Source organism: Streptococcus anginosus (assembly GCF_900636475.1).
Classification (GTDB): domain Bacteria; phylum Bacillota; class Bacilli; order Lactobacillales; family Streptococcaceae; genus Streptococcus; species Streptococcus anginosus.
In genome coordinates this window covers 1,729,730-1,787,400 of sequence record NZ_LR134283.1, presented here as the reverse complement: position 1 = coordinate 1,787,400, position 57,671 = coordinate 1,729,730, and the positions used below count along the sequence as shown (strand labels likewise).

50 protein-coding genes (2 of these 50 running past the window's edge) are annotated in these 57,671 nt (G+C 40.7%); 6 read left to right on the top strand and 44 right to left on the bottom strand.

Features of this window, described 5'->3' with window-relative positions; genetic code table 11:
* From tkt to pbp1b, 28 genes are all read right to left on the bottom strand, one after another.
* Nucleotides 1-1,845, bottom strand: the 5' portion of a protein-coding gene (gene tkt, locus EL079_RS08895; protein ID WP_003032304.1) for a transketolase. 132 nt of this gene lie to the left of the window's left edge; the window shows 1,845 of its 1,977 coding nt (coding positions 1-1,845); the start codon lies at nucleotides 1,843-1,845; its stop codon lies off the left edge, out of view.
* Between the two features lie 110 nt (nucleotides 1,846-1,955).
* Nucleotides 1,956-3,047: an L-ascorbate 6-phosphate lactonase gene (ulaG, locus tag EL079_RS08890; RefSeq protein WP_003032301.1), complete on the bottom strand. Its 1,092-nt coding sequence runs from the start codon at nucleotides 3,045-3,047 to the stop codon at nucleotides 1,956-1,958.
* Nucleotides 3,048-3,208: 161 nt separating this feature from the next.
* Nucleotides 3,209-4,879 carry a BglG family transcription antiterminator gene (locus EL079_RS08885; protein WP_003032288.1) on the bottom strand — a complete coding sequence of 557 codons (1,671 nt, stop codon included), beginning with the start codon at nucleotides 4,877-4,879 and terminating at the stop codon, nucleotides 3,209-3,211.
* Between the two features lie 196 nt (nucleotides 4,880-5,075).
* Nucleotides 5,076-5,777: an L-ribulose-5-phosphate 4-epimerase gene (locus EL079_RS08880; RefSeq protein WP_003032281.1), complete on the bottom strand. Its 702-nt coding sequence runs from the start codon at nucleotides 5,775-5,777 to the stop codon at nucleotides 5,076-5,078.
* A gap of 2 nt (nucleotides 5,778-5,779) precedes the next feature.
* Nucleotides 5,780-6,640: an L-ribulose-5-phosphate 3-epimerase gene (locus EL079_RS08875; protein WP_003032300.1), complete on the bottom strand. Its 861-nt coding sequence runs from the start codon at nucleotides 6,638-6,640 to the stop codon at nucleotides 5,780-5,782.
* A 3-nt stretch (nucleotides 6,641-6,643) separates the two neighbouring features.
* Nucleotides 6,644-7,309, bottom strand: a complete 666-nt coding sequence (locus tag EL079_RS08870; protein ID WP_003032302.1) for a 3-keto-L-gulonate-6-phosphate decarboxylase UlaD — start codon at nucleotides 7,307-7,309, stop codon at nucleotides 6,644-6,646.
* A gap of 47 nt (nucleotides 7,310-7,356) precedes the next feature.
* Nucleotides 7,357-7,842, bottom strand: a complete 486-nt coding sequence (locus tag EL079_RS08865) for a PTS sugar transporter subunit IIA (protein ID WP_003032306.1) — start codon at nucleotides 7,840-7,842, stop codon at nucleotides 7,357-7,359.
* Nucleotides 7,843-8,028: 186 nt separating this feature from the next.
* Nucleotides 8,029-8,310: a PTS sugar transporter subunit IIB gene (locus EL079_RS08860; RefSeq protein ID WP_003032305.1), complete on the bottom strand. Its 282-nt coding sequence runs from the start codon at nucleotides 8,308-8,310 to the stop codon at nucleotides 8,029-8,031.
* A 30-nt stretch (nucleotides 8,311-8,340) separates the two neighbouring features.
* Entirely contained in the window at nucleotides 8,341-9,798 is a 1,458-nt protein-coding gene (locus EL079_RS08855) for a PTS ascorbate transporter subunit IIC (RefSeq protein ID WP_003032303.1), read from the bottom strand.
* Between the two features lie 166 nt (nucleotides 9,799-9,964).
* Nucleotides 9,965-12,094 (bottom strand): ATP-dependent Clp protease ATP-binding subunit, encoded by a 2,130-nt coding sequence (locus EL079_RS08850; RefSeq protein WP_003032285.1) that lies wholly within the window; start codon nucleotides 12,092-12,094, stop codon nucleotides 9,965-9,967.
* A gap of 428 nt (nucleotides 12,095-12,522) precedes the next feature.
* The gene (gene glmS, locus EL079_RS08845; RefSeq protein WP_022524764.1) at nucleotides 12,523-14,337 is read right to left on the bottom strand and encodes a glutamine--fructose-6-phosphate transaminase (isomerizing); all 1,815 of its coding nucleotides are present in this window, start codon (nucleotides 14,335-14,337) and stop codon (nucleotides 12,523-12,525) included.
* A 388-nt stretch (nucleotides 14,338-14,725) separates the two neighbouring features.
* Nucleotides 14,726-15,925, bottom strand: coding sequence for an acetate kinase (locus EL079_RS08840; protein ID WP_003032291.1), 1,200 nt, complete (start codon nucleotides 15,923-15,925; stop codon nucleotides 14,726-14,728).
* Between the two features lie 46 nt (nucleotides 15,926-15,971).
* Nucleotides 15,972-16,925: a class I SAM-dependent methyltransferase gene (locus tag EL079_RS08835; protein ID WP_003032282.1), complete on the bottom strand. Its 954-nt coding sequence runs from the start codon at nucleotides 16,923-16,925 to the stop codon at nucleotides 15,972-15,974.
* An 84-nt stretch (nucleotides 16,926-17,009) separates the two neighbouring features.
* On the bottom strand, nucleotides 17,010-17,336 hold the full coding sequence (gene comGG, locus EL079_RS08830; RefSeq protein WP_018543596.1) for a competence type IV pilus minor pilin ComGG: 327 nt from the start codon (nucleotides 17,334-17,336) through the stop codon (nucleotides 17,010-17,012).
* Complete coding sequence (gene comGF, locus EL079_RS08825) at nucleotides 17,317-17,754, bottom strand: competence type IV pilus minor pilin ComGF (RefSeq protein WP_003032293.1); 438 nt, start codon at nucleotides 17,752-17,754, stop codon at nucleotides 17,317-17,319. The genes comGG and comGF overlap by 20 nt, the downstream gene beginning before the upstream one ends.
* Entirely contained in the window at nucleotides 17,738-18,031 is a 294-nt protein-coding gene (comGE, locus tag EL079_RS08820) for a competence type IV pilus minor pilin ComGE (RefSeq protein ID WP_003032294.1), read from the bottom strand. Before comGE ends, comGF begins: the two co-directional genes overlap by 17 nt.
* Entirely contained in the window at nucleotides 18,003-18,431 is a 429-nt protein-coding gene (comGD, locus tag EL079_RS08815; RefSeq protein ID WP_050791305.1) for a competence type IV pilus minor pilin ComGD, read from the bottom strand. The genes comGE and comGD overlap by 29 nt, the downstream gene beginning before the upstream one ends.
* Entirely contained in the window at nucleotides 18,391-18,708 is a 318-nt protein-coding gene (gene comGC / locus EL079_RS08810; RefSeq protein ID WP_003026997.1) for a competence type IV pilus major pilin ComGC, read from the bottom strand. The genes comGD and comGC overlap by 41 nt, the downstream gene beginning before the upstream one ends.
* Complete coding sequence (comGB, locus tag EL079_RS08805) at nucleotides 18,705-19,727, bottom strand: competence type IV pilus assembly protein ComGB (RefSeq protein WP_037582505.1); 1,023 nt, start codon at nucleotides 19,725-19,727, stop codon at nucleotides 18,705-18,707. Before comGB ends, comGC begins: the two co-directional genes overlap by 4 nt.
* Complete coding sequence (comGA, locus tag EL079_RS08800) at nucleotides 19,669-20,610, bottom strand: competence type IV pilus ATPase ComGA (RefSeq protein ID WP_003032308.1); 942 nt, start codon at nucleotides 20,608-20,610, stop codon at nucleotides 19,669-19,671. Before comGA ends, comGB begins: the two co-directional genes overlap by 59 nt.
* Nucleotides 20,611-20,679: 69 nt before the next feature.
* Entirely contained in the window at nucleotides 20,680-21,045 is a 366-nt protein-coding gene (locus EL079_RS08795) for a DUF1033 family protein (protein WP_003032307.1), read from the bottom strand.
* A gap of 187 nt (nucleotides 21,046-21,232) precedes the next feature.
* Nucleotides 21,233-22,579, bottom strand: a complete 1,347-nt coding sequence (gene glnA, locus EL079_RS08790) for a type I glutamate--ammonia ligase (protein WP_003032299.1) — start codon at nucleotides 22,577-22,579, stop codon at nucleotides 21,233-21,235.
* A 38-nt stretch (nucleotides 22,580-22,617) separates the two neighbouring features.
* Nucleotides 22,618-22,977 carry a MerR family transcriptional regulator gene (locus EL079_RS08785; RefSeq protein ID WP_003028467.1) on the bottom strand — a complete coding sequence of 120 codons (360 nt, stop codon included), beginning with the start codon at nucleotides 22,975-22,977 and terminating at the stop codon, nucleotides 22,618-22,620.
* A gap of 76 nt (nucleotides 22,978-23,053) precedes the next feature.
* Entirely contained in the window at nucleotides 23,054-23,584 is a 531-nt protein-coding gene (locus EL079_RS08780) for an FUSC family protein (protein WP_003032280.1), read from the bottom strand.
* Nucleotides 23,585-24,098: 514 nt separating this feature from the next.
* Nucleotides 24,099-25,298, bottom strand: coding sequence for a phosphoglycerate kinase (locus tag EL079_RS08775; protein WP_003032298.1), 1,200 nt, complete (start codon nucleotides 25,296-25,298; stop codon nucleotides 24,099-24,101).
* Nucleotides 25,299-25,429: 131 nt separating this feature from the next.
* On the bottom strand, nucleotides 25,430-29,068 hold the full coding sequence (rpoC, locus tag EL079_RS08770) for a DNA-directed RNA polymerase subunit beta' (protein ID WP_003032220.1): 3,639 nt from the start codon (nucleotides 29,066-29,068) through the stop codon (nucleotides 25,430-25,432).
* 38 nt (nucleotides 29,069-29,106) lie between these two features.
* Entirely contained in the window at nucleotides 29,107-32,673 is a 3,567-nt protein-coding gene (gene rpoB / locus EL079_RS08765) for a DNA-directed RNA polymerase subunit beta (protein WP_003032204.1), read from the bottom strand.
* A 297-nt stretch (nucleotides 32,674-32,970) separates the two neighbouring features.
* A complete protein-coding gene (gene pbp1b / locus EL079_RS08760; RefSeq protein ID WP_003032225.1) occupies nucleotides 32,971-35,310 on the bottom strand; it encodes a penicillin-binding protein PBP1B in 2,340 nt (779 codons plus the stop codon).
* 182 nt (nucleotides 35,311-35,492) lie between these two features.
* Between pbp1b and tyrS the strand changes: the two genes are divergently transcribed.
* Together tyrS and EL079_RS08745 are read left to right on the top strand one after the other, a co-directional pair.
* Nucleotides 35,493-36,749, top strand: coding sequence for a tyrosine--tRNA ligase (tyrS, locus tag EL079_RS08755; RefSeq protein ID WP_003032239.1), 1,257 nt, complete (start codon nucleotides 35,493-35,495; stop codon nucleotides 36,747-36,749).
* A gap of 246 nt (nucleotides 36,750-36,995) precedes the next feature.
* A complete protein-coding gene (locus tag EL079_RS08745) occupies nucleotides 36,996-37,832 on the top strand; it encodes a putative RNA methyltransferase (protein ID WP_003032234.1) in 837 nt (278 codons plus the stop codon).
* A 57-nt stretch (nucleotides 37,833-37,889) separates the two neighbouring features.
* Here the strand turns inward: EL079_RS08745 and EL079_RS08740 are convergent, their stop codons facing one another.
* From EL079_RS08740 to EL079_RS08700, 9 genes are all read right to left on the bottom strand, one after another.
* Nucleotides 37,890-38,570: a rhomboid family intramembrane serine protease gene (locus tag EL079_RS08740; RefSeq protein ID WP_003032222.1), complete on the bottom strand. Its 681-nt coding sequence runs from the start codon at nucleotides 38,568-38,570 to the stop codon at nucleotides 37,890-37,892.
* On the bottom strand, nucleotides 38,563-39,090 hold the full coding sequence (locus EL079_RS08735) for a 5-formyltetrahydrofolate cyclo-ligase (RefSeq protein WP_003032207.1): 528 nt from the start codon (nucleotides 39,088-39,090) through the stop codon (nucleotides 38,563-38,565). Before EL079_RS08735 ends, EL079_RS08740 begins: the two co-directional genes overlap by 8 nt.
* A gap of 44 nt (nucleotides 39,091-39,134) precedes the next feature.
* Entirely contained in the window at nucleotides 39,135-40,265 is a 1,131-nt protein-coding gene (locus EL079_RS08730; RefSeq protein WP_003032211.1) for an N-acetyldiaminopimelate deacetylase, read from the bottom strand.
* Between the two features lie 12 nt (nucleotides 40,266-40,277).
* Nucleotides 40,278-40,976 (bottom strand): 2,3,4,5-tetrahydropyridine-2,6-dicarboxylate N-acetyltransferase, encoded by a 699-nt coding sequence (gene dapD, locus EL079_RS08725; RefSeq protein WP_003032231.1) that lies wholly within the window; start codon nucleotides 40,974-40,976, stop codon nucleotides 40,278-40,280.
* Between the two features lie 114 nt (nucleotides 40,977-41,090).
* The gene (gltX, locus tag EL079_RS08720) at nucleotides 41,091-42,548 is read right to left on the bottom strand and encodes a glutamate--tRNA ligase (protein ID WP_003032210.1); all 1,458 of its coding nucleotides are present in this window, start codon (nucleotides 42,546-42,548) and stop codon (nucleotides 41,091-41,093) included.
* Between the two features lie 207 nt (nucleotides 42,549-42,755).
* Entirely contained in the window at nucleotides 42,756-44,174 is a 1,419-nt protein-coding gene (gene radA / locus EL079_RS08715; RefSeq protein WP_108720868.1) for a DNA repair protein RadA, read from the bottom strand.
* Nucleotides 44,134-44,577: a dUTP diphosphatase gene (locus EL079_RS08710; protein WP_003032208.1), complete on the bottom strand. Its 444-nt coding sequence runs from the start codon at nucleotides 44,575-44,577 to the stop codon at nucleotides 44,134-44,136. Before EL079_RS08710 ends, radA begins: the two co-directional genes overlap by 41 nt.
* Before the next feature lie 93 nt (nucleotides 44,578-44,670).
* The gene (locus EL079_RS08705) at nucleotides 44,671-45,702 is read right to left on the bottom strand and encodes a S66 family peptidase (protein ID WP_003032205.1); all 1,032 of its coding nucleotides are present in this window, start codon (nucleotides 45,700-45,702) and stop codon (nucleotides 44,671-44,673) included.
* A gap of 222 nt (nucleotides 45,703-45,924) precedes the next feature.
* Entirely contained in the window at nucleotides 45,925-46,614 is a 690-nt protein-coding gene (locus EL079_RS08700; RefSeq protein ID WP_026248191.1) for a gamma-glutamyl-gamma-aminobutyrate hydrolase family protein, read from the bottom strand.
* A gap of 252 nt (nucleotides 46,615-46,866) precedes the next feature.
* Between EL079_RS08700 and EL079_RS08690 the strand changes: the two genes are divergently transcribed.
* Together EL079_RS08690 and galU are read left to right on the top strand one after the other, a co-directional pair.
* The gene (locus tag EL079_RS08690; protein WP_003032228.1) at nucleotides 46,867-47,883 is read left to right on the top strand and encodes an NAD(P)H-dependent glycerol-3-phosphate dehydrogenase; all 1,017 of its coding nucleotides are present in this window, start codon (nucleotides 46,867-46,869) and stop codon (nucleotides 47,881-47,883) included.
* Nucleotides 47,884-47,911: 28 nt separating this feature from the next.
* Nucleotides 47,912-48,811 carry a UTP--glucose-1-phosphate uridylyltransferase GalU gene (galU, locus tag EL079_RS08685; RefSeq protein ID WP_003032212.1) on the top strand — a complete coding sequence of 300 codons (900 nt, stop codon included), beginning with the start codon at nucleotides 47,912-47,914 and terminating at the stop codon, nucleotides 48,809-48,811.
* Nucleotides 48,812-49,368: 557 nt separating this feature from the next.
* On the opposite strand, the gene EL079_RS08680 is transcribed toward galU, so the two are convergent.
* Genes EL079_RS08680 through tsaB form a run of 5 tightly spaced genes read right to left on the bottom strand, consistent with a single transcriptional unit; the run spans nucleotide 49,369 to nucleotide 52,506 of the window.
* Nucleotides 49,369-49,692, bottom strand: a complete 324-nt coding sequence (locus EL079_RS08680) for an AzlD domain-containing protein (protein ID WP_018543598.1) — start codon at nucleotides 49,690-49,692, stop codon at nucleotides 49,369-49,371.
* Nucleotides 49,682-50,377, bottom strand: coding sequence for an AzlC family ABC transporter permease (locus tag EL079_RS08675; RefSeq protein ID WP_003032243.1), 696 nt, complete (start codon nucleotides 50,375-50,377; stop codon nucleotides 49,682-49,684). Before EL079_RS08675 ends, EL079_RS08680 begins: the two co-directional genes overlap by 11 nt.
* A 2-nt stretch (nucleotides 50,378-50,379) precedes the next feature.
* The gene (gene tsaD, locus EL079_RS08670) at nucleotides 50,380-51,393 is read right to left on the bottom strand and encodes a tRNA (adenosine(37)-N6)-threonylcarbamoyltransferase complex transferase subunit TsaD (RefSeq protein WP_003032215.1); all 1,014 of its coding nucleotides are present in this window, start codon (nucleotides 51,391-51,393) and stop codon (nucleotides 50,380-50,382) included.
* Complete coding sequence (gene rimI / locus EL079_RS08665) at nucleotides 51,386-51,826, bottom strand: ribosomal protein S18-alanine N-acetyltransferase (protein WP_003032237.1); 441 nt, start codon at nucleotides 51,824-51,826, stop codon at nucleotides 51,386-51,388. Before rimI ends, tsaD begins: the two co-directional genes overlap by 8 nt.
* The gene (tsaB, locus tag EL079_RS08660; protein ID WP_003032202.1) at nucleotides 51,823-52,506 is read right to left on the bottom strand and encodes a tRNA (adenosine(37)-N6)-threonylcarbamoyltransferase complex dimerization subunit type 1 TsaB; all 684 of its coding nucleotides are present in this window, start codon (nucleotides 52,504-52,506) and stop codon (nucleotides 51,823-51,825) included. Before tsaB ends, rimI begins: the two co-directional genes overlap by 4 nt.
* Nucleotides 52,507-52,784: 278 nt before the next feature.
* On the opposite strand from tsaB, the gene EL079_RS08655 reads away from it, so the two are divergent.
* Complete coding sequence (locus tag EL079_RS08655) at nucleotides 52,785-53,015, top strand: DNA-directed RNA polymerase subunit epsilon (protein WP_020999859.1); 231 nt, start codon at nucleotides 52,785-52,787, stop codon at nucleotides 53,013-53,015.
* Between the two features lie 3 nt (nucleotides 53,016-53,018).
* Nucleotides 53,019-54,701, top strand: coding sequence for a ribonuclease J1 (gene rnjA / locus EL079_RS08650; protein WP_003032229.1), 1,683 nt, complete (start codon nucleotides 53,019-53,021; stop codon nucleotides 54,699-54,701).
* A 217-nt stretch (nucleotides 54,702-54,918) separates the two neighbouring features.
* Here rnjA and gap read toward each other — a convergent pair whose 3' ends face one another.
* Nucleotides 54,919-55,926, bottom strand: a complete 1,008-nt coding sequence (gene gap, locus EL079_RS08645; RefSeq protein WP_003026445.1) for a type I glyceraldehyde-3-phosphate dehydrogenase — start codon at nucleotides 55,924-55,926, stop codon at nucleotides 54,919-54,921.
* A gap of 244 nt (nucleotides 55,927-56,170) precedes the next feature.
* Nucleotides 56,171-57,671, bottom strand: partial view of an elongation factor G gene (fusA, locus tag EL079_RS08640; protein ID WP_003026447.1) — the 3' portion only. 581 nt of this gene lie beyond the right edge of the window; the window shows 1,501 of its 2,082 coding nt (coding positions 582-2,082); its start codon lies off the right edge, out of view; its stop codon occupies nucleotides 56,171-56,173.

Below are 57,671 nucleotides of genomic sequence, written 5' to 3'. Positions count from 1 at the left end.
GTACCAAGACTGGGTTGCAGCCATTTCGATTGCAACACGGCGACGAACTGCATTTGGTAAAATTGCTTCTTTGTAAGCAGCGTCTTGTGCATCAAAGATGTCTGTTGACGGTACGCTGACAACGCGAACCTTTTCTCCTTGCGCTTCTAACTCTTTTGCAGCTGCAACAGCTAAGTTGACTTCAGAACCAGATGCTAGAAGGATTGTATCAAAACCATCTGTTGTCTCATACACAACATAGGCGCCTTTCGCTACCTTGTCAAAGTCTGTTCCAGCTTCAACAGTCAAGTTTTGACGCGTGAGAACAAGAGCTGTCGGGGTTGTTTTGCTCTTCAGCGCCAAGTACCAAGCGGCCTGCGTTTCACGCGCATCTGCTGGACGCAAAACATTGAGGTTTGGAATGGCACGAAGTCCTGCTAAATGCTCAATTGGCTCATGAGTTGGACCGTCTTCACCAACTGCGATTGAGTCATGTGTAAAGACATAGGTCACAGGCAAACCTTGCAGAGCTGACAAGCGAACAGCCGCTTTAACATAGTCTGAGAAGACAAAGAACGTACCGCCATAAACACGAAGTCCTCCGTGAAGTGCCATACCATTCAAAATAGTCCCCATAGCAAATTCACGCACACCGAATTGAATATTGCGGTTAAGACGGTGGGCATCATCTTGCAAACCATCTTCTTTGATGTAAGTCATATTAGAATGAGCGAGGTCAGCAGAGCCACCAAGGAAAGTTGGGAGAACTTTTGCGGCAGCATTCAAAGCATCTTGGCTAGAATTACGAGTAGCTTGTGAAAGACCTGTTTCTTTTACTGGGAAATCTTCTGGTTTGATCTCAACTGGATCTTTTCCAGCAATAATGGCAGCAACTTCATCAGCTAAGTCAGGATAGGCTTGTTTGTATTCTTCAACGAGTTTTTCCCAAGCATCATAGGCAGCTTTGCCGCGTTCTGCAACATTAACTCGATAATCTTCGTAGACTTCTTCTGGAATTTCAAATGGTGCGTAATCCCAAGAAAGAGCTTTGCGAGTAGCGGCTGCTTCTTCTGCACCAAGAGGAGCCCCATGAACAGCATTGGTTCCCTGTTTATTTGGCGAGCCATAGCCAATGACCGTTTTGACTTCAATCAAGGAAGGTTTGCCAGAAACTTTTGCGGCTTCAATCGCTGCATTGATCGCTTCTAAGTCTGTTCCGTCTTTAACCAAAGCTGTGTGCCAACCGTAAGCATTGTAACGGTCACGAACACTTTCTGTAAAGGAATCCTTCGTTTCTCCGTCCAAATTGATATCGTTTGAATCATAAAGAACGATGAGCTTATCTAGCTTTTGCAGTCCAGCATAAGAAGCCGCTTCAGCAGACACACCTTCCATTAAGTCCCCGTCACCACAGATGACATAGGTATAGTGGTCAAAGATATTATAGCCTTCACGGTTGTACTTAGCAGCTAGGAAACGTTCTGCTTGCGCAAAACCAGTTGCCATCGAAATTCCTTGACCAAGGGGTCCAGTTGTCGCATCTACACCAGCCGTGTGTCCAAATTCTGGATGTCCAGGCGTTTTAGAACCCCATTGACGGAAGTGCTTGATTTCGTCCATAGTGACATCTTGAAAACCAGACAAGTGAAGAAGTGCATAGAGCAGCATAGAGCCGTGGCCTGCTGATAAAACAAAACGATCGCGATTGACCCAATTTGGTACTTCTGGATTCACACGCATTTGCTTGGTAAATAAGTCATAAGCCATCGGTGCTGCGCCCATGACAACACCTGGATGCCCAGATTTTGATTTTTCAATAGCATCAATTCCCAAAAAACGAATGGCATTGACAGATAAATTTGACATTGAATTCTCCTTTTATAATACTACCTTTTCAGTAGCAATTATTCTACACTATCATTATATGAAAATTATCCGCATATCGCAATGTATACGGATAATTCCCACTTAATTTTTTATAGTAAAGCCTTAAATTGAATGTTTGAATCATGCTCAAAGCAATCATCAAAGCCACGTGGGTGATGATATTCAATCCTGTCTTTGTCTTGCGGATAGGTATATTTACCACCGACTTCCCAGATGAATGGATGGAATTGATATTGGAGGCGCTCTTTACGCATCTTCCACAAGGCTAAAATCTCGTCCGTTGAAGCCATGAAGTTAGACCAAATATCATAATGAACTGGAATAATAACTTTGGCACGAAGGTTTTCAGCCATACGAAGCAAATCAATCGAAGTCATCTTATCTTGAATACCGATTGGGTTATCACCATAGTTATTAATAGCCACATCAATCTTAAAATCTTTTCCGTGTTTGGCAAAATAATTTGAGAAGTGCGAATCTGCACCATGATAAATTGTACCACCTGGCGTTTCAAAGATGTAATTGACTGCTTTACGCGCCATTTCTTCATCTGTTACAGGCAGACCTTTCAGTTCACCATCTTGAGCATCAGCACCATCAACTGGAAGTGTTACCAAGCAAGTTCGGTCGAAAGATTCCACAGCTGATACTTTAATATCTTTAAACTCAAAACTTTCGCCGGGTTTAATCACGATGATACGTTCTTCTGGGACACCCCATTTTTTCCAGATTTCGCCACATTCATAAGGTCCGACAAATTTAACATGATTCAATTTCGGATTGTTGACAATCGCTGCTGCAGTATTGATATCAATATGGTCACTGTGAAAATGCGATACCAGATAATAGTCCAACTCATTAATCATAAATGGATCAATCACCATTGGCTGCACGCGCAGATTTGGCTGCAATTTACGTACGCCTGCCATATTTGCCATTTGATGTCCCCGCACCATATCTTTGACCTTTTTAGTTGATTTTCCGCGGTTAGACCAAAGATCCATGACCACATTAGCTCCGCCTGGTGTCTTAATCCAAACACCACAATTCCCTAACCACCACATAGCAAAGTTACCTTCAGGCACGACTTCCTCTTCAATTTCTTCATTGAGCCAAGTGCCCCATTCTGGGAAAGTGGATAAAATCCAAGATTCTCTTGTAATTTCTTTTACATTTGGCATGATTGTTCCTCCTCAAGATAATGTTATATTTCTATCTTTAGTATAAGCTACTCTAAGAGAGAAAAAAAGACCAAATAAAGCACAAGGCTGTGTTCAAGATTGGACTATTTTTAGTACTTAAAAAAGCCGGGAATTCTATCCCTAGCTAGTCATCCATTCTTTCAGTCTTCTGTTGAAGTTGATAATAATTCTTCGTTTACAAGCTTTTGAATTTTATTTTTCAACTCTTGTGTACGAGTTGAATCCTTGAGGTATTGTGACAAAAGTCGTTCTAAATCTTGACTAAATCGCACGCCTTTAGTAGAAAGAGCTTGATCTTTCACAAAAGAAGTAATATTCAATACATCCTCGTAGTCCAAAATAGGCTGAACCTGTATCGTTGGCAAAGTAGTTTCCAACCCGTCATTTGTCGTAATCAATAAGTCCACATCTAAAATGTCTTCAACACTTTTGAATTGCTCTGTCGTAAAAACAGCGCCTAAATTTTCATTTGGCAAATGATATAAGCACTGCTTGAGCAGCAATTTCTGCACAGCGACTCCCTCGTCACAAACTAAATAAATTCGTTTAGCATCTCGTTTTTCAGCATGATTATGCTTTAAAAATCCACCCATGTGAAGAGCAAGATAAGCCACCTCATCATCGGTTAGTGAAATAAGCCACGCTTCCTCCAAAATCACAGCGCAAGACTTGGTGACCGCAAACAACTCTGCATATTTTTCCTTGATTTGAGCAGTTAATGGATTTTTGGATACAATTCCGTAGGTTTTACGGAACAGCAGAGCCTTGCAGTGCGTCAATAAATTCCGCAACAAATCTTCTTTATTTTCAATTTCAAAGTGCGAACTAACTTCAAAACGCCAGATAAACTCATCAATCGCTTCTTTTAATTGGACAAAATCTTGACTGGTTGCATGAATATCCCTGTCCTTCCGATAAGAAAGCAAAAGAACGGCTAAGAGAGAAATCTCAATGTCATTTAATTGCAAGCCAAATGTTGCCTGTAAATTACTATTCAAATTCTTGGCTGCTTGGTATTCTATCCGCTTGCGAATCAAGGTAAACTCACGCTTCAAGTCTTCCTGTTCTTCCTCATTTAAAGCCATATTGCGGCAGCTCAACAGCAGATATGGTAAAACTTGCAGCATGAATTTGATTTCATGTCGATTGATTTTCTTGCCCAAATCCTGCTCCACATCTTGCACTCTTTGATTGAGAAAATCCTGTAAATCATCGGACAAAAGTAAATCTTCTCCGATAAATGCTTTTATCTTTTCTGTCAAAATCATCACAAAACTATGATTTCCCTCTACAAAAATGTGATACAAGAGAGAATGAACATATTGGATTTTATTGAGCGGATGACACTTTAAAAAATATCCTTGCGCTTTCGTGGAAGTGAGATTGACTTGATACTGCTCCGAAGCCAACTGATTGCGGATTTCATTCAAATCGTTGAGAACCGTATTGCGGGATACTTCTGTCAATTCCATTAGTTTTTCAATGGTCACACGTTCCTTAGCAATACAGATATAAAGCACAGTCAGCTGCATACGCTCGGTCATGCTCATGACATAGCTATAAGGGTCAACACCTTCCAATAACGCTTGGCAAAGTTCTTTTTGATACGCGGTTAAGACAATCCCTACTCTCGGACGGCTACTAATGACTTCGCCGACATCCGCTAAAGCATCGTTGATTTTTTCTAAATGATAATAGATTTTCCTCCGCGATTGATTGGTTGCCCGTGAAATGGTCATAATCGTTTCTGGCTCTTCCAACTCAATGAGGTATTTTAGTAAGTTACAACTTGTTTGATCCAATAATATCATCATTTACTCCTTGAAAGGGATTGCAAACCATTATAACATCTTTTCACACATCATTCACATGAAATCGAAAGAATTTATTCGTTATTTTGGTCATTTTTAGCGCTTTTTCATAGCAAAATGAGAAAAGCAAGGCGAGGAACCGGCATCATGACTGCTCTCAATCATGGTAGTCGTCCTCCTCCTTGATTTTTCATAATTATTTTTTCTGTCCGTAGTAAGCATTCTTTCCGTGTTTTCGCAGGTAATGCTTGTCTTTGAGATCTTGCGGCACTTCTGCCACTTCTGGATTGATAGCTTCTGTGTAGCGTGCCATACGAGCGGATTCTTCCAGAACAACTGCATTATAAACAGCAGACTTTTCGTCCTTGCCCCAAGCAAATGGTCCGTGGTTGCGGACGGTTACACCTGCTACTGCGAGCGGATCTAAGCCACGCTTGTCAAATTCTTCAATAATGACTTTCCCAGTTTCTTTTTCGTACTCGCCATTGATTTCCTCTGGTGTCAAGGCACGAGCGCATGGAATTGAACCGTAGAAAGTATCAGCGTGCGTGGTGCCATAACAAGGAATATCACGCCCTGCTTGCGCCCAAGCCACTCCTTCTGTCGAGTGCGTATGAACAATGCCACCCACTTCTGGAAATGCTTTGTACAGTTCCACATGCGTCGGCAAATCTGACGACGGATTCAGGTCTCCTTCGACAATATTACCGTCCAAATCAGTCACAACCATATTTTCTGGAGATAATTTTTCATACGCCACACCAGAAGGTTTAATGGCAATCAAGCCTTTCTCGCGGTCAATCGCCGAAACATTTCCCCAAGTAAATTTCACCAAACCATGCTCTGGAAGCTCCATATTGGCTTTATAGACACGTTCTCGTAATTCTGGTACTAACATTCTCATAACCCTGCTTTCTCAATGAGTGGATAAAGGAAATCCTGCGCTTCTTTGATAGCTGCTTTGGTTTCTTCCACCGTTTCACAATTTTCAGACCACATTTCAATCAAAAACGGTCCTTGGTAGTTGGTTTTTTTCAAAACGGCAAACATTTCTTCCCAGTTGACACAACCTTTGCCAAAAGGTACATCTCGAAATTGCCCTTTAGAATGCTCCGTCACGGCATAGGTATCTTTTAAGTGCAGCGCAGCAATTGCCTGATGACCAAGGTAAAATTCACTCCAGAGGTCATTATGCCAAGCAGAAACATTACCTGTATCTGGATAGACAAAGAGATAAGGCGAATTGATTTCTTTTGCCACAGCCAGATATTTTTCAATGCTGTTGATAAATGGGTCATCCATAATTTCAATCGCCAGCATGACCTGCGCCTGCTCAGCCCAATCACATGCTCGTCGCAGATTTTTTAAGAAACGAACGCGTGTTTCAGGTGATTTTTCTTCATAATAAACATCATAGCCGGCTAATTGAATGACCCGCACGCCTAAATCCTGTGCTAATTCGATACATTGTTTCATCGTTTCAAGCGATTTGGCTTCTAGTTCAGGATTGTTTGAGCCTAATGGATAACGCCGATGACCGCTAAAGCATATGCTGGGAATCCGCACACCAGTATTATAGATGGCTTTGACAAGCTCTAGACGTTCTTTTTTGGACCAAGTGAGACGTGCCAGCCGAGCATCTGACTCATCAACCGACATTTCCACAAAATCAAAGCCCATTTCTTTGGCAAATTCTAACCGTTCTTGCCAAGAAAAATGCTTCGGTGTCGCCTTTTCATAAATTCCAATTGGACGTGCCATAGCTTACCCCCAGATTCGCTTGATTTCGTCTTTGAAAGCACGCGCTGCTGCTGCTGGATTTTCAGCTTCTGTTATACCGCGTCCAGCAATAAAGGTAAAAACATCCACTCCTTCAAAGAGTTTGAGTGTATCCACATTCAAACCACCTGTCACAGACACACGGAAGCCCATTTCGATCAATTTCTTAACTTTATTGAGATCTTTTTCACCCCAAGTTTCGCCGGCAAGAAGGGCATCGCGTGATTGGTGATAAATGGCTTGCGAGATACCAGCATCCAACCAGGTCTGAGCTTGCTCATAAGTCCAATCACCGTAGAGCTCAATCTGAATTTCACCGCGTTCACCGCGTTCTTCTTGTATAGCTTTCAGGGCTGCTTTCATGGTTGGAATCGTCGCACAACAAATGCAAGTCATCCAATCCGCACCGCGTACGGCATTATTTTTAGCAACTGTCCCACCAGCGTCAGCACATTTAGTATCAGCTACGATGATTTTATCAGGAAATAAACTACGCAGCACTTCTACCAACTCACTGCCGACTTGCAAGAGGCAAACTGTTCCTGCTTCAATAACATCTACTTCATGACCTACCGAGACAGCTGCTTTAATAGCTCCTTGCAAATCGGAATGATCCAGTGCAACTTGTAAATTTGGAATATGTTTTGACATCATTTTCTCACTTTCTATTTTCTAATATATTGAAACACAACCATTTACTAACTATCTAAATCCAATCCTTCTAAATAAGGACTATTTTTTGACTCATCAATCAAAGCTAGAACTTCTGCTTCTGTTTGACAAGCTAACAAACGATCAATAGAATTTTCCAATTCAAAAAGAGCAATGATTTGTGGAATTGCAACACTCGTATGAATTTTTGAACTCGTTGCTGCAAGAGCTAACAAAACACTCACGCCTTTTCCGTCTGAGAAAGTTACAGGCTCCTTCAACGTCACCAAAGAGAAAGCATCTCTTTGAACACCAGCTTCTGGTCGTGCATGCGGCATAGCCATACCGGGCATCAAAATATAGTAAGGACCATATCCTTCTGTGGATTCGATGATAGCATCATAATATTCAGGCTTAACAGCTCCACTTTCAATCAAAGGGTCAACAGCAAGTTTGACCGCTTCTTGCCAAGTTGAAGCAGAAAGACCTAAACGAATAGAGTTGTTTTCAATCAATGCTTGCTTTAGGTTCATCATGTTTCCTTTCATCAGTTATAAGAATAAGAAAAAGTCCTTTTCTAAAGAAACTACCGCTTCCTATCCGTTCTAACATTTTCGTCCAAGTTCTATTCTTGTTAAGTGAATGAGGCTAGAGCGTTTGCTCTAAGCCCCTCATCCTTTCCTATTGTATCAATCTTATGACAAGGTCAGTCGTCCTCATCACTCTAGTACCTGAGACAATTTTTCAGTAATTTCTTTGTCATCCATCAGATTATCCAGACCAATCAATTTACCATTTGTCCGTCCGTCTAATTCATGAATCAAATGAAGAGAAGCAATGACAATATCATAACCAGAAGCAAGGCTTTTTGCTTCTCCAACACTGCAAGAATTGACGGTAAAATCTGTTTGTCCTAATTTTCGCAGAGCATTTTCTACTTTCATCTTAATCACCATAGATGAGCCCATGCCATTTCCGCACGCTGTTAATACCTTAACCATATTATTTTCCTCCAATATTTAAATCTATTTTTATTCTTCTGCTTGAACATCACCACGATAGTAGGCTTCCTTGTCTTTTGCTTTGGCAAATTGTAGTTGCGGAATAATCAGCAAGAATACACAAACAAGAATGTAACCTACAATGCCAAGATATTTGAAAAGATAACCAAAACCAAGCCAAGGGAATTCAAAGTCAATATTTCCATGGTAACCACCGTAAGAAGCCAGACCGAGAAGTGCCACACAGAGAGCGCCAAGCGCTACTTGCAATACACCTGAAATAAAGGACAGGATAGCCGCCGCTTTCCAGCCACCACGCTTATCCGCATAAACTGCAATCGCTGCATTATCAAAGAATACTGGAACGAAACCAGTGATAATGAGAATTGGATTCTTAAAGATAATTAAGAGCATAATGGTAATCAATTGACCAATTAAGCCAAAAGCAAATCCTGAAAGCACCGCATTTGGTGAACCAAAACCATAAGAAGCTGCAACGTCCACAGCTGGGAATGAACCAGGAAGCAATTTGTTAGAGATACCTTGGAAGGCATTCGTCAATTCTGCTACAAACATCCGCACTCCTTGCATCAAGACAAAGAGATAAACTGAGAAAGTAAAGGCTGTTTGAATGATATACATGTAAAAATCTTGCTTAGCAGGGTTGTAAACTGTACCTGATGTAATGACTTTTGCATTGGACATGATATCCGGACCCAAAATTAAGAGAATAGCTCCAAAGAAAACCAACATCAACGTCGCCGAAGCAACCACTGTATCATGGAAAATAGACAAGAATTTTGGCAACTTCAAATTGTCAAGATTTTCTTCTTTCTTGCCAAATTTGCCTGCAACTTTATCCACAAACCAAATCGCAAATTGTTGTTGGTGACCAATCGCAAAACCACCGCCACCAGTTAAACGTTGTGTTGCTTCTACTGTCATATTAGAGCTGACTGCCCAGTAAAGTCCACAGATGACACCGATTGCCAGCACGCCCCAGCTATTACGCAATTGAGGAACAAGGAGAAGAACCATCAATGAAACGGTCGCTGCTTGTTGAACCATGATATGACCTGTAATGAACAGCGTCCGTACTTTCGTAATTTTCCGAAGAGCAACGAGCAGGATGTTGACACCAAAACCAATCAAGAGTGCTGTTGTTGCTGCTCCGACAAAGTTTGGAAATTCTTCTGCAATCTTTGTATTTGCCGCTGTCAATCCAAAGTAAGGGTCAATTACCGCTGCACCAATCTTAAACTTAAAGTTCAGAGCCGCTAAAATCGGACGGAAAGTTGTTACCAAACCTCCAGCCCCAACGTTCAACAGCATATAACCAACTGTCGCTTTGATGAAACCAGCATAGACATCATGCGCTGGTTTTTTCAATAACGCATAGCCAATGAGAACCAAAAGACCTACAAAGAAGGCTGGATTCTGCAAAATATTTTGCGAGAACCAGTTCAGAATGTTTAAAATGATGTTCATTTTAACTCTCCTTTTTTCTATTTTATTTGTTCTTTCTAAGTCTATTATAAAAGATGTAAGCGGTAACAAAAAGACCAAGAATTACACAAGCAACTGTTCACTCTTGGACCTGAAAATTAAGCACACTTAAAAACGCCGGAAATCCGCTCCGGCGTTACTCTTCTGTTTATTTTTTAGTTTGATGCTCTTTCGCTTCTTCGATAACTAATTCATCATCTTTCAAATCTGCAAGAAGATGTTTCGCATCTAAATGATCCAAATGGAAGTCGGTTACTTTATCACGAATTTGTTGCTCAATCACACGACGAAGCGGACGAACACCCATGACTTCATCATACCCCTCTTCTGCTAGATAATGTTTGACTGCATCTGTTACTGTTAACGTGATGTCTTTCTTGGCAAGTGTTTGGTTGACTTCATCCAACATCAAGTCGACGATTTCAGCTAAATCCTCTTTACCAAGATGAGAGAATTCAATGACTGCATTGAAGCGATTCAAGAATTCTGGGCGGAAGTATGGTTTCAATCTATCCATAATTTTCATATCCTTTTCCTCATCACCAGTAAAGCTTTCATACCCAAATCCAGCATTTGATGTAGCAATAATAACCGTATTCTTAAAGTTGACAGTATTTCCTTGTCCATCTGTCAGACGTCCATCATCTAAAACTTGCAGTAACAGCGTGATGACTTGCGGATCGGCTTTTTCAATTTCGTCCAGCAAGATGATAGAGTAAGGATTCCGACGAACACGTTCTGTCAAGGTATTGCTATTGTCATCATAGCCGACATAACCAGCTGTTGTACCAATCAACTTCGACACAGCCGTGCGGTCAGAGTATTCAGACATGTCCAAACGGATAATGGCTTCTTTAGTACCAAACATATCAAGCGCTAATTGCTTCGCTAGCTCTGTTTTTCCAACACCAGTTGGGCCGACAAAGAGGAAGCTACCAATCGGACGATTTCCTTCATCAAAACCTGCACGATTCCGACGAATAGCGCGCGCCACTGCTTCAACTGCTTCGTTTTGTCCAATGACTTTTGTCTTCAATCGCGCATTCATCTCTTTCAACCGTTCAATATCACTAGTCCCCATTTGGGAAACAGGAATACCCGTCATACGTTCTACAGATTCGGCTACATCATTGACAGTTGCAGTCACTTTCATGTCTTCCGTATGATTTTCAATCTTTTTTTCTAGCTCTTCAATACGCATCTTGGCATTCAAAGCAGTTTCAAAGTCTTCTTTTTCAACCGCAGCTTCTTGCTTTTTCTTTTGCTCTGCAATTTCACGTTCCACTGTATGCACATCTGTAACAGGATGTTGAGCTGCTAAATGAGCCGCTGTCACATCCACTAGGTCAATCGCTTTATCTGGCAAGCTGCGTTGCGGAATATACTGAATCGAATAGTCCACGGCCGCTTTTAACACTTCATCTGGCAAGATAACATTGTGGTGTTTTTCGTACAAATCACGAATTCCTTGCAAAATCTTATAAGTATCTTCTGCAGACGGAGCATTTACCTTTACTTCATTGAAACGACGAGCCAAAGCTGCATTTTTCAAAATGGTATTGCGGTATTCATCCTGTGTCGTTGCACCAATCACCGTTAAATCCCCGCGAGAAAGAGCCGGTTTCAAAATATCCGCCAAACCTTTAGAGCCACTGTCTCCACCTGTACTTCCGGCACCGAGGATTTGATGAATTTCATCAAAAAAGAGAATAACATTACCCGCTTCTTTCACTTCAGACACCAAATTTTGAATGTTTTCCTCAAAGCTACCACGATACTGTGTACCTGCTTCCAAGCCCGAAATATCTACAGAAATAATTTCCTTATTTTTAATAGCAGCTGGGACATCGCCATTGACAATCGCTTGTGCCAAACCTTCAACAACTGCGGTCTTACCAACCCCAGCATCTCCGACTAGCACTGGATTATTCTTCGTCCGACGAGAAAGGATTTCAGCTGTTTCTTGAATTTCCTTATTGCGTCCAATAACAGGATCTAGCATATCTTGGCGCGCTTCTTCTGTCAAATTGCGACCTAATTTTGCTAAAATGCCGCCTTGTTTTGGAGCACCTGCTTGCCCTTGCATTTGCGGGTTTTGACCCTCTACCGCTTGTTTCGGCAGTTTTCCCGTTGCTCGGTATTGTGCAAATTCTTCTGGTGTTACTTCACGTCCATTGATGAGATAACGTCGATTTTCACTATTAAAACCGCCCATTCTTCCCATCAATTGGTTGAAAAGATCATCCATGTTATCAAAGTTGTTGTAGTTGTTGTTCATATCTGTACCTCACTTGTTATTTTACATAATTTTTGCAACTGCTTAAAATATAAGACAAAGTGAGCAACTCTATCTGTTGGATTTATATAAAAGGCAGTTAATATTTTACATAATTTTAATCCTCTCCCAAAATAGAGATGAAATCCTTTTAACTGAACACAGCTAAGAATTTCATCTTGTTTGGATGAGTGTAACGGATTTTATTCCTTTCCGTTTACAGATGTAATTATATACTATAAAAATAAAAAAGTCAATAGATTTTTAGAAAAAATTTACATAATTTTTGCGTTTTTCTTTTTTAAAATTGCTTTAATATTAGTCTTTCTAGTTTAAATTTTTATATTTTACATAATTTTTAAAAATCATACTTCCATTTTATGTCAATGCTACAAAAAATCACCAAGTACTTTACTCGATGATTCTTCTTTTTATTCTACTGTAACAGATTTAGCAAGGTTTCGTGGTTTATCTACGTCAAGTCCACGATACAAAGTTGCAAAATAAGCAATCAACTGTGTTGGCACGACCATAGAAATTGGTGATAAATATGGATGAACAGACATTAAAACAATATCGTCTCCTTCTTTTGCTACATTTTCTTCTACAACGGTCAAAACATTTGCACCACGCGCCACCACTTCTGATACATTCCCACGAGTATGACTGGCCAATTGCTCATCGGACGAAATTAAGGCGATTACTGGCGTACCGTCTTCAATCAAGGAAATCGTTCCATGTTTTAACTCTCCCGCAGCAAATCCTTCACACTGAATATAGGAAATTTCTTTTAATTTCAAGCTGGCTTCCATAGCAACATAATAGTCTTGCCCTCGACCAATATAGAAAGCATTGCGTGTTGTAGCGAGCAGATCACGCACTTTTTCGTCAATACTGTCTTTTTCAGATAGCGTAGCCTCAATGGCTTGCGCCACAATGGATAATTCATGCACTAAATCAAACTGCTTCGCTTTTTCATTGCCATTGGCATCTCCAACTGCTTTCGCAAGGAATGCTAGAGTCGCAATTTGTGCTGTGTAAGCTTTTGTAGAAGCAACTGCAATCTCTGGTCCTGCATGAAGCAACATCGTGTGAGTCGCTTCACGAGACAAAGTTGAACCCGGTACATTGGTCACCGTCAAACTTGGAATCCCCATAGCATTGGCTTTGACCAAAACCTGACGGCTATCGGCTGTTTCGCCAGATTGGCTAATCAAGATAAACATTGGTTTCTTGCTAAGCAATGGCCATCTGTAGCCCCATTCAGAAGAAATGCCTAGTTCAACTGGTGTATCTGTCAATTCTTCTAGCATGCGCTTGGTCGCAAAACCAGCATGGTAAGATGTCCCAGCCGCAAGAATATACAAACGGTCCGCTTCTTGAACAGCTTTGATAATGGCTGGATCTACTGAAACTTGATCATTTTCATCGGTGTAAGCTTGAATGAGTTTGCGCATCACAGTTGGCTGCTCATCAATTTCCTTCAACATGTAGTAAGGATAAGTGCCTTTACCAATGTCTGACAAATCAAGCTCTGCTGTGTAGCTTTCACGTTCAATAGGATTACCATCATAATCTTGCACGTGAACACTATCTTTTGTCACAATAACCAATTCTTTGTCGTGAATTTCCATAAATTCACTTGTTTCACGGATCATTGCCATAGCATCCGAGCAGACCATATTGTAGCCTTCTCCTAAGCCAACCAAAAGAGGGGATTTATTTTTGGCAACATAAACTGTATCTGCATCTTCAGCATCCATCAAAGCAAAGGCATAAGAGCCTTCAATAATATGAAGAGCTTTTTTGAATGCTTCAAGAACTGATAAATTCTCTTCCTCAACGAATTTTCCAATCAAGTGAACCGCAATTTCTGTATCCGTTTGACCTTTCAAATCATGTCCAGCAAGATAAGTGTTCTTGATGTCTAGGTAATTTTCAATCACACCATTATGCACCAAAACAAAGCGTCCCGTTTGAGAAGTATGCGGATGCGCATTGCTTTCGCTTGGTTTTCCATGCGTTGCCCAACGTGTATGGCCAATACCAGCAGTTCCAGCCACGTCAATCCCGATTTTTGCACGAAGATCAGCTATGCGACCAACTGATTTCACCAAACTAGATGTTTTCCCATTGGTCACAAAAATCCCAGCCGAATCATAACCCCGGTATTCTAATTTTTCTAGACCTTGCATTAAAATATCTGTTGCATTTCGATTTCCAACAACTCCAACGATTCCACACATACTATTATTTATAGCAAACAACTTTCAGAAGTCTGCTATCTCCTCCTTCGTTTCATAAATTGGTATAGTCTAATCATAGCTATCCAAAACAAGCGAAATCAGTATATAATTTTATTGTGAATTTGTCAACAATGAAATTGGTATAGTTCAAATAAAAGGTGTGAAAAAACTCAATAGACTTTGAAAGAATTTATTTCTCCACTAGAAAGGTTGGTTTGGACATCTTTATTCACATATTATATTTCAGGGACATTAGGCGATCACTTCAACAATCTTTTTTCAAACTAAAAATGAAAGAGAGTGAGACAGACAACCATGATTGCTGCGCACTCATGGTTGTCTGTCTCAGCTTCTCTTCTTAAATATTATGACTTGTAAATTCCAAGTTTTATTTTTGGTTTTTGAATCGCTCAACATCACGTGCAATAACTAATTCTTCATCTGTAGGAATGACAAGCACTTTCACCTTAGCAGCATCACTTGAGATGATCCCTTCAGCTCCACGTACATTTTTTTCCGGTAAAATATCGCAACCAAACCAAGATAGACCTGAAATAACAGCTTCGCGCACCTCATCAGAATTTTCTCCAATGCCAGCTGTGAAAATAATCGCATCCGCACCATTTAAAACAGCAAAATATTGACCGATATGTTTTTGAATGCGATCAACAAAAATGTCAAAAGCCAGTTTACAATTATGATTGCCTTCATGCATTCCTGCAATAATGTCGCGCATATCACTTGATGTTTCAGATACTCCTAGAAGCCCAGACTGTTTGTTTAAAATATAATTGATGTCTTCTGGTGTATTAAAATCTTCTGTATGCTCTATCAAATAAGGAATGATAGCCGGGTCAATATCCCCTGTGCGAGTTCCCATCATCACGCCACCTAGCGGAGTAAAGCCCATTGAAGTATCTACAGAAATTCCTTTATCAACCGCTGTAATAGAAGCGCCATTCCCAATATGACAAGTAATTAGCTTCAACTCTTCAAGTGGCTTACCAAGCGTTTTGGCGGCTTCCTTGGCAACATACTGATGACTTGTACCATGAGCGCCATATTTGCGAACCTTGTTCTCCGTATAGTACTTAGTCGGTAATGGATAACGATAGGCTTTTTCTGGCATTGTTGTATGGAAAGACGTATCAAACACAACGACACTTGTAATGTCTGGCAACAATTCTTTAAAGGCACGAATTCCTGCTGCATTTGCTTTGTTATGAAGTGGTGCAAGAAGCGCTAATTCTTCTACTTTTTGAATCACTTCTTCGCTATCAACAAGTGCAGATTCTTTAAAGTATTCACCACCTGCAACGACACGATGTCCAACACCTGTGATTTCTTCATAGGATTTGATAATACCAAAGCGCATCAAGTCATCTAACAAAATTTTTACAGCTTGCGTATGATCATCAATATCTAAAATTTGCTTTTCTGCACGACTATCAAATTTTACTGTTGAAATGGAGTCCTTGAGACCAATCCGTTCAATCAGCCCTTTGGCAATAACCTTTTCAGCTGGCATTTCGTATAATTGCCATTTTAGACTTGAACTTCCAGCATTGATTGAAATTGTTTTTGACATAAATTACCTCTTTTAAGCGTTTTCATTTATTATATCAAAAACTTGTTTAAATTTCACTTTCTCTGCTCCAATTTTGAAACTTTTCGCTAAATTCCAATAAATCGTCCTGATCTCGCAAATCAGACAAAGCATAAACAAACAGTTGAACAGCTTGTTCTTCTTGCTTTTGCAGCACAAAAATTGTCTTGGCATAAGCGGCATTTCCAAAAAGTGCTTCTGGCAATGCAATCATCGCAACTATCTGGGCATGCTTTTGCAGCCAAGTTTTCAGCAAATCACTTTGCGAACTAGTCAATAAATCATTTGGTGCAAGGAAAATAGCATAACCGCCTGATTTGAGATACTTGAGCGATTGTTCCATTAACAAATGATGAGCATAAGTATGCTCCTGTCTACTAGCCACTTCATAGCGCGTCGCAATGTTATCATCAGGATAAAAGCCAACTGGTAAATCACTGATAATCACATCGCTTTCTTTCAATACTTGCGGACGCACTGCATCACCTTGCACAAAACTAACTTTTGCATCCATCACATCTGCGATACTGGCTGATATATCAATTAGCAGATCGTCCAATTCCAGTCCTAGATAATCCACATTTTTTTGTGTATTATTGAGAATCGTCTCAGCTAAATTCCCCATTCCGCTACCAATTTCCAAAATATCAATGTGTTCTTTTTTACTCAATTGGTCAATGAGAAAAGTTAAGATAAACCCGATAGAATCTGGAGTAAATTGATGATTGGCTTGCAAAGGCTCTGTTTGAGCTGCTTTCATCAGCAAAAATTGGTAGGCTCGGCGCCATTCCTCTTTACTTAATTTCAACGCTTTCAGTTTTTCATTATTCTGCCGAACACTATCTAGTTCAATATCCCCGTCCAGATAGCTGCCATTTTGCTCTATCAAAGCATCATAAAAGCTCGTTAAAAGATCATTTTGGATTTCTTGGACATTTTCTAACAAGAGCATATAGGTCTGTTCAATTTTTTCAAAATTCATAGCATCCTCCGCTCCCTATCATACCAAAATTCAGCTCTTTTTGCGAGCGAATCCTCAGTTACTTACATACAGTTCTATTCTCGCTTATTTGTCTAGTTTGTCATTGTTTTGGCTGGTCTTCTCAAGCGGAAAAGAAAATTGATAACGGCGACCAGTCTTCATTGTTACGGTCAGGATGAGCTCTTTCTCACTCTTTTGGTCTTGGACATGCCCTTTATCAAATTCTCTTTGCTTAGAATTTTTATTTGCTAGAAGAGCCATTGTATAAGCCTGTGTTCCTTCTTTGTTCAAAGCAAAATTCCTGTGATTAGCAGTTTGCCGATGAAGGTAAAATTGCAAAAGCAAGCTAAAGACAGCTGTTATAAAAAGGGCATAGAGCATAATACCTGCTTTAACTCTTTGTTTCCACACAATAGACGAACTCCCTTTCCAATCCTCGCTTAAACGTCATTCTGATATGAATCAGCTCATTTTTCTGTGAGATTTCTGCTTTTTCCACATCATAAACCATCGGCTGGTAACCTTTCCCATTCGCATTAGTTTTTCTGAAATCCTGTCCACTTGACTTTCCAAATGCAATCACCTTGCCGTCCTGTTTCATATATAAACGATTATTCTCCACCTTTTCAAATGAAGAACGAGCCAACTCTGCTTCTAGTTGATCTGCAAACAAAAGCCATTCTCGTTGTTCACTGTGTTGACGAGCTTGGACTTCAGAAGCTAGAAGGCGCGTCATAGATTGAAACAGCAACACACTTCCACTAATGACAAAGAGGGCAACCAGAGCCTCTAAAAGGGTAAAAGCTTTCACTTTATTTGCCTTGAACATCAAGAATTAGTTCCCTTCCATGATAAATCTGAATACCTTGTTGACTTGTTTCAACACGCACTTTAATACCATTCATTGTCAGATGACTTTGCTTTGTTTGCAAAGCCATTTTAGCTACCCTTAAAACTTCTTCTTCTCTAAGCAAGTCATTTTCTGCTTTTCGAGACTGGTGAATTTGTCCCAACAACAGGGTCACAATTGTCGCAAAAACAGCCAAAGCCAGCAGCGCCTCTAATAAAATCGTTCCTCTAACGCGTTGTTTTCTTAAATTTCCCATTTCCTAGATATAATTGATACGTAACTGTCTGCTTTTTCGTCTGAAAGACAATCTTTCCGAGCGATGAATTACCACCTGCCTTATCAAAATGAAGCGTCAAATCTTCTGGAGCTTGAATTGAGCGAGGAACTGCCAAATAGTTGTAACCATTGGAAATCCTCTCGCGAGAAAAATTCATGTCCAGCTGACTTTGAGCTGAGCTACTCAACTTCTGACTTTCCCGATAAAAATGCTCAAACTCCAGAAAGAAAATCTGCTCTTCCACCTGTTCAAAAGAAGAACGAACAGAGCCCGACACCGCAAGCAATAAGAAACTCGTTATAAATAATGTCAGCAAACTTTCCAAAAGCGTAAATCCCTTAATCTGCAACAGAACGAGCTTCTTTTGTATGTTTCGCATAGTAAGCCTTATAAGATGCTGCCTGCTTGTCTGTAATCGTGCCTTCGTTGATTAATTTTGAGAGTGTCGCTTTTTCATTGGTGTGATTAACCTCAAACAGCTCTGCCTGGCTTTCCACAACTTTTACCACCGCTGCATTTCCTTTTTCCGTCACCGCTTCTTTTTGCTTGGTCAAATTCGGCACGAACAAGAGCATCAAAACACTGATAATAAGAAGCACGACTAACATTTCTACTAAAGTAAAACCTTTAACTTTCAAACTTTTTAATTTTTTCATAATTGAACCTCCATATTTTGATAAATTGGCAGCAACATGGCTGCATATAACAATACAATCATCAAGGCCACAAAGACAAACACTAGTGGCTGAATAACATTCATCGCTTGATGAACACGTTTAAAAAATGTCTCCCATGTTTTTTGGGCATAAACTTCTAATTCACGTCCCAATTTGGATTTCACTTCACCGTATTCAATTATCAAGCCTAATTCCTTTTTAAAAAATGGATAATATTTCACTACTTGTGAAAATTCCTGACCATTTTGCAGCGCAACTTCTAAATCTTTTCCAATTTCTTGAAACATAGCAGAGCGTTGCCCTTGCATCATCTGAAAAATCTGACTGAGTTCTAAACCTTGACCAATCATATTTCCCCATTCTCTCGCATAATAAGCTGTCAAATAGATTTGAATAAAAGTTCCACAAAAAGGAAGTCGAGCTAACAAATGAAATGCTGCTATTTTGGAGCTTTTCTGAAACCAATAAAAACCTATCACGAACAAAACAAAGACTACCCCTAATGAACCCAGAAAAAGTTGCGGCAAATTACTGATAATCTGCGTTGCTACATTTTGACGATCGAGTTGCGGGAGTAAATAATTACGTAATCCCAGCATAATGAATATCAAAAAAACAAACAAAATAAAGGGATAAGTCGCCACTTCAACCAACTTTTTCTTAATTTTTGAGACATTTTCCAAGTATTCCTCAATCTTACTCAGACTGAGTGAGAGATTTCCGTGTAATTCTGCCAGCGAAAGTTGTGTTACCACATTATCTGAAAAACCTAAACTAGCCATAATGTCCGAAAAAGGCTTTCCTGTTGACAAACCCTCTTTCATCCTGTCCACATAGACTTCTTCTAACAAGGCACTTCGCTTCAAAAAGTCGATAATTTCTGCCAAATGAAAGCCACTAGAAAAAAGATTATTCAGCAACTCTACGACCTTTTTCTGCCTAACTGTGGATAATTTTTTCCGCTTCTGCCTGCTCAAGATTGATATGTCCTGCTGCATGAAGCTGATCAATCTGCCTATTCCAATCGATTGGCTCGTGTTCTTGATACTTCTCACTGACAAAATCCACTATTCCTCCTTTCGCAATTAAGCGTTGGTAACAAATCCCTTGTAAGACAACTTTCAGCTCGGCTTCTGTCACTCCCAACTCCAGCAACCGTTCATAGACACCTCGTACGCTTTTAGCATGAATAGTTGAAAAAACAGTCACTCCCGTTAAGCTAGCTCGAACAACTGCCCGTGCTGTCTCCGCATCACGAATCTCTCCGATAATCAATAAATCTGGTCGATGCCGAAGAGAAAGTTTAATCAAACTTTCATAAGTTAAACCAATCGCTTCGTTCAGCTGCAGCTGTAACATCCCTGCTTGTTTGATTTCAACCGGATCTTCAATTGACATGATTTGCTGATTGGCAAAACGCTCTTGAGCCAACTGGTGCATGAGAGTAGTTTTACCACTTCCTACCGGTCCTGAAAAAAGGTAAAGCCCTCGCTGTTTGAAACGTTCTTTCAACTCCGGAATTTGAGCAAACCAAAACTTCAGCTCTGCTTCTTCATCATGCAATAGACGAATCACCAGGCTTTCATATCCACGGTAATCCCCTACTGTTGACAACCGTAGCGACGTTTTCCTGTCACTATATTGATAATCACAAGAGCCCAGCTGACTGCGACGTTTTTCTCCCACATTCATCCCAGCAGTAAACTTGAAATGACTGATTACAGCAGCTAGCTCTTCAAATTCATAATTGCGTATAAAACGGCGTTCATCTCCAATTCGCATATACAACTCGTAAACATTTTCCTTCGGAACAAAATAAATGTCCTGTGCTCGTTCTTCCTTAGCCTGACAAATAATAGCCTGTGCAATGTTTTGAACCATATCTCCTCCTCACTTTATATTATTCGCAGAAGAAAATAAAAAAATGATGAAAAATCACCATTTTGTAAATTATTTAAACGTTAGAGAGCAAGCACGGTGTTCCTCTTCACTATTTTGTTTATTATAGCCCGGTCTCCATTTCTCTTTAGGAATGACACCATCATTTTCCAATAAAGCGAGAGAATGGTATTGCTGGACAGAATCACTACATTCTTCACACCAGCTCAAATCTTCTGCATCCCAAAAAATGGACATTAAATCACTTCGACTTTTATAGAAAGGAAAAGCAGCTACCAACTTCAGCCATTGGCGCTTATAATACTTTAAAGCAGTATAATAGTCATCAAAATGTTGTATAGATACGATATTAGCTTCCCAGTCATCAAAAAACCACCAAGGCTCATCTTTGCCATACATTTCAATCACACAATACACCTGCTTCACCTCCCTTTGTTCTGTTTATTATATCGGAAATGCTAAATTTTTTAAACAGATATGCTCTATTATACAAGTTTTTCGCCATTTGCTCAAAAATGTAGAAAAAGTGGCATTATTTTGATTAGTACTTTTTCATTCATCAGATAAGAAAACGAGACTTTTTCTAAGCCTCATTTCCAATTTATTAATACAAATCAAGATAGTTGTCTACTTCCCATTGGGAAACAAAAGTGGCATAGCTTGCCCATTCGATGCGTTTTGCTTCTACAAAACTTGTATAAATATGGTTCCCAAGTGCAGCTTTTACAACTTCATCTTCTGTCAGTGCTTTCACCGCATTATGTAGAGTAGAAGGAAGGTCTGTAATACCCGCTTCTTTGCGCTCTTCTGCTGTCATGACATAGATATTTTCTTCAATCGGAGCAGGTGCTTCAATTTTATTTTCAATCCCATGAAGTCCAACTTCAAGAAGAACAGCCATAGCAATATAAGGATTAGCCATTGGGTCAACAGAACGCAATTCCAAACGTGTTCCCATACCGCGTGAAGCTGGCACGCGAACAAGTGGAGAACGATTCCGTCCTGCCCAAGCAATATACACAGGAGCTTCATAACCCGGAACCAAACGTTTATAAGAGTTGACAGTCGGGTTCATGATAGCTGTATAATTGTAAGCATGCTTAATCAGACCACCAAGGAAATAATAAGCAGTTTTTGATAATTGCATGCCATTTGGATCTTCTGGATCAAAGAAAGCATTCTGACCGTCTTGATTAAAGAGCGACATGTTACAGTGCATACCTGAACCAGCAATACCAAATTTTGGTTTTGCCATAAAAGTAGCGTACAAACCATGCTTGCGGGCAATTGTCTTAACAACCAGCTTAAACAACTGAATCTTATCACAGGCACGGAGAACTTCATCGTATTTAAAGTCAATTTCGTGCTGACCGATAGCTACCTCATGGTGACTGGCTTCTACTTCAAATCCCATTGTTGTAAGGACATTAACGATTTCACGGCGAGTATTGTCAGCCAGGTCAGTCGGAGCAAGGTCAAAATAGCCACCCTTATCATTTACCTCAAGAGTTGGATCACCATTCTCATCAAGTTTAAATAAGAAAAATTCTGGCTCAGGACCTAAATTAAAGGATTTGAATCCTAATTCTTCCATGTGACGTAAAGCGCGTTTCAAATTTCCACGCGGATCCCCTTTAAAAGACGTTCCTTCCGTCGTATAGACATCGCAAATCAGTCCTGCGACACTTCCGTTTTCGTCTCCCCAAGGGAAAACCGTCCATGTATCCAAGTCAGGATAAAGGTACATATCTGACTCATTGATACGCACAAAACCTTCGATAGAAGAACCATCGAACATCACTTTGTTGGATAAAACTTTATTCAGCTGTTCATCAGTCGCTGGAATTTCAACGTTTTTCATCGTTCCTAAAACATCCGAAAACATCAAACGGATAAAGGTAACATTTTTTTCTTTCACTTCGCGACGAATGTCAGCTACTGTAATTGGCATGAGTATCTCCTTATGAAATTTAAAAAAATTGATATTGGTCAATGCATACGACCAAATGGTGGAAGGGAAGAAGCAAAGCGACCTTGTTGTAAAATGTCTTTATGAAGGGCTCGACGAACGTCTTTCTCACTCACCGGCTTCTTGTATTTCGCTTCGCGCTCGGCATATTTTCGCTTAATCGCAGCAATATTGTAACCTTCTGAAATGTAATCTTTAATCTCCAACAAGCGATCCATATCATTTAATGAATACATGCGGCGATTTCCTTCATTTCGATCAGGCTTGATTAATTCTTGATCTTCATAATAACGAATCTGACGTGCTGTCAAATCCGTCAATTTCATAACGCTACCAATGGGAAAAACAGCCATATTGCGACGAAATTCCTTTTCCTTCATTGCAAATTCCTTTCTCATGCTCTATTATAATCTGAAAAAATTTCTATGTCAAGAACCCATGTTATATTTCCTGACATTATTCTTCGTTTTTTAATTTCAATACTTTCCGCAAGCGATCCACATCAGAATTGACCAGCATGGCAACGAAAACCCCCATGAAAGTCTCAAAGACACGTGCAAATACATACAAAACTGTCTCTCCTGTTGGAATAGATAAAGTAATAATCAGCATGGCAGAGACACCACCAATCACTCCCGCTTTGTTGTTCATAGCAACATTTGTCATAATCGTTAACATCGTACAAATAGGAACGACCAGTAAGGTCACCCAAAACTGCTCATGAAACAGGTTATTGATGAGAAAGAAGAGCAAGGCATACAAACCACCAATGCTATTTCCTAAAATACGAGAGGTTCCAAAATGGACGCTCTTATCAAAATCTTCACGCAAACTGAAAACAGCTGTCAGAGCACCAATCTGCAATCCTTTCCAACCAAAAAGCCCAAAGATAAGAAGAACAATAAAAACCGCGACCCCCGTTTTAAAGGTTCGCATTCCTAATTTAAATTTCGACTTATCAAACTTATACTTTTTAAAATAACCCATTCACGCATTTCCTTTTACCTTTATTCTAACATATTTTAGAGAAAAGATAATAATGATTACAAGAAATGAAAACAATTTCTTTTCATTCTAAAAAGTTGAAGCTTGTGCCACAAATCCTAACTGCAACCTTAAAGTACTGCTGTGATCAATCAGCTACTGCAGTCATCATTTATGATTACATAAATTTAAGACTGGAAATTTTTTGTTCCAGTCTCCTTTAGAATTATTGTTCCATAAGTGCTGCAAGAGCTGGCAGTACTTTATCTTTACCTCCACTGATTTTCTTAGCTCACTTCGTTTCGCAGAAAATCTAGCGTGTGCACTAGAAAAGAGCTGACATCCAGCCCTTTTCATCTACTTATAGCGCAATAGCTGAATGGCAGTTCACTTCGCTAAGCTCGTGACCAACCTATTCAGCCTTGCAGGGTTCAACTCTTCCAGTGGATGAGTTGAAGTTGTCCCCTAAAAATCAGAAATGACACTCAACGAAATCATAGATTTCTGACTGACCGCCTTATTTTTCTGTAAGAGCAGCCAATCCTGGCAATACTTTACCTTCAAGAAGCTCCATGCTTGCGCCTCCGCCTGTAGAAATCCATGAGAATTTGTCTGCACGACCAAGGTTGATAGCTGCAGCAGCTGAGTCACCACCACCGATGATTGATTTCACACCTGGTTGTTTCACGATAGCGTCCATCACACCAATTGTACCAGCTTGGAAGTCAGGGTTTTCAAAGACACCCATAGGTCCGTTCCATACAACTGTTTTAGCACCAGTCAATTCTTGATCAAATTTAGCGATAGATTTTGGACCGATATCCAAACCAAGGAAGCCTAGATCCACTGCTTCACCTTCAGTATCTTTCACTTCAGTGTAGTCAGCAAATGCGTTTGCTTCTTTTGAGTCAACTGGCAAGATCAATTTGCCGTTTGCTTTTTCAAGAAGAGCTTTCGCTATATCCAATTTATCTTCTTCTACAAGTGAGTTACCGATTTCGATACCTTGTGCTTTGTAGAAAGTATAAGTCATACCACCACCGATAAGAACTTTATCAGCTTTTTCAAGAAGATTTTCGATAACACCGATCTTATCAGAGACCTTTGAACCACCAAGAATGGCTACGAATGGACGAACTGGATTTTCAACAGCTTCTTTGATATAAGCAATTTCGTTTTCAAGAAGGAAACCAGCAACTGCTTTGTCCACATTAGCTGAGATACCTACATTAGATGCGTGAGCACGGTGAGCTGTACCAAAAGCATCGTTTACAAAAATGCCATCTCCAAGTGAAGCCCAATATTTACCAAGTTCTGGATCGTTTTTAGATTCTTTCTTCCCGTCAACATCTTCAAAACGAGTGTTTTCAACAAGAAGAACTTCACCGTCTTTAAGGGCATTGATAGCTGCTTCAAGCTCTGCTCCACGAGTTACTCCTGGAAGGAAAGCAACATCTTGACCTAATTTTTTAGCTAAATCAGCCGCAACTGGTGCAAGAGATTTTCCTTCTTTATCAGCTTCTTCTTTCACACGTCCAAGGTGAGAGAAAAGAATAGCACGTCCACCATGTTCAAGGATATACTTGATTGTTGGAAGAGCAGCTGAGATACGGTTGTCGTTTGTGATAACTCCGTCTTTAAGCGGCACATTGAAATCAACGCGAACAAGGACTTTTTTGCCTTTCAATTCAACGTCTTTAACAGTAAGTTTTGCCATGTTACAAAAACTCCTTTTTCTATTTTATACGAAACTATTATATCATATTTTCTAAAAGTTTTCTTGATATAAGGAAAATTTTCACAAAATAATTTTGAACATAAAAAGAGCCGAGAAGGCTCGACTCTTTATTATTCTACTGTAGTGGTTTCTTCCACAGGTTCTGTTACAGTTGTATCTTCGATAATTTCGACTTCATTGACAGCTTGTGGTTCAAGGTTACGGTAACGAGCCATACCTGTACCAGCTGGAATGATTTTACCAATGATAACATTTTCTTTGAGACCAAGCAAGTGGTCTTTCTTACCACGGATAGCCGCATCTGTGAGGACACGAGTGGTTTCTTGGAAGGAAGCCGCTGACAAGAAACTATTTGTTTCAAGAGATGCTTTAGTAATTCCCATGAGGACTGGACGAGCAGTCGCAGGAACTCCTCCAGAGATAACCACATCGCGGTTAGCATCGGTAAAGTCTGTGATATCCATGAGTGTACCCATAAGAAGGTCGGTATCTCCTGGATCCATAACACGCACTTTGCGAATCATCTGGCGAACCATTACCTCGATGTGCTTGTCACCGATTTCTACCCCTTGGCTGCGGTAAACTTTTTGTACTTCAGCTAGCAGGTAAGTTTCAACAGACAAGACATCACGAACAGCCAGCAAGTGCTTAGGCTGGATAGACCCTTCTGTCAGAGCAGCACCGCGAGAGATTTTATCCCCTACTGCTACTTTCATACGAGCTGTAAATGGTACTACATATTCCCCTTCACCAGTTGCCCCTTTAACAAAAACTTTCTTAGTTCGAGTAGAAGCATCTTCTTCAATCGCAGTCACCTCACCTTTGACTTCAGTAATAACTGCTTCCCCTTTCGGATTGCGGGCTTCAAAGATTTCTTGGACACGAGGAAGACCTTGTGTGATATCGGTATTAGACGCAACACCACCCGTGTGGAAAGTGCGCATTGTAAGCTGTGTACCAGGTTCACCGATAGATTGGGCGGCAATCGTTCCGACTGCCTCACCGACTTCAACCGCATCGCCCGTTGCCAAGTTGATACCGTAACAACGACGGCAAACCCCATGACGTGTATTACATGTAAAGACAGAGCGAATAGTGACTTCTTCGACACCAGCGCTAACAATCTCATGCGCCATATCTTCTGTAATCAATACATCTGGACCAACGATGATTTCGCCTGTTTCAGGATGTTTAACCGATTTCTTCGTATAACGACCAATCAAGCGTTCTTCTAATGGCTCAATCATTTCCTTACCGTCAGTAATTGAGCGGATAACAAGACCACGATCGGTTCCACAGTCGTCTTCACGGATAATCACATCTTGTGCCACATCAACCAAACGACGAGTCAGATAACCTGAGTCAGCCGTCTTAAGGGCTGTATCAGTCATCCCTTTACGAGCACCGTGAGTAGAGAAGAACATTTCCAAAACAGACAAACCTTCACGGAAGTTAGATAGAATAGGCAATTCCATGATGCGGCCATTAGGAGCAGCCATCAAGCCACGCATACCAGCAAGTTGTGAGAAGTTAGAAATGTTACCACGGGCTCCAGAATCCATCATCATAACGATTGGATTCTTAGGATCTTGGTTGGCAACCAAACGTTTTTCCAATTTTTCACGAGCTGCACGCCATTCAGCAGTAACTGCATTGTAGCGTTCATCGTCTGTAATCATACCACGACGGAATTGTTTGGTAATTTGTTCTACACGTTTGTGGGACTCTTCGATAATTTCTGCCTTATCTTCAACGACCGGAATATCAGCAATCCCTACTGTCAAGCCTGCTAACGTTGAATGGTGATAGCCGAGATCTTTCAGACGGTCAAGGAAAGCAGATGTTTCAGTTGTACGGAAGCGTTTGAAGATTTCAGCGATGATATTTCCAAGATTTTTCTTCTTGAATGGCACATTTAATTCCAGCTTACTGATAGCTGCTTTGACATCTTGACCAGGTTCTAAGAAATACTTAGCTGGCACACCTTCTGCCATGTTTGAGGCATTTGGCTCTTGCAAATATGGTAATTCATCTGGCATGATATCATTGAAAAGAATCTTACCCACTGTTGTCAAGAGGATCTTGTGTTTTTGATTTTCTGTCCATGGTTTGTTTAAACTATCTGTCGCAATCCCAACACGCGTATGTAAGTGAACATAACCATTACGGAGAGCCATTACAGCTTCATCACGGTCTTTAAAGACCATTCCTTCTCCTTCACGACCAGCTTCTTCCATAGTCAGATAGTAGTTCCCCAAGACCATATCCTGTGAAGGGGTTACTACTGGCTTCCCGTCTTTTGGATTGAGGATGTGCTCAGCTGCCAGCATGAGAATCCGTGCTTCTGCTTGGGCTTCTTCTGACAAGGGCACGTGGATCGCCATTTGGTCTCCGTCAAAGTCGGCATTATAAGCCTCACACACAAGTGGGTGCAAACGAAGAGCTTTTCCGTCAATCAAAACTGGCTCAAACGCTTGAATTCCTAATCTGTGAAGCGTCGGTGCGCGGTTAAGGAGCACTGGGTGTTCTTTAATCACATCTTCTAAAATATCCCAGATGCGTTCATCATTCCGTTCTACCAAGCGCTTAGCAGCTTTGACATTTTGCACAATATCACGCGCGACAATTTCACGCATGACAAATGGCTTGAAAAGCTCAATAGCCATTTCACGTGGCACACCACATTGGTACATCTTGAGTGTCGGACCAACTGCAATAACCGAACGTCCTGAGAAATCAACCCGTTTACCCAGCAAGTTTTGACGGAAACGACCTTGTTTCCCTTTGAGCATGTGACTCAATGATTTGAGCGGGCGGCTACCTGGTCCAGTAATAGGACGACCACGACGACCATTGTCAATCAGAGCATCAACCGCTTCTTGCAACATCCGCTTTTCATTTTGCACGATGATTCCAGGAGCATTTAGTTCCAAAAGACGTGCCAAACGATTATTCCGATTGATAACACGACGGTAAAGGTCATTCAAGTCAGAAGAGGCAAAGCGTCCACCATCCAACTGAAGCATTGGACGTAAATCTGGCGGAATAACTGGCAGGATGTTTAAGACCATCCATTCTGGTTTGTTACCAGATTTTTGGAAAGCATCTAAAACATCCAAACGACGAATAGCTTTTACGCGCTTTTGCCCAGTTGCCGTTTTTAATTCATCTTTGAGCTCTGCAATTTCTTTTTCCAAATCTACTTGTTTCAAGAGATCTTGAATTGCTTCAGCACCCATTTTTGCAACAAAGGAGCCTTGGCCATATTCACGTAAGCGTTCACGATATTCCCGCTCTGTCATAATGGATTTGTGCTCAAGTGGTGTATCTTTAGGATCAATCACCACATAAGCTGCAAAATAGATGACTTCTTCAAGAGCACGAGGGCTCATGTCCAAGGTCAAGCCCATGCGACTTGGAATTCCTTTAAAATACCAAATATGAGAGACTGGGGCTTTCAACTCAATATGTCCCATACGTTCACGACGAACTTTAGTACGAGTTACTTCAACACCACAACGGTCACAAATGATTCCTTTATAACGAATCCGTTTATATTTTCCACACGCACATTCCCAGTCTTTCGTAGGACCAAAGATGACTTCATCAAAAAGCCCTTCGCGTTCTGGTTTTAGTGTGCGGTAGTTAATTGTTTCAGGTTTCTTCACTTCTCCATAAGACCAAGAGCGGACTTTACTAGGAGAAGCTAGGGTGATTTGCATACTTTGAAAACGATTTACATCAACCACTATTTCTTACCTTTCTTTATTATCTATTGAATCAGTTCTTATTCTTTCCCTTCAGCATCAAAAGCGGCTTTTGCTTCTTGTGCTGCTTTTTCACGTGCTTTTTCAAGATCGTCTACATGAATCACATCATCATCCATGCCTTCGTCCAAGTCACGAAGTTCGACTTCATTGTCGTCTTCATCAAGGACACGCATGTCAAGACCAAGTGATTGCAATTCTTTTACAAGGACACGGAAGGATTCTGGAACACCTGGTTTTGGAATTGGCTTACCTTTGGTAATGGCTTCATAAGCTCTCAAACGACCATTGATGTCATCTGACTTGTAAGTCAAGATTTCTTGAAGGACGTTAGAAGCACCGTAGGCTTCAAGAGCCCAAACTTCCATTTCTCCAAAACGTTGTCCACCAAACTGCGCTTTACCACCAAGAGGTTGTTGCGTAACGGTTGAATAAGGACCAACGGAACGGGCATGGAGCTTATCATCAACCATATGGTGGAGTTTGATCATGTACATGACACCAACGGATACACGATTATCAAATGGCTCACCAGTACGGCCATCATAAAGGATTGTCTTAGCATCGCTATCCATGCCAGCTTCACGAACGGTTTCCCAAAGATCATCTGAGCTAGCCCCGTCAAATACTGGTGTTGCAATGTGAATGCCAAGGTTGCGAGCAGCCATACCGAGGTGAAGCTCCATAACTTGACCAATATTCATACGAGATGGCACCCCAAGTGGGTTCAACATAATATCAACTGGTGTTCCATCTGGAAGATACGGCATATCCTCAACTGGAACAATGCGGGAAACAACCCCTTTGTTTCCGTGACGTCCAGCCATCTTATCCCCAACACGGATTTTCCGTTTTTGAGCGATGTAAACACGTACCAACATGTTGACACCAGATTGCAATTCATCACCGTTCGCACGAGTAAAGATTTTCACATCACGGACAACCCCTGCACCACCATGTGGTACACGAAGGGAAGTATCACGTACTTCACGAGATTTATCACCGAAAATTGCATGAAGCAGGCGTTCTTCAGCAGATAAGTCTTTTTCACCTTTCGGTGTTACTTTACCGACAAGAATGTCGCCTTCTTTTACCTCAGCACCAATGCGGATAATTCCCGTTTCGTCAAGGTCTCTCAAAGCATCTTCACCGACGTTTGGAATTTCGCGCGTGATTTCTTCAGGTCCAAGCTTTGTATCACGTGTTTCTGATTCAAATTCCTCCAAGTGAACAGATGTGTAAACATCGTCTTTCACTAAACGCTCACTCATGATAACGGCATCTTCAAAGTTGTAACCTTCCCATGTCATATAAGCAACGATTGGATTTTGTCCAAGTGCCATTTCACCTTTTTCCATAGAAGGTCCGTCTGCGATAAAGTCACCTTTTTCAACTGTATCGCCAACTTTTACCAGCGTACGTTGGTTGTAAGAAGTACCAGAGTTTGAACGGCGGAATTTCGTAATATGATAGACATCAAGTGAGCCATCTTCACGACGAACTTCAACTTTGGCTGCATCAGAATATACAACTTTACCGTCGTGTTGGGCAATAATCGCCGCACCAGAGTCATGAGCTGCTTGGTATTCCATACCAGTACCAACATATGGTGCATGCGGATCAATCAACGGTACCGCCTGACGTTGCATGTTGGCACCCATGAGAGCACGGTTTGAGTCGTCGTTTTCAAGGAAAGGAATACATGCTGTCGCAACCGCAACTACCTGCTTAGGCGATACATCCATGAAGTCTACTTGATCTGAAGGAAATTCTTGGTTGTTCCCTTGGTGACGTCCCATGACAATCGCTTCTGCAAAACGACCATCTTCTGTTAATTTAGAATTTGCTTGCGCTACGATAAATTCATCTTCTTCGTCCGCTGTCAGCCAAACGATTTCATTGGTGACCAGACCTGTTTCACGATCCACTTTACGATACGGCGTTTGGATAAAGCCATATTTATTCAAGTGTCCATAAGAAGACAAGTTATTGATCAAACCGATGTTTGGTCCTTCAGGCGTTTCAATCGGACACATACGACCATAGTGGGTATAGTGCACGTCACGCACTTCATATCCAGCACGATCACGAGTCAAACCACCAGGTCCCAAGGCTGACAAACGGCGTTTGTGAGACAATTCAGACAGTGGATTATGTTGGTCCATAAATTGAGACAATTGAGATGAACCAAAGAATTCTTTGATAGCTGCTGTGACTGGGCGGATGTTAATGATTTGTTGCGGTGTCAACACTTCATTATCTTGCACACTCATGCGCTCCCGAACGTTTCGCTCCATACGAGACAAGCCAAGACGTACTTGGTTAGCAAGCAATTCACCAACGGCACGAATCCGACGATTTCCCAAGTGGTCAATATCGTCCACACGACCAAGTCCTTCAGCGAGGTTCAAGAAGTAATTCATCTCAGCCAAAATATCTGCTGGCGTAATCGTATGAACTCGATCTCCTGGGTTGGCATTACCAATAATAGTCACCACACGATCTGGATCAGTTGGCGCCACCACTTTGAATTTTTGAAGAACAACTGGCTCTGTTAACACAGCTGCATCATTTGGAATATAAGTGATTTTATTCAAATCACCGTCCAAGTATTCTGCAATGCTATCAATGACACTACGCGTCATAACCGTTCCAGCTTCAACCAAGATTTCACCTGTTTCTGGATCTACCAAAGGCTCTGCAATCGTTTGATTTAACAAACGTGTTTTAATGTTTAATTTTTTATTGATTTTATAACGACCAACTGCCGCCAAGTCGTAACGATGTGGATCAAAGAAACGAGCGACCAATAGACTACGTGAACTATCAGCTGTTTTAGGCTCACCTGGACGAAGACGTTCATAGATTTCTTTAAGCGCTTCATCCGTACGTGAATCCATTGGATTTTTATGAATATCCTTTTCAATCGTGTTGCGAACGAGATCGCTGTCGCCGAAAATGTCAAAGATTTCATCATCGCCAGAAAAACCAAGCGCACGAACAAGTGTCGTAAACGGAATCTTACGAGTACGGTCAATCCGAGTATAAGCAATATCTTTTGAGTCTGTTTCCAGCTCTAACCAAGCTCCACGGTTAGGAATGACAGTTGAACCATAACCAACTTTACCATTTTTGTCTACTTTATCGTTGAAGTAAACACCTGGAGAACGAACGAGCTGAGATACGATAATCCGCTCACCACCATTGATAATGAAAGTTCCCATTTCTGTCATGATTGGGAAATCGCCAAAGAACACTTCTTGGGTTTTGATTTCACCAGTTTCTTTATTAATCAAACGGAAAGTCACAAAAATAGGTGCAGAATAGCTGGCATCATGGATACGTGCTTCTTCTAAAGTGTATTTAGATTCTTTAATTTCATAACCAACAAACTCTAGCTCCATTGTATCTGTAAAGTTTGAGATAGGAAGTACATCTTCAAATACTTCTTTCAAACCATGGTCAAGAAAATCTTTGAACGAATCCGTCTGGATTTCAATCAAATTTGGTAAATCAAGAACTTCCTTGATTCTTGAAAAACTACGACGAGTACGGTGTTTCCCGTATTGAACTTCATGTCCTGCCAAGTTTTTTACTCCTTCTTCTTTCTACATTCTCTATTACATGATAGAGTAGCAATTTTCATTTATCCTTTTTGAGTAATTTTCAGAATCTTTAAGTTTTGATGACAAACGACAAAAATCCCAAAAACAGGCACAAAAAGAGCAGCTAAATCTGACTCTAAAAGTATGATTTAACTGCTGTAAGCTTTATATGGACAATATTTCAAATAAAGCAGACGACAAATTATTAGTAATATTATACCTTATTTAACTCTGCTTTTCAAGTTTTTTACTTATGAAAGTGTTTTTATTTACCTTTATTTAGCGTCCGCCTAAAAGTGCTGCCCAAGCTTTTTGATAATCACTATCTGTACCACCGATTCCAAATTTATAGGTGGTCATCGGAGCACCGTTTTTTGCCCAGTAACTAGTAACTGTCTGTCCGGTCAGGTTCATACTGCGACCATTGACTGTTACTGTGCCAGCTCGTTCACCCGTTGCTTTAAGAACATTGGACTTAATAACACTAGAATCTAGGTTGAACTTATCACCAACTCCCCAGAGACTTGGGTCGGCTTGATAAATTGCATTTACTAGTTGAGCCATATACTGCGCATTGTTGTTGTAACCAGTCAAAGCTGCCATTGAAGCATTATTGTCATGACCGATCCAACCACCTAACGTTAATTTAGGAGTGGATACCATGAGCCACATGTCACCATTACTGTTAGTCGTACCCGTTTTACCAATCCAATCAGCACTAGCTAAACCGCTATTAATCTGCGTTAAACGAGATTTGAAGGTCGTCGTAGCACCCGAACTCAATACCCCACGCATAAGACTTTGCATAATCGTCGCCGTTGCCTTAGAGTAAACCTGAACAGGTTTTGCTTTGTGTTCATAGACAACTTTCCCGTTTTTTGTCGTAATCTTTTCAATCATATAGCGCTCTTGGTATGCCCCATTATTGGCTAAAGTTTGGAAACCATTGGTGTGTTGGGCGACAGATACTTCAATACCTCCTCCCATTGGCAGACTTTCAATATCATAATTTTCAATTTGATAGCCCATTTTCTCCATGTACCCTTGGACATTAACTCCTTTGTCACGAAGCAATTTATAAGTCCAATAAGCTGGAATGTTCCAAGAAGTATTCAAAGCTTCCTGCAAATCCATCATGGCTGTACCACGGCTATCTACGTGCATAATTGGCTCACCGCTAGAGAAATTTGCAGGGTAGTTAGACAGCATGCTGGCACTTCCCATAAGCCCTTGGTCTATAGCAATACCATAGGCTAAAATCGGCTTAATGGTTGAGCCTGGTGAGCGCTCTGTATCAAATGCATGGTTGTTCTGGTTAGAAGCATAATCACGTCCTCCCACAAACCCCAAAATAGCTCCTGTACGATTATCCATGAGGACATTTCCAGCTTCGACTGCACCTGTTCCATCATCTAAGACACTACCAAAATTAGCTACTGCATTTTGCATTGCATTATGCACATTCTTATTAATAGTTGTGGTGACAGTGTAGCCGCCTTCACTCAACTCTTTCGCAGCTAGTTCTCTGTAAGCTTTCACTGTTGCATCATTTTTCAACTCTTGCTGTGAAACATTGTCACGTTTGATTAAGTAATCATACATTGCTTTTTGAGCTTCTTTCATAGCAACGTAATATAGATAGTCATGTGTTCTTGCCGAAGTCGTATCACTTGGTAAAAAGTCTCGTTTTAAATCATAATCTTTATACAATTGGTACTCGTTTTTACTAATCGCACCTGTTCGGTACATATTGTAAATAACATTTTTCGCACGATTGAGACCAAAAGTCATATCTTTAGCACTTTTCAGGCCACCGTCAGCTGCATAAGGAGAGTAAACAATCGGACTTTGTGGTAAACCGGCAATAAAAGCTGCTTGAGGAATTGTCAATTTGCTGGCAGGAACTCCAAAAATTCCTTGTGCAGCTTCTTCCACACCAGCAATATTTTGCCCTTTGTTATTTCTCCCAAACGGTGCCACATTCAAATAAGTCGTTAAAATATCGTCTTTGCTCATGTAGCGTTCTAAAGCCAGCGCATCAATGATTTCTGATGCTTTACGACTAAAGGTTGGAGCATCGCCGACAACTTGTTGCTTGATTAACTGTTGTGTTAAGGTAGAACCACCACTTGAGGAACCAATCCCTACAACAGAGCCTAGTGTAGCCCGCAAAACAGCTTTTGTGACAACCCCATTATGCTTCCGAAAATTCTCATCTTCTGTCGCAATGACTGCTTTTTTCACATTGTCAGAAATATCTTTACTCTTAATTGGCACTCGCAACAAATCACTATCAATGGCTGAAATGGAGCTGCCGTCAGCATATTTTAATTCAGAAATGGTTGAAATATCTTGAATTTTTTTGATGAACTCTTCTTTTTTAGGAGTTTCAACCTTGTCAAAGATTCGTGCACCATAGCCTAATGCAATGCCTCCACCAAACAAGCAACCTAAAAGAACAAACACAAAAAAGACATTTGATAATAATTTCAGAGTACGAAGGACAGTCCCGCCAACACTCCAAAGTGTCCAGCTTTCTTTTTCATTTTTGCTCGGACGATTCGTTTGAAAAAGTTTTTCAAACAATCGTTTGATCTTTTCAAAAACTTGTTTACTCATTCTTTCTCCTTGAACTTTCTCTGCCTATTATAGCAAATTTATGAAACTTCTGACAACAGGAAAGGGAATCCTTGGCTAGAATCATTGTTTTTTTAAATTATTTTTGCAATTTTACTACATTCTAATGGCTGTTTGTGATACAATGTTACAATAACTAGAAATTTCATAAAGGAGAGACAGATATGCACATTTTTGATGAGCTAAAAGAACGTGGTTTGGTTTTTCAAACAACTGACGAAGAAGCGTTGCGCAAAGCCCTAGCGGAAGGAAATGTTAGTTTTTATTCTGGCTATGATCCGACAGCTGACAGCCTGCACCTCGGTCATCTTGTACCAATCCTTGTCATGAAACATTTACAGTTGGCAGGTCACAAACCCTACGCTCTCGTCGGCGGTGCAACTGGCTTAATTGGCGATCCATCATTTAAAGATACAGAGCGGAGTTTACAAACAAAAGACACAGTTGAAGGTTGGGTACGGAGCATTCAAGCGCAAGTATCGCGTTTTCTTGATTTTGAAAATGGCGACAACAAGGCTGAAATGGTCAACAACTACGACTGGTTCTCCGATATTAGCTTTATTGATTTTCTACGCGATGTTGGAAAATATTTCACCGTCAACTACATGATGAGTAAAGAGTCCGTAAAAAAACGAATTGAAACAGGGATTTCTTATACTGAGTTCGCTTACCAAATCATGCAAGGCTATGACTTTTTTGAGCTAAATCGGCAATACGGTGTCACTTTGCAAATCGGCGGTTCTGACCAATGGGGAAATATGACTGCTGGTACTGAATTGCTTCGTCGGAAGGCAGATAAAACAGCTCACGTTATTACAGTGCCCCTTATCACAGACGCAACCGGTAAGAAATTTGGTAAGTCAGAAGGCAACGCTGTATGGCTCAATGCTGATAAGACCAGTCCTTACGAAATGTACCAATTCTGGATGAATGTCATGGACGCTGATGCCGTTCGTTTCCTCAAAATTTTCACCCTTCTTCCGCTTGATGAAATCGAAGAAATTGGGAAACAATTTGAAACAGCTCCACATGAACGTTTGGCGCAAAAAATCTTAGCGCGAGAAGTCGTTACATTTGTGCATGGCGAAAAAGCCTACAAAGAAGCACTCAATATTACCGAGCAGCTTTTTGCTGGAAACATTAAAAATCTTTCTGTCAAAGAATTGAAACAAGGACTTCGCGGCGTGCCAAATTATCAAGTGAAAGCAGATGACAATCTCAACATCGTAGAACTTTTGGTAACGGCTGGCGTTGTTAATTCTAAACGCCAAGCGCGTGAAGATGTCCAAAACGGTGCTATTTATGTCAATGGCGAGCGTATTCAAGACCTTGACTACAGATTAACGGACGCTGACAAATTAGAAAATGAACTCACCGTTATACGTCGTGGTAAGAAAAAATATTTTGTTTTGACTTACTAAATAGGAAAGAGAGCAATCAACTACTACATCGTTGGTCTATTGCGCTCTATATACTTTGAAGCTGGAGACTTTTCGCTCCAGCTTCTTTTCATTCTCACTTAGCAAAAAGCATATTACCATAGTGCTTGCTTTAGCTCCAACCGCTTTAAAAGTGTGGTTCATTTTAAAATTCCCTTTCTTTATCTACTTGTCAAAGCATTTCTCACATGTTACACTAGTCAGAGAAATTTATGAAAGAGAAAACGCATGAAACCCAAACTTAAACGTTTTGAAACAGCTACTTTCTTTGCTTGCCCTTTTTGTCAACAAGCTTTGTTTTTATCAGAAAATAGTCTCAAATGCAAGAACCATCATTCCTTCGACTTGGCAAAGTTTGGCTATGTCAACTTGGCTCCACAGGTGAAGCAATCAAAAGACTACGATAAATCCAACTTTCAAAATCGACAATTGATTCTCGAAGCAGGATTTTACCAGCCAATTTTGAAGAAATTACTAGAAATTTTATCATCTTTACCACAACATGGTAATCTGCTGGACATTGGTTGCGGAGAAGGCTATTATGCTCGAAATTTGCAAGCACAATTGCCAGATAAACATATCTATGCATTCGATTTGTCAAAAGAGTCTATTCAACTAGCAGCCAAAAGTGACCACAGCCTGACGGTAAATTGGTTTGTTGGAGATCTGGCACACATCCCTATTCAAGATGCTAGCATGGATATGATTTTAGACATCTTCTCTCCTGCCAATTACCAAGAATTTCAGCGCGTCTTGCAGAAAAACGGCTTGCTCATTAAGGTTATTCCTAGCAGCCAACACTTGCAAGAAATTCGTGGTATCGTTGCCGAGCAATTAACCAACACAAATTATTCCAACCACAAAATCATTGAGCATTTTGAGGAAGCCTTTACCATTACGAATTCTTATGACGTTGCAGCCACTTTCAGCTTGAGAGAAAACGAGAAAGCGGCACTTCTTCACATGACACCGCTTCTTTTTAATATTGACATTGATAAAATAGATTGGTCACCATTAACTGGCATCACGATTGCTGCAAAGATTTTAGTTGGTCAACAGAAATAAAGCAAAAAGAGGTGAAAACAGATTGCTGCGAGATACAGCAGTCTATTCAACCTCTTTTTATACGCCTCGATTAAAAGCTAACCAAATCATTCCCAAAGCTAAAACAATATAAGCAATCAACGCCAATAACCGTTGCCCCACTTGATAAGCTCTTCTTTCCCCACGGACTGGAAAAATAACCGCACACAAAGCGCCTCCGACTGCACCACCTAGGTGTCCTGCCAGACTAATTCCCGGTGTCAAACTCAACACTAAGTTCATAACTAGAAGAACTAAGTACGATTGACCGAGTTGCTGAATGTAAGGATTTCGCACCGCATAGCGCAAAGTAATAATAGCACCAAAAATCCCAAACAAAGATGTAGAGGCACCTGCAGCCACAGCACTTGAAGTGAAAAAGAAGACAAAGACATTTCCTAAAATACCAGACATCAGATAAAGAAACAGAAAATTCCACGAGCCAAAAATATCCTCAGCTTGTCGTCCGATAAAATACAGCGTAATCATATTCATCACAAAATGCTCCAAGCCGATATGAACAAAAATCGCCGATACCAAGCGCCAAATCTGGCTTGGAAAATATTGAATCGTTCGACCATTCATTGCCCCAAATTCATAAATCGTTTGGGTACTAGCATAATTAAAGCCACGCAACAGAAACATTGCTAGGAAAACTCCTGTCGTGATAAGCAACAATAAGTTCGTTACTGGATAACGTTTATCATAAATTTTATTCACAAATCAATACCTCCTGAACGGGAATATCACAATCATCTGGTTGAAAATCAACTAACTGGTAAGGATAAATTGTACTTACTGTCATCCCTTTAAAATCAGCCAAATAGCGGTCATAATAGCCACCTCCATAGCCAATACGATAGCCTTTTTTGTTAAAAGCAACACCTGGAACATGAATCAAATCAATATGAGATTTTTCCACCGCTCGTTCACTTCTTGGTTCCCAGATACCAAAAACAGTCAATTCCAAGTCATTTGGATTATAATCTACAAAAGTCATGCGCCCTTCGGGATAAGTCTTAGGGACCAAAACCCGCTTGCCATCTGCTTGAGCCTGCCTGATGAAAAGACTTGTGTCAAACTCGTGTGGCAAAGATAAATAAACCGCAACTGTTCTAGCTTGTTGATAAGTAGAAGATTCCAGCAAGTACTGAGTGAGCAAAGCATCTCTCTGCTGTTTTACTATCAATTCCTGCTCTTTCATTTTTCTGACTATAGTTTTGCGCAAATCTGCCTTCATTTATCTTCTCCTCAATCAGAAACATTATCAACATTCCCAGCCCATCATTCATTAACTTTTGCACTTAAAAACTTCCCAAATTTTTCAATAGCAAAAGGCAAGGCTGCTTCATCTGGCGCCATTTTAGGATGATGAAGTGCATAAGGACTATCAATCCCCAGCCAGAACATCACACCCTTGACTTTACTGAGCAGATAACCAAAGTCCTCACCGGTCATTGCAGGTAAAATATCAATCATGTGCACACCATTCTCTTTTTGGAAAAAATTCATACATTCAGCAGCCAGTTCAGAATCGTTTTCCACAGGAAGATAACCACCTTGTTTCAGCTCCAAATCAAGCTCTACACCAAAAGACTGGGCTACTCCTTCAGCGATTTCCCGCAGGCGTTTTTGAGTGAGCAAATTCATCTCCTGCGTCAATGTTCGAATGGTTCCGTGCAGAAAGGCAGTTTCAGCAATCACATTATTCGTTGTTCCAGCATGGAATTCACCAAAGGTGACGACAGCTCCTTCAATCGGATCTACATTGCGACTCACAATGGTCTGAACCTGAGTGACAAAATAGCTAGCTGCTACCAAAGCGTCATTAGCATTATGTGGAAATGCAGCATGACCACCCTTGCCCTTAAAAATTAATTTAACTTCACAAGTCCCTGCAAAAAGTGTACTAGTATTCGTAGCAATATCTCCTACCTTGAGGTCAGGTCGCACATGAAGCCCATAAAATTCATCTGGCAACCAATCGCCAAAGGCTCCATCTTCATACATCAGCATACCTCCAGCTTCATTTTCCTCAGCTGGCTGGAAAAGAAAAAGTAGATTATTCTTAGGCTGCTCAGTAGTTAATTTCTCCAACAAACCCAGAGCGATTGTCATGTGCATATCATGCCCACAGGCATGCATACGTCCCTCATGTTGACTAGCAAAGGCAAACCCTGACTCCTCAACAATCGGCAAACCGTCAATATCTGTCCGCCAGCCAATCGTCTTAGCAGGTGTACTGCCTTTGACAAAGACCAAAATTCCCGTACGCCAGGTCCGAATCTCAACGGAATCCAAGCCAGCAGTCAACTCATCAATTATTCTCATCAGATAGGCATGAGTCTTATACTCTTCCAGTCCAATTTCCGGAATTTGATGCAAGTCTCGGCGAATTTTTTGATAATCAATCATACATTTCCCTCTTTAAAGCGTCCGAAGAGCGTCTTCCAATGCTGTTTTCTGCTGGGTGTGTTCATCAATTTTCTTAATCACACGCGCTGGCACACCAGCTACAACAACATTTTCTGGCACATCTTTCGTCACAATAGCCCCTGCAGCGACGACAGAACCATTGCCAATCTGCACTCCTTCAATAACGACAGCATTGGCCCCTATCAAGACATTGTCCCCCACTCGGACAGGATCTGCGCTGGCAGGCTCAATGACACCGGCAAGAACAGTCCCAGCACCCACGTGGCTGTTTTTTCCAACAATAGCTCGACCACCCAAAACGGCTCCCATATCAATCATCGTTCCAGCACCAATTTCAGCTCCGATATTGATAACAGCTCCCATCATAATCACAGCATTATCACCGATTTCCACCTGGTCGCGGATAATAGCGCCTGGCTCAATCCGAGCATTGACCTCACGCTTGTCTAACAGCGGCACGGCAGAGTTTCGGGCATCCTGCTCCACCACATAGGTTTTATTCTCTTCTAGATTAACCAAAAGAGGTTTAATTTCTTCCCAGTCACCAAATAGAACATTGCTCAATTTGACAACAGAATCCGGTACTTCGCCCGCTAGTTTTCCTTCAAAAGTCACTTTTACATTTGTCTTTTTCTTAGCATCCGCTATAAACTGAATAATTTCCTGTGCGGTCATTTTAGTAGCTGGCATAAGCATTCCTCACTTTGATTTAGTATTAAGGGTTATTATAACATAAAATCAAGCATTTCATCATATAAAAGCAAAAACACCACAAGTTTAACACATGTGATGTTTTCGCTAAATTTATTGGATGTTCTTCAACATATTTTCGATGTGCTCAATAGATTTTTCACGTCCAAGCAGGTAAATGGTGTCTGGTAATTCTGGACCGTGCATTTCGCCTGAAACAGCAATACGAATTGGCATAAAGAGGTTCTTTCCCTTGATACCCGTTTCTTTTTGCACTGCCTTGATTTGCGGGAAGATATTTTCCGACTTGAAGTCTTCATCACTCATAGCTTCCAATTTTTCTTTGAATGCTTTCAAAACAGTCGGTACCGTTTCGCCTGCCATAAACTCTTTTTCTTCTGCCGTTAGCTCTGGGAAATCTTCAAAGAAAAGGTCTGTGAGCGGTACGATTTCATCTACAGACTTCATTTGTGGTTTGTAAAGTTCAACTAATTTTTCAGCTTTGTCAGTCAAACGACCAGCCGCTTCCAAGTAAGGTTTCGCCATATCAAAAATGGTTTCAAAATCCGCATTTTTAATGTATTCATTGCTCATCCAGTCTAATTTCTTTTGGTCAAAAGCAGCCGGAGACTTGCTGAGACGATGTTCATCAAAGAGTTGGATCAATTCTTCACGAGAGAAGATTTCATTTTCACCGCCAGGATTCCAGCCAAGGAGGGCAATAAAGTTGAAGACGGCTTCAGGCAGGTAGCCTTTCTTACGGTAATCTTCGATAAATTGAAGCGTGTTTGTATCACGTTTGGACAATTTCTTACCCGTTTCGGAGTTAATAATCAAGGTCATGTGACCAAATTGTGGCGCTTCCCAACCGAGCGCTTCGTACACCATGAGCTGCTTAGGGGTATTGGCAATGTGGTCATCTCCACGAATGACATGGGAAATTTTCATAAGATGGTCATCCACCACAACCGCAAAATTATAAGTTGGATAGCCGTCTTTTTTCTGGATAACCCAGTCACCACCGATGTTGCCACCTTCAAATTCAATCTCACCTTTGACAAGATCGTTCCACTTGTAAATACCAGATTCATTGACCACAAGACGGACTGTTGGAACAATGCCTGCTGCTTCACGCTCTGCGATATAAGCTGCTTTTTCATCTTCAGACATTCCCAGATATTCATTGATGTAACGAGGTGTTTCTCCAGCAGCTTCCTGACGCTCACGCTCTGCTGCCAGCTCTTCCTCCGTCACATATGATTTGTAAGCCAAGCCTTTTTCAAGTAACTCATTGATATAACCTTGGTAAATGTCCAAGCGTTCAGATTGGCGATATTTTTCATGCGTTTCTGGGCTTTCATCCCAATCAATTCCTAACCAACGCAGATTTTCCAACTGCGAACGTTCCCCGTCTTCCACATGACGTTTACGGTCAGTATCTTCAATCCGAATGATAAAAGTTCCGCCGTAGTGACGAGCGTAAAGATAATTAAAGAGCGCAGTCCGCGCATTTCCGATGTGTAACAGTCCCGTTGGACTTGGTGCATAACGCACACGAATTTGATTCGCCAATTGTATATCTCCTAATATTTATCTTATATTTCTAACAGGAAAAACCTGTTTTTATTTCAAACGTTACTATTATACCACATAGTTGTTGAAAAGAAATAACAGAAACGATGAAACTTTATTATTCTTCCAATCATTTACAGAATTTCCTTAGCAATGTGGGAGCCACCGTCTGTCTCACCTATCAATTCAATGATTAGTTACACTAACTTACCCAAACACCTTCTTCAACACTTCACCAATCGTTGTCACACCAATAACTTCAATAGTTTCGGGAATGTTCAACCCGTTCAGAGAGTTTTTAGGAGCGTAAACTTTGGTGAAGCCCAGCTTAGCAGCTTCATTGATACGCTGCTCAATGCGATTGACACGGCGGATTTCGCCCGTCAGACCGATTTCACCAATAAAACATTCTTGTGGATTCGTTGGCAAATCTTTATAACTAGAAGCAATTGCGACAGCAACAGCTAAGTCAATGGCTGGCTCATCCAATTTGACACCGCCTGCTGACTTGAGGTAGGCATCTTGATTTTGCAATAATAACCCTGCTCGCTTTTCCAAAACAGCCATAATCAGACTAGCACGATTGAAATCCAATCCTGTCGTTGTCCGCTTGGCATTGCCAAACATGGTCGGCGTCACCAAAGCCTGCACTTCCGCAAGGATTGGACGCGTCCCCTCCATAGTCACCACGATAGAAGAGCCTGTCGCTCCATCTAAACGCTCCTCTAAGAAAACCTGGCTAGGATTGAGTACTTCAACCAGACCACCTGACTGCATTTCAAAAATACCGATTTCATTCGTAGAGCCGAAGCGGTTTTTAACCGCTCGCAAAATACGAAAAGTATGTTGACGCTCACCCTCAAAATAAAGTACTGTATCCACCATATGTTCCAAAGTTCTAGGTCCAGCCAGAGTGCCCTCTTTCGTCATATGACCGACGATAAAGGTGGCAATATTGTTGGTCTTTGCCAGCTGCATCAGCTCCGCTGTCACTTCTCGCACTTGCGAAACCGACCCTTGCACGCTGGAAATTTCTGGCGATAGAATCGTCTGAATGGAATCTATAATCAAAAAATCTGGTTTGATTTTTTCAATCTCAGCACGAATACTCTGCATATTGGTCTCAGCATAGAGATAAAACTCACTGTCAATATCGCCTAAACGTTCCGCGCGCAGCTTAATCTGCTCGGCAGACTCTTCCCCACTGACATACAAGACCGTTCCTTTGTGAGAGAGTTGGGTCGAAACCTGCAATAAAAGGGTAGATTTCCCAATACCTGGGTCTCCTCCGATTAGAACTAAACTTCCTGGCACCACGCCACCGCCCAAGACGCGGTTAAACTCTTCCATATCTGTCTTGGTACGGTTGACATTGATAGAAGTCACCTCTGCTAACTTCATCGGTCGACTTTTTTCCCCTGTCAGAGAAACACGCGCATTCTTAACCTCCGTAACTTCGACCTCTTCGACAAAGGACGACCAAGCCCCACAGTTAGGACAACGCCCCAGATACTTGGGCGAATGGTATTCACAATTTTGACAAACAAATGTCGTTTTTTTCTTGGCTATGATAGATTCCTCTTTCTTAATGCCCCGTGCTTCCAAAACCACCTGTCCGCACACCATCTGCTTCATCATTATCAGCAAGCAAGAACGGCGCAAAGACAGCTTGAACGATACGATCTTCTTCTTCTAAAACCACTTCTTGATCTGTAATGTTCTGCATTTGCGCAAAAATGTGCCCTTCATTTCCCGGATTGCCATAGTAATCCCCGTCAATAACGCCCACAGAGTTAATCAAAACCAATCCTTTTTTACGTGGATTAGATGAACGATCATAAAGATAAAGCACCTCACCAGCCTGCATATAGGCCTTGACACCTGTCGGCACCAACTTAATCTCTTTTGGCGCAATCACTGTACGCTCTGCCACTTTTAAGTCATAACCAGCCGCATGAGCCGTCTCACGCTTTGGCAGTAAATTTTTATTTTTAAAGCTTGAAACAAGCTCAAAACCACGAATTCGCATATTTTTCTCTTTTCTACATTTGCTTCCCCTATTATACTAAATTCGTAAACAACACGCAAAATGCAGGTCATTCTTCAACCTGCACTTTTGAAGTTATTTCAGTTCATTCAAAAATCGAATGACTTGCTCGTTGGCATCCACCTCAGCTTTCACTCCAAAAGGAACAATTGCTCTTGGGGTAGCATGTCCAACATTTAAGTTATATAAAATAGGAATATCTGTATCAATGACATCAAGCAGGATTTGTTTATATTCTCCATAATAAGTTTCATCCATTGGTTTTCCGACAAGAATCCCATTTAAAACAGAAAAAATCCCTGTCGCCTTTAAGGCTTCTAGCATTTTTCGATATAAAATTGGTTCTGGTTTTTCCTCACTGGTTTCCAACAAAAGAATTTTTCCTTCCCATTCTGAAAGACTAGGAAAGAGCTGATATTGTGCACACAATTCAATGGCACCTTCATATCTTTCATCAAATATCTGATAGAGCGACTCCAAACAGCCTCCTAAAATTTCCCCTTCAAATATTGCCTTCCCTTTCAGCAATTCAAAGCCTTGATTTTCATGACGAGTCCGCTTCGTTCCTAAGGCTTTTTCACTAAAATCCGTCCTCTCATCATACCAGACATTGCTCGGTCTGATTTCTGAGATAGTCCCTGTTCCAATCAGTTCCTTAAAATATGAAAGCGTATAAGGCAGCATTTCTTCCTCTAACTCACAAACATCAGCAAGAAATGACTGACCATAAAAAGTCTTCACTCCCAACTTATGGAGCATGAAGTGATTCATGGTAGTGTCTGAAAAACCTAAAAATACTTTCTGATTCACAACCTTTTTTAATTGGTTATCTTCAAACAAATAGGGTAGCAATCGATACGTATCATCTCCACCAATAGCACATAAAATCATATCAATTGAAGGATCTTCAAAAGCTTGAATCAAATCTTGCGCTCTCGATTCAGGATGGTCTTTCAGATAATCCATTCCTCTTTGTGCGTTCTCTGAAAACATCACTTCAAGTCCCAAGTCTTTTAAACGCTTTAATCCTAGATCAACCTCATGCCTAACGAAACTTTCTCCTATAATCCCGCTTGATAGACTAACGATTCCAACGTTCTTTATCATCCTATTTCCTCCTTAATCAATGATTTGAAATATTATATCATAAACTAACAGGAATAACGAATGACTGTTCACAAAACAAAAAGACCACCTCTTTGGTGGCCCTTATAGGGAGATTATTATGAAAAAGTTTTAGGATTTCATCAAATAAAGTTAGGAGGTCTTCATTTGATAATATTATTATAAAACGATTTTCTTAAATGAAGCTTAAGCCGTATTTCAAATTTACAATTTCTGCAAAAGATACTGAAAAAGTTCTAGATTCCCTTTTTCTTCATTGATTAAAAACTCTAGGTGCCATTGAAGCCCAATGATCCGACTATCATCTAGCGACTCAATCGCTTCAATGGTTTTATCCCTAGGATCAAAAGCTGTTGCACGAAAATTCGGTGCCAAATCTTTAATACTTTGTCGGTGGACAGAGTTGATCTGGCTAGCACGACCAAACAACTCTTCAACAATGCTGCCTTTTTCAGTTTGAATAGAGTAAGAAGTTCCAAAAGGTAAGCCCTGCCAATGGTTGTCAATATGCTGGTTGAGCGTTCCACCAAAAGCAACATTGACCAACTGCAAGCCTCGGCAAATTGCCATAATTGGTTTTTCTTGTCGAATAGTTTCTGCTAACAGAGCCAGCTCAAATTCGTCTCGCACCATATTGTAATCATCACTCTCAATCGCCTGCTTTTCTCCATAAAAAGTGGGATGCACATGTTGTCCCCCGGACAAAATCAATTTATCAATACTTTCAACATAATCCCTCACCAAACTTTTGTCACCAACAGGGATAATCATAGGCAATCCACCAGCGATTTTGATACTCTCAGCAAATTTACTAGAAACGGACGAGTGAATATTTTTACCTTCCTTATCAACAGGACAAAGATTAGCAGTCACTCCAACAATCGGTCTGCTCATACGATTCCCCCCCTCATTGATATACACAATCATACCACTTCCTCTACCTGCCGTCCAATTGATTTTTTTAAAGGGTGTGATAAATAGCTTTTATACTAGCCACAATTCCTGCCTCATTACACTCTTTTTATGCACTTTAATTAGACTTTATTCTTATAAAATAATAACTTATAAAAACAAGCTACTACTAAACAAGAAATTTATCGCTTTCTATGGTAAAATGAAATTAGAAAACTCTATAAGGAGAAGAACATGGAAAAACAAACAGTTGCTGTTTTAGGCCCTGGTTCATGGGGTACTGCCTTGGCACAAGTATTAAATGACAACGGACATGAAGTTCGTATTTGGGGTAATATTGCCGAACAAATTACTGAAATCAACGAGCACCACACTAACAAACGTTATTTTAAAGATATTGTTCTTGATGAAAAAATTACAGCGTATTACGACTTAAAAGGAACCCTTGACGGCGTGGATGCCATTCTCTTCGTCGTTCCAACCAAGGTTACACGTCTTGTAGCCAAACAAGTCGCCGAGGTGCTGGATCACCCAGTTAAAATCATGCATGCTTCAAAAGGTCTGGAACCTGATACCCATAAGCGACTCTCCATGATTTTAGAGGAAGAATTGCCTGAACAATTCCGTAGCGAAATCGTCGTTGTTTCTGGTCCCAGCCATGCTGAGGAAACTATCGTTCGCGACATTACTCTCATCACAGCAGCTTCAAAAGACTTAGAAACAGCTAAATACGTCCAAAATCTTTTCAGCAATCACTACTTCCGTCTCTACACCAATACAGATGTCATCGGTGTGGAAACAGCGGGCGCACTCAAAAACATCATTGCGGTCGGAGCAGGGGCTCTTCACGGTCTTGGCTATGGTGACAATGCCAAAGCCGCTATTATCACGCGTGGCTTAGCAGAAATCACCCGTCTCGGTGTCAAACTCGGTGCCAGTCCTTTAACATATAGCGGTTTATCCGGAGTGGGAGATTTAATTGTCACAGGAACCTCCGTTCACTCACGCAATTGGCGCGCTGGTGATGCTCTTGGGCGCGGTGAAAAGTTAGAAGATATCGAAGCCAACATGGGCATGGTTATTGAAGGCATTTCCACTACCAGAGCTGCTTACGAACTCGCACAAGAATTAAACGTTTACATGCCCATTACCCAAGCCATTTATCATGTCATTTATGAAAACCTTAACATAAAAGATGCTATTTATGATATAATGAATAATGAATTCAAAGCTGAGAACGAATGGTCGTGATTAGCCATATTAAATAAGGAGTCGTTCTATGACAAAAGTAAGAAAAGCAGTCATTCCTGCTGCTGGACTTGGAACTCGTTTCTTGCCAGCAACCAAAGCGCTCGCCAAAGAAATGCTACCTATTGTTGACAAACCGACTATTCAATTTATCGTCGAAGAAGCATTAAAATCTGGTATCAAAGACATCTTAGTCGTAACTGGCAAATCCAAACGATCTATTGAAGACCACTTTGATTCAAATTTTGAATTGGAGTACAACCTCAAAGAAAAAGGTAAATCTGATCTTTTAAAACTCGTAGATGAAACGACTGGCATTGGTCTTCACTTCATTCGCCAAAGTCATCCACGCGGACTTGGCGATGCCGTTTTACAAGCCAAGGCATTCGTTGGTAACGAACCCTTTGTCGTTATGCTAGGTGATGATCTGATGGGCATTACAAACGACAAAGCAGTTCCGCTAACCAAACAGTTAATGAATGATTACGAAGAAACACACGCTTCAACTATTGCTGTCATGAAAGTGCCACACGACGAAGTTTCTTCTTACGGTGTTATTAATCCACAAGGTGAAGGAGTAAATGGGCTCTACAGCGTGGAGACCTTTGTTGAAAAGCCAAAACCAGAAGACGCACCAAGTGATCTCGCCATTATCGGACGCTACCTACTGACGCCTGAAATCTTCTCCATCTTGGAAACACAAAAGCCAGGTGCCGGAAATGAAATCCAGCTAACAGATGCTATTGATACTCTCAACAAAACACAAAGAGTATTCGCTCGTGAGTTCACAGGTGATCGTTATGATGTCGGCGACAAATTTGGCTTTATGAAAACATCTATTGACTATGCCCTCAAACATCCTCAAATCAAAGACGATATGAAACAATACATTATTGAGTTAGGCAAGAAATTAGACAAAAAAGAAAACTAACAGATAGCTGTGATGGGTGGCACCTATTCCTAATCAATTGTTCCAAGGAACTCTAATCGATTAAAATCAAAAGTGCTTTTCCAATCACTACATTTGTTGGGAAAACAATAGCTTGTAAAAAGTTTGGGATAAAAAGATTTCAATTTTTAAAAATCTTAATTATTAAGCCCTTCAAATCTATAATTAAATGCGAAAAGCGAACAAAGCAGAATTCTGATTACCAGAAAACTAGTTTTGTTCGCTTTTTATACTTGAGGTCGGACTTTTGTCCCTGCCTTACTTTTTGATATCCAAAATTCTTAACGAAGTAGATAATTGCTCAAAGAACTGACTTGAGGTTATAGATAGAGTTTGCGAAGTAAGTCTCAATACTGCTAAAAGCCCCTTTGGAAATGAAAATAGTAACCGCAAATCTACTTTATAACAAGCTCTCATCCTGCTCAATCTAAATAAAAAGCTCATTAAAATCCTGAATGGTCTGTTTTAGGTCTTAAACGGTCATTTTTAACTAAAACTCCGCCTTAGTGATTTCCTAAGACAGAGTTATTTCTATAAATTTAAAAGATGAATCGCAAACCAGCCACCAATACCACACCAAAAATCACAGTTACCACTAAGTTACGATAGCGAAAAGCAATATAAATTGTTGGAAAAACAGCTATTAAATCTAGCCATTTGAAGGTTGGCAACTGTCCTACTCCTCCCTTGGTAATGCTGGATAAAATCAACGCAAAAACAATAGAGACCGGTAAATATTGCAAGAAACGTTCTATAATCTTAGGTAACCCGCGATATTTTACCAATATAAACGGAGTAAGCCGTGATAACCATGTCACCAAAGCTGAGAGAAGAATGGCGACAAATATATAATTATTTATCATCTAGCATTACCCCCGCAGCACAGCCTAATAAGGTCGACATTAAAACAGCTAAAGACGAAGAAACAAGCATGCTTAAAGCATAGAACGATAACGCTACCACAGACAACATCACTAATAGTTTTTGAAATTTTGTTTTATGTAACATCACTAAAAATTGGGAAGAAAAAATCCCAATAAACATACCAACCAGCGCAAAATCCAAGCCAAACATTTCTGGATTTGGCAATAGACTTCCTAATGTCGTTCCGACTACAGATCCGACGAACCAAGTGAGATAGCTCGTAATGTTATTGCCGTACATCCATTGAAGCGAAATATATTTTGTATGGACGTGCTCACTTAGTAAAACGCCGTATGTTTCATCTGTCAAGAGTATTCCGATACCAATATTTTGCAAGAGACTTGCATGCCGAAAAAAAGTAGATGTATGAAGACCTAGCAAAAATAGACGCAAATTGATTAAAAAAACTGTCAGAGCAATAGCTGTTACCGGGGCGTGAATCGCAAGAAGTGCTAGCATAGCAAACTGAGCACTTCCTGCATAGACTAAACTGCTCATCAGTACCATCTCAAGAGGACTGACATAAGAAGCACCAATAATTCCACAAGCTAGTCCAATACTAACATACCCAAGAGCCGTTGGCATCGCTGCCTTAGCCCCATCCTTAAAACTTTTTCCTATCATATTTATTCTTCCATTGTGTCAAATGCCAGACTTGGCTTAGCATTCAAGCTCAATGTTGCAAGATTCCCTTTATTCCACTCGCTGACACTCGCATAAGCAATCATTCCTGCATTGTCCCCACAGAGACGCAAAGGCGGTATGATTACCTTGATATCTGTCATTTCAGCTACTAAACGTTCACGTAAACCTTGATTAGCAGCAACACCGCCCGCAACGACTAAGGTCTTAACAGGATATTTCTCCAAAGCTTTTTTTGTTTTTGCCATGAGAATATCTAAAACAGCAGCTTGAAAACTAGCAGCCAAATTTTCTTTTGACAAACTTTCACCCCTTTGCTCTGCATTGTGACAGAGGTTGATAAAGGCAGACTTCAACCCAGAAAAGGAAAATTCCAAATTATCCTCTTTGATCATCGCCCTCGGAAAATCATAAATATCTTGTCCTTTATGGGCCAATTCATCTATCTCACGCCCTGCTGGATAAGTCAAGCCCATCACGCGACCAACTTTATCATAAGCTTCTCCAACTGCATCATCGCGTGTTTCCCCGACAATCTGATAATCACCGGCTTCGCTGACATAAACCAACTCAGTATGCCCCCCGCTGACTAATAACGCTAAAAGAGGGTATTCTAATTTCTCAACACTTTGAGCCGCCATAAGATGACCTGCCATATGATTGACAGGAATAAGCGGTAAATGATGTGCCCACGCAAAAGACTTAGCAGCTGCCAGTCCGACTAAGAGGGCGCCTACGAGCCCTGGTCCATAAGTTACTGCTACTGCGGTCACCTCTTTTTCTGTAATACCGGCCTTCGCAAGAGCTTCCTCAATGCAAGCCGTGATAACTTCCACATGGTGACGGCTAGCCACTTCCGGTACCACGCCACCAAAACGTTTATGGCTCTCAATCTGGCTGGCAATAACATTGGATAAGAGTTCAGCGTCATTCTTTAAAACTGCCACGCTAGTCTCATCGCAGGACGTCTCAAAAGCTAAAATATATCTATCATTCATAGTTTTCCCTTTTCATTACAATCGCATTTTCCACTGGCTCATGATAGTAATTCTTGCGCCGAGCGATTTCTATAAATTTCTCTTTTTGGTAAAACAGCAGAGCTGCTTTGTTAGATTCTCGCACTTCGAGGAAAATCTCTTTGTCAATTGGCAGATGTTCAAACAAAGCGGTCGCAATTTTCTTTCCTTGATAGGCTTTCTTAACCGCAATTTGTAAAACTTCTGCTTCAAAGTCTGACTCTTGAAAAGTCAGAAACCCGATTAAATTTTGGGCTTCTAAAGCCAAAACATAAACCGACAAAGGATTTTGTAAATCTTTCTCAATCTGCTCTATATTCCAAGGACTGACAGCATACACATCTTTCAATACTTGGTAAATCTGCTCTGCTAAATCAGCAACCTGCTTTTTTTCATCTTTTTTAATCTCAATCATAAGCGCTTGATGTAAGAATCGTTCGTTTCTTGATGGTTTTTGAGCCAATTCTCTTCTGCTTCCACTCGCCTGAGGTAATTCGGCACGAAATCATGAACAGAGCGAGCTAATAGTTGCAGACCGATTTTAGCAAGGAGCACAGCGCTTGGCAGGGTTGCTTTGATAACAGCTGCTGGCAAAGCGGATTGAATCTGCTCCACAAAATTTTCCACTTCCCCTACAAAAGTTACCTGAGAGGCAGACTTGGCTCTTTCTAACACTTCTTCAAAAGATAAATGAGCTTCCGGCTGAGTTGCTCTGCCATTTTCATAAAAACCAGCATAGACATGATTGCGTCTAGCATCCATGAGAGGAATGACCAAGCCGTCAACGTCCTCTGGCACCAGAATTCGCAAGCTAGAAACTCCCACCAAATCTATTTTAAGCGTATGTGCCAACGTTTTGGCTGTTGCCACAGCAATCCGCAAACCTGTATAACTACCAGGACCTTCTGCGACCACAATGCGCTCTAAATCGCTTGGCTTTAAATCCAAATTTTCCATTAAAAAATCAATAGCCGGCATCAATGTAACGCTATGATTTTTCTTGATATTGACTGTCATCTCAGCAAGCAACTTATCATCTTCTAAAATCGCAATCGCGAGTGCATTGCTGGATGTGTCAAAAGCTAAAACTTTCATTTCTATCTTTCCTTCGTGATAATCTACCTCCTATTATACTACAAAAAAATACGGATTGCCTCAATATGATTTCCAAAAAAACAAGACCTTTTGAAAATCGTTTTCCTAGTTTTTCTCACTTCTTTCTTTTACTAAATAACCTTTTTATGATATAATGATTATAATTGTAACGTATCAAAGTCAATTTATTACCCAGAAAATCAAATAGATGGAGACCGCCCTTGAAAATAAGGTGGCTATTTTCTGGTAGATTGATCATGAATGAGAAAGGAATTGAAATGATTTACAAAGTTTTTTATCAAGAAACAAAAGAACGCAATCCACGTCGGGAAAACACGCATTCTCTCTACTTGGATATTGACGCCAAAGACGAACTAGAAGGACGCATCAAAGCCCGGAAACTCGTCGAAGAAAAAACACCTTATAATGTTGAATTGATTACACTTTTGTCTGACAAACATTTAGAATACGAAAAAGAATCAGGCAACTTTACAATTACGGAGCTCTAAACCATGTCATATACTTTAAAACCCGAAGAAGTCGGTGTATTTGCCATTGGTGGTTTAGGAGAAATCGGAAAAAATACCTACGGGATTGAATACCAAGATGAGATTATCATCGTTGATGCAGGGATTAAATTTCCTGAAGACGACCTCTTAGGGATTGATTATGTCATTCCTGATTATTCTTATATCGTAGAAAATATTGACCGTATCAAAGGAGTCTTGATTACTCACGGTCACGAAGACCACATCGGAGGGATTCCCTTCCTTCTCAAGCAAGCAAATGTTCCCATTTATGCTGGACCACTTGCCCTTGCACTGATTCGTGGTAAATTGGAAGAGCACGGACTTTTACGTGACGCTAAACTCTACGAAATCAATCAAAATACCGAACTTCAATTTAAAAATTTAAAAGCAACCTTCTTCCGCACAACTCACTCTATCCCAGAGCCTTTGGGAATTGTCATCCACACACCCCAAGGGAAAATTGTTTGTACGGGTGACTTCAAGTTTGACTTTACCCCCGTTGGCGAGCCAGCAGATTTACATCGAATGGCAGCTCTTGGGGAAGATGGCGTTCTAGCACTTCTTTCTGATTCCACCAATGCAGAAATTCCAACTTTCACAAATTCCGAAAAAGTCGTTGGTCAATCTATCATGAAAATCATTGAAGGCATTCACGGGCGGATTATTTTTGCCTCCTTTGCCTCAAATATCTTCCGTCTTCAACAAGCTGCGGATGCTGCGGTTAAAACTGGGCGAAAAATTGCTGTTTTTGGACGCTCAATGGAAAAAGCCATTGTCAACGGAATTGAACTAGGTTATATCAAAACCCCAAAAGGAACCTTCATCGAACCAAACCAAATCAAAGACTATCCCGCAAATGAAATTCTAATCATGTGTACAGGAAGTCAAGGAGAGCCAATGGCAGCTCTTTCACGCATTGCGAATGGAACACATCGTCAAGTGCAGCTTCAACCAGGTGATACAGTGATTTTCTCTTCTAGTCCTATCCCTGGAAATACCACCAGTGTCAATAAGCTCATCAACACCATTTCAGAAGCTGGCGTTGATGTTATCCATGGAAAAATCAATAATATCCATACCTCTGGGCACGGAGGGCAACAAGAACAAAAACTCATGCTTCGCTTGATAAAACCGAAGTATTTCATGCCAGTCCATGGTGAATACCGCATGCAAAAAGTCCATGCCGGGCTTGCAATGGATACAGGTATCCCTAAAAAGAATATCTTTATCATGAGCAATGGAGACGTTTTAGCCCTAACTGCCAATTCTGCTCGCATTGCAGGAAGTTTTAATGCACAAGATATTTATGTTGATGGTAATCGTATCGGAGAAATCGGTGCCGCAGTCCTCCGTGACAGACGGGATCTTTCCGAAGATGGCGTTGTCCTTGCAGTAGCCACTGTTGACTTTAAATCCAAGATGATCTTAGCCGGTCCTGATATTCTCAGCCGCGGTTTCATCTATATGCGGGAATCAGGTGAACTGATCCGTCATAGCCAACGTATTCTTTTCAATGCGATACGTATTGCATTGAAAAATAAAGATGCTAGTATTCAGTCAGTCAATGGTGCCATCGTAAATGCTCTCCGACCATTTTTATACGAAAATACAGAGCGTGAGCCCATTATCATCCCAATGATTTTAACACCAGATGAAGAAGTCTAGCAATACAATCCTTACATAGTAAAAAAACAACTTGATTTGGGTAAAGTCAAGTTGTTTTTTTTGTAGCTTAAATGATGACAAGCAGTTAGTATAAGCTCCAAAAATTTATCAAAATTCCAATTTCACGCATATTCAACTCCCAACTTCCACAAGTCTGAGCCGAGGAGCGAATGACAACAAAAAAGAGAGGCGAACCTCTCTTCTCTATACTGATGAATTATTTAGCAATTTTTGCAAAGTATTCAAGAGTACGTACAAGTTGTGCAGTGTATGACATTTCGTTATCGTACCAAGATACAACTTTCACCAATTGTTTTCCGTCAACATCAAGAACTTTAGTTTGAGTTGCATCAAACAATGAACCGAATGACATACCTACGATATCTGAAGATACGATTGGATCTTCTGTGTAACCGTATGATTCGTTAGCTGCTGCTTTCATAGCTGCATTTACTTCATCAACAGTTACATTCTTTTCAAGAACAGCAACCAATTCAGTAACCGATCCAGTTGGAGTTGGAACACGTTGAGCTGAACCATCAAGTTTACCGTTCAATTCTGGGATAACAAGACCGATAGCTTTAGCAGCACCAGTTGAGTTAGGAACGATGTTTGCAGCACCAGCACGAGCACGGCGAAGATCACCTTTACGATGTGGACCGTCAAGGATCATTTGGTCACCAGTGTAAGCGTGGATTGTTGTCATCAAACCTTCAACGATACCGAAGTTGTCTTGAAGTGCTTTAGCCATTGGAGCCAAGCAGTTTGTAGTACATGAAGCACCTGAAATAACTGTTTCAGTACCATCAAGAACATCGTGGTTAGTGTTAAATACGATTGTTTTAACATCGTTTCCGCCAGGAGCAGTGATAACAACTTTCTTAGCTCCACCTTTAAGGTGTTTTTCAGCTGCATCTTTCTTAGCAAAGAAGCCAGTTGCTTCCAAAACGATTTCTACACCGTCAGTAGCCCAGTCGATTTGTTCTGGGTCACGTTCAGCAGAAACTTTAACGAATTTACCGTTAACTTCGAATCCACCTTCTTTAACTTCCACAGTACCGTCGAAACGACCTTGAGTTGTGTCATATTTCAACAAATGTGCAAGCATAACTGGATCTGTAAGGTCGTTGATACGAGTAACTTCAACACCTTCTACGTTTTGGATACGACGGAATGCAAGACGACCGATACGACCGAAACCGTTAATACCAACTTTAACTACCATTCGTGATTTCCTCCTTATGAAAATCAAAAAATTTTTATGTGAAAAGAGTAACTTGAGTTGCTACAAATCACCTTTCAACATATCTATTATATACTTTATCCCTTAAAATTGCAACTGATTTCAGCATTATTAACAAGGAATATCATTTCTTTCAAAGATTTTCATTTCTCTTTCATTTCCGGAAGCTAAGTGGGAGATATGCAAAAAGCACCTGCTTGCGCAGGCGCTCCAAAATCAGCTTATCTTAAGCCTCACCTTTATTTTTCTTAATGATTTCTTCTTGTACTGACTTCGGTACATCTTCGTAGTGGTCAAATACCATCATGAAAGTACCGCGTCCTTGTGATGCTGAACGAAGAACTGTTGCATAACCGAACATTTCAGCAAGTGGAACATAGGCACGAACGATTTGGCTGTTACCATGAGCTTCCATACCATCAACACGTCCACGACGAGCTGTTACGTGTCCCATAACATCACCGAGGTTTTCTTCTGGTACAGTAATTGTAACAAGCATCATTGGTTCAAGAATGGTTGGTTGCGCAGTCTTAGCAGCTTCTTTAAGAGCAAGAGAGGCAGCAACTTTAAAGGCTGTTTCAGATGAGTCGACATCGTGGTATGAACCATCATACAGTTTTGCCTTCACGTCAACGATTGGGTAACCAGCAAGAACACCATTTGCCATTGACTCAATCAAACCTTTTTCTACAGCTGGGATGAATTCACGTGGAACGACACCACCAACGATAGCATTTTCAAACTCGAATCCTTTTCCTTCTTCATTTGGAGTAAATTCAATCCAAACATCACCGAATTGACCTTTACCACCTGATTGGCGTTTGAAGAATCCACGTGCTGATGTTTGTGCACGGAAAGTTTCACGATAAGATACTTGAGGAGCACCTACGTTTGCTTCAACTTTGAATTCACGACGCATACGGTCTACGAGGACATCCAAGTGAAGCTCACCCATACCAGAGATAACTGTTTCACCAGTTTCAACGTTTGTTTCAACGCGGAATGTTGGGTCTTCTTCAGCCAATTTTTGAAGGGCAATACCCATCTTATCTTGGTCAGCTTTTGACTTAGGTTCAACCATCAATTGGATAACTGGTTCTGGAACTTCGATCGATTCAAGGATAATTTTTGCCTTTTCATCTGTCAATGAGTCACCAGTTGTAGTATCTTTCAAACCAACAGCTGCAGCAATGTCACCAGAGTAAACTGTTTCGATTTCATTCCGGTGGTTAGCGTGCATTTGCAGGATACGTCCAATACGTTCACGTTTTCCTTTAGAAGTATTCAAAACGTATGAACCTGAGTTCAAGACACCTGAGTACACACGGAAGAAAGTCAAACGACCAACAAATGGGTCTGTCATAATCTTGAAAGCAAGTGCTGCAAATGGTTCGTCATCAGATGCAGGACGAGTTTCTTCTTCTTCAGTATCTGGGTTTACACCCTTGATAGCTGGAATGTCAAGTGGGCTTGGAAGGTAGTCAATAACTGCATCAAGCATCATTTGAACACCTTTGTTCTTGAAGGCAGAACCAGCAAGAACTGGGAAGAATTCAACATTGATAGTTGCTTTACGGATGGCAGCTTTTAGTTCTGCTTCAGTAATTTCTTCACCTTCAAGGTATTTCATCATCAAGTCTTCATCAGTTTCAGCAACTGCTTCTACTAATTTTTCACGCCATTCTTGGGCTTGTTCAAGATAATCCGCTGGAATATCTTCTTCAAGA

What these genes read in the sequence shown, in the direction of transcription:
- EL079_RS08680 (WP_018543598.1), bottom strand. Translation starts at nt 49,692, where the DNA reads ATGATAAATAATTATATATTTGTCGCCATTCTTCTCTCAGCTTTGGTG.
- comGA (WP_003032308.1), bottom strand. Translation starts at nt 20,610, where the DNA reads ATGGTTCAAAACATTGCACAGGCTATTATTTGTCAGGCTAAGGAAGAA.
- rnjA (WP_003032229.1), top strand. Translation starts at nt 53,019, where the DNA reads ATGTCATATACTTTAAAACCCGAAGAAGTCGGTGTATTTGCCATTGGT.
- galU (WP_003032212.1), top strand. Translation starts at nt 47,912, where the DNA reads ATGACAAAAGTAAGAAAAGCAGTCATTCCTGCTGCTGGACTTGGAACT.
- EL079_RS08655 (WP_020999859.1), top strand. Translation starts at nt 52,785, where the DNA reads ATGATTTACAAAGTTTTTTATCAAGAAACAAAAGAACGCAATCCACGT.
- EL079_RS08775 (WP_003032298.1), bottom strand. Translation starts at nt 25,298, where the DNA reads ATGGCAAAACTTACTGTTAAAGACGTTGAATTGAAAGGCAAAAAAGTC.
- EL079_RS08675 (WP_003032243.1), bottom strand. Translation starts at nt 50,377, where the DNA reads ATGATAGGAAAAAGTTTTAAGGATGGGGCTAAGGCAGCGATGCCAACG.
- comGB (WP_037582505.1), bottom strand. Translation starts at nt 19,727, where the DNA reads ATGCAGCAGGACATATCAATCTTGAGCAGGCAGAAGCGGAAAAAATTA.
- comGD (WP_050791305.1), bottom strand. Translation starts at nt 18,431, where the DNA reads ATGCGAAACATACAAAAGAAGCTCGTTCTGTTGCAGATTAAGGGATTT.
- EL079_RS08850 (WP_003032285.1), bottom strand. Translation starts at nt 12,094, where the DNA reads ATGAACAACAACTACAACAACTTTGATAACATGGATGATCTTTTCAAC.
- EL079_RS08875 (WP_003032300.1), bottom strand. Translation starts at nt 6,640, where the DNA reads ATGGCACGTCCAATTGGAATTTATGAAAAGGCGACACCGAAGCATTTT.
- EL079_RS08840 (WP_003032291.1), bottom strand. Translation starts at nt 15,925, where the DNA reads ATGTCAAAAACAATTTCAATCAATGCTGGAAGTTCAAGTCTAAAATGG.
- radA (WP_108720868.1), bottom strand. Translation starts at nt 44,174, where the DNA reads ATGGTGTGCGGACAGGTGGTTTTGGAAGCACGGGGCATTAAGAAAGAG.
- EL079_RS08855 (WP_003032303.1), bottom strand. Translation starts at nt 9,798, where the DNA reads ATGAACATCATTTTAAACATTCTGAACTGGTTCTCGCAAAATATTTTG.
- comGC (WP_003026997.1), bottom strand. Translation starts at nt 18,708, where the DNA reads ATGAAAAAATTAAAAAGTTTGAAAGTTAAAGGTTTTACTTTAGTAGAA.
- EL079_RS08735 (WP_003032207.1), bottom strand. Translation starts at nt 39,090, where the DNA reads ATGAAGGCAGATTTGCGCAAAACTATAGTCAGAAAAATGAAAGAGCAG.
- glmS (WP_022524764.1), bottom strand. Translation starts at nt 14,337, where the DNA reads ATGTGTGGAATCGTTGGAGTTGTTGGAAATCGAAATGCAACAGATATT.
- EL079_RS08780 (WP_003032280.1), bottom strand. Translation starts at nt 23,584, where the DNA reads ATGGGTTATTTTAAAAAGTATAAGTTTGATAAGTCGAAATTTAAATTA.
- EL079_RS08885 (WP_003032288.1), bottom strand. Translation starts at nt 4,879, where the DNA reads ATGATATTATTGGATCAAACAAGTTGTAACTTACTAAAATACCTCATT.
- ulaG (WP_003032301.1), bottom strand. Translation starts at nt 3,047, where the DNA reads ATGCCAAATGTAAAAGAAATTACAAGAGAATCTTGGATTTTATCCACT.
- EL079_RS08710 (WP_003032208.1), bottom strand. Translation starts at nt 44,577, where the DNA reads ATGCGAATTCGTGGTTTTGAGCTTGTTTCAAGCTTTAAAAATAAAAAT.
- EL079_RS08690 (WP_003032228.1), top strand. Translation starts at nt 46,867, where the DNA reads ATGGAAAAACAAACAGTTGCTGTTTTAGGCCCTGGTTCATGGGGTACT.
- pbp1b (WP_003032225.1), bottom strand. Translation starts at nt 35,310, where the DNA reads ATGAGTAAACAAGTTTTTGAAAAGATCAAACGATTGTTTGAAAAACTT.
- rimI (WP_003032237.1), bottom strand. Translation starts at nt 51,826, where the DNA reads ATGATTGAGATTAAAAAAGATGAAAAAAAGCAGGTTGCTGATTTAGCA.
- EL079_RS08705 (WP_003032205.1), bottom strand. Translation starts at nt 45,702, where the DNA reads ATGATAAAGAACGTTGGAATCGTTAGTCTATCAAGCGGGATTATAGGA.
- EL079_RS08835 (WP_003032282.1), bottom strand. Translation starts at nt 16,925, where the DNA reads ATGAATTTTGAAAAAATTGAACAGACCTATATGCTCTTGTTAGAAAAT.
- gap (WP_003026445.1), bottom strand. Translation starts at nt 55,926, where the DNA reads ATGGTAGTTAAAGTTGGTATTAACGGTTTCGGTCGTATCGGTCGTCTT.
- EL079_RS08865 (WP_003032306.1), bottom strand. Translation starts at nt 7,842, where the DNA reads ATGAACCTAAAGCAAGCATTGATTGAAAACAACTCTATTCGTTTAGGT.
- EL079_RS08785 (WP_003028467.1), bottom strand. Translation starts at nt 22,977, where the DNA reads ATGAAGGAAAAGGAATTTCGTCGCAATATGGCTGTTTTTCCCATTGGT.
- dapD (WP_003032231.1), bottom strand. Translation starts at nt 40,976, where the DNA reads ATGCCAGCTACTAAAATGACCGCACAGGAAATTATTCAGTTTATAGCG.
- EL079_RS08730 (WP_003032211.1), bottom strand. Translation starts at nt 40,265, where the DNA reads ATGATTGATTATCAAAAAATTCGCCGAGACTTGCATCAAATTCCGGAA.
- EL079_RS08700 (WP_026248191.1), bottom strand. Translation starts at nt 46,614, where the DNA reads ATGAGCAGACCGATTGTTGGAGTGACTGCTAATCTTTGTCCTGTTGAT.
- EL079_RS08745 (WP_003032234.1), top strand. Translation starts at nt 36,996, where the DNA reads ATGAAACCCAAACTTAAACGTTTTGAAACAGCTACTTTCTTTGCTTGC.
- EL079_RS08880 (WP_003032281.1), bottom strand. Translation starts at nt 5,777, where the DNA reads ATGTTAGTACCAGAATTACGAGAACGTGTCTATAAAGCCAATATGGAG.
- comGE (WP_003032294.1), bottom strand. Translation starts at nt 18,031, where the DNA reads ATGGGAAATTTAAGAAAACAACGCGTTAGAGGAACGATTTTATTAGAG.
- comGF (WP_003032293.1), bottom strand. Translation starts at nt 17,754, where the DNA reads ATGTTCAAGGCAAATAAAGTGAAAGCTTTTACCCTTTTAGAGGCTCTG.
- tsaD (WP_003032215.1), bottom strand. Translation starts at nt 51,393, where the DNA reads ATGAATGATAGATATATTTTAGCTTTTGAGACGTCCTGCGATGAGACT.
- glnA (WP_003032299.1), bottom strand. Translation starts at nt 22,579, where the DNA reads ATGCCAATTACAGTAGCTGACATTCGTCGCGAAGTGAAAGAAAAAAAT.
- EL079_RS08870 (WP_003032302.1), bottom strand. Translation starts at nt 7,309, where the DNA reads ATGTCAAAACATATTCCAAATTTACAAGTTGCACTGGATCATTCCGAT.
- tyrS (WP_003032239.1), top strand. Translation starts at nt 35,493, where the DNA reads ATGCACATTTTTGATGAGCTAAAAGAACGTGGTTTGGTTTTTCAAACA.
- tsaB (WP_003032202.1), bottom strand. Translation starts at nt 52,506, where the DNA reads ATGAAAGTTTTAGCTTTTGACACATCCAGCAATGCACTCGCGATTGCG.
- EL079_RS08860 (WP_003032305.1), bottom strand. Translation starts at nt 8,310, where the DNA reads ATGGTTAAGGTATTAACAGCGTGCGGAAATGGCATGGGCTCATCTATG.